This is a genomic window from Akkermansia sp. KLE1798 (assembly GCF_001580195.1).
In the GTDB taxonomy this organism is placed as follows: Bacteria; Verrucomicrobiota; Verrucomicrobiia; order Verrucomicrobiales; family Akkermansiaceae; genus Akkermansia; species Akkermansia biwaensis.
This window is the reverse complement of sequence record NZ_KQ971074.1, coordinates 24,790-78,591: the sequence shown is the minus strand read 5'-3', so window position 1 is coordinate 78,591 and position 53,802 is coordinate 24,790. Positions and strand designations below refer to the sequence as shown.

Below are 53,802 nucleotides of genomic sequence, written 5' to 3'. Positions count from 1 at the left end.
AAGAGGGAGCCGAAGATGTGGGAGCCGGATTCCGATCTGGAAATAAATTTTAATGATTATTTGAAGTCGAAAGGGGTGGATCCGGAGACGGGAGGAGTGTGGAAAGAAGAAGAGCCCGATTCCGACAGCGAGAAAGCGGAATGATGAGAGGGTTTTTCAAAATATTACGTGTTTTTCATGAAAGAAAAAATATTTGAAATATGCCGGGAAATTGGTTTTGGCGGGCGGGGCAAGGTAATTGGAACTTGTCAGGAACTGTTTTTATGATTAAATCATGAAATCCTTGGATGAATGTATTGCAACATGTCCTGCATATTCTGACGGCGGCCGGCTTTTTTTCTCCAGCGTGGCCTCTCGCTGTTTATGGGCAGGAAGAGGAAGAACCGCATGCGGCAGCGGTCGTTGCGGAAAATTCTCCTGCATTCGGGAAGGATGATATTGTCGTGCGGCCCGTCAATATTACCGGGAAGGTATTTTCGTTGGATGGGAGCGGCTCCGTGGACAACTTCATTTTTCTTCCTACGATGAATGACAGCAGGGAGTTTTTCAAGGTGGCGCGCCCTTTTGTTCCGGTAGTGGGACATAGCGTCAAAGCGTTGCCTCCCGAACATGTAAGATGGTTTTCCAAGGCCTGGAACGAGCCGGTTCTTTGTCGGGATATGGAGGAAGAGGGTGTGTTTGAAGTTGATTTGGGGCGCATGGACCTGGAGAGCGGGACGGGATTTTGGGTGGTCAGAACGCCTGACCCTTCTGCTTCCGGCGATCGAGAGGAGGTCATGGAGGCGGAGACCATTCCTCCGCCGGAGGAGGGAAGGGTCGGAGGGAGAGAAGGTGTGCCTGAACCGGAAGATGTGGAGGACGGTGAGTTGCCTGAAAGAGAATAGTAAAATGAATGTCCAGGCAAAGGGCCGGGATCATGTTTACGGAGCGGGGATGGATGCCGTTGAACCATGAAAAATAGCGGTTGCTCCTGTTGCGGGCCTGTGAGAGTATCCTGCCGCTATGAGTGATGCCGCTTCCCCCCGCATCAGAAAGACGATGGTGTTTGTGCTGCTGGCCCTGTTCCTGGGGCAGTTCGGGAGCGGCGTGTATGATCTGGTGTTCAGCAATTTTCTGCGGGACGCCCAGCATCTGGACGTGGAGATGCGCGGGTTTATCGAACTGCCGCGGGAGCTGCCCGGCATCCTTTCCCTGTTTGTGGTCGGCATGCTTTTTATGTTCAATGAGGTGCGCATGGCCGGCGTGGCCTGCCTGCTGATGTTCGGCGGCATGTATGCGCTGGCCCTGTGCGGTCCCGGAACCGGGCTGTGGGTTTTGTCCGCGTGGATTCTGACGGTGAGCCTGGGGCAGCACGTTCTGATGGGGATGATCGATACCATCGTGATTCATACGGCGCGGCCCGAGAACCGCAGCCTGAGGCTGGGGCAGATGAAGGCGCTCGGCACGGCGGCTTCCCTGCTGGGGGCTTTGTGCGTCTGGATCAAGTGGAAGTTCAACCAGTCCTTTGCCGTGGATTTTTTCATCATGGGCGGCGTGTGCCTGCTGGCGGCCGTGCTCCTGAGCCGGGTGAAGACGCCCGTGTTTCCCAAGCGCCGCGGGTGGCGGGAATGTTTTGTTTTTAAGCGCAGATACACGGTTTATTACGGACTGGAGATTTTGCACGGCATCCGCAAGCAGCTGTATCTTACATTCGGGTTCTGGCTGATGGTGAGTACGCTGGGTCAGTCTCCGGAGCATATCGGAAAGACCCTGCTGATTGCCGGGGTGGTCGGTTTGGGAACGCAACCTTTGATCGGGTGGAGCATCAAAAGGTTCGGGGAGAGGAATGTCACGATTTTCGACAGCATTGCACTGTCCCTGCTGTGCCTGGCTTACGCGTTTGCCCCCGGGCTGCTGCCTTCGCACTGGGCCGTGGCGGTGGTGACTGCCTGTTTCGTTCTGGATAACCTGCTGTTTGCGCTCGGCATGGCCCGCAGCACGTATGTGGCCCGCATTTGCGAGAGGCCCGAGGATATTACGCCCAGTATTTACACAGGACTGGCCATTAACCATGTGGCCTCCATTTCCTACGGCGTTCTGGGCGGCCTGATCTGGATGAGCACGGGCGGTCCGCAGGCCGTATTCCTGATAGGCGGCCTGGCTACGGCCGGAGCCGGCCTGGTGGCGCGGCACATGGATGCGCCACCGCGGAAGGGCGAAGCATAGCGGGCGGCAGGAAGAAGGCAGACTGCTCAAGAGCCTTTTTTGACGTGAACGGCCTTGTTTTCCTCCCCTTTCATGGCCGCCATGATTTTGCGGAAAATGTCCGTGTTTTCATAGATGCCGGTGAAGGCGCCGCTTCCGGAGCCGAAAGCGTAAACGGGAACGGCCACTCCGTCATGGTTGCCGGAAGAGAACAGCGCCGTGATTTCCCCTTTTTCCAGATTGCCCCCGGAAAGGGAGAAAGCGCCGGTGTTGTGGTCCGCCGTGATGACCACCAGCGTGCCGGGATGGCGCGCCGCCCATTCCAGCACCGCTCCCGCCGTCCGGTCAAAGTCGAAGATTTCCTCCATCATTTCCGCCAGTTTGCCATGGTGGGCCGCCTTGTCGATGTTGGAGCCTTCCACCATCAGGAAGAATCCCCTGGGGTTGCGGGAGAGGGTTTCCAGGGCTTTCAGCGTGGCCTGGCGGAGTACGTCGCCCCTTTTGCCGGGAGGGGGCAGGTTCCCTGGAGCTACGACGGCGAGCGTTTTTCCCGGCGGCAGGGCGGCGGCTTCCTCCCAGGAACGGGCGGTTTTATAGCCCAGGGCTCCCATTTCCTTGAAGATGTCCCTTCCGTCCGGCCTCTGGGTGAAGTATTTGCTTCCGCCGCCGAAGATGAAGTCGGCACGGGAGCGCGGATAGTCGCCGATGATGCCGTAGGAGTCGGATCTTTTTTCATTGTTGGCGCAGAAGGCTGCCGGAGTGGCGTCATTCAGTTCGCAGGTGACGACCACGCCCGTTGATTTTTCCATGTCTTTCGCCTTGTCGATCAGGGAGTCCAGCTTGTTGCCCTCCGGACATGTGGCCACCCTTTTGTAAAGTGTCTTGGTCCCCGTCGCCATGGCGGTTCCCGCCGCGGCCGAGTCCGTGACCAGCTTGTCCCGGCACCAGGTTTTCGCAATGCCCGTCACCGGGCAGTTTTCAATGAACAGCCGTCCCCGGTTGGCGGCCCACGCTGCGGAAAGGTGGTGGATGCCCATGCCGTCCCCGATCATCAGGATGACGTTGTTGACGGGCAGGTGCTGTTCCGGTTCCCGGATGTCCGCCACAGGGTAGGGCTTTTCCGATACGAAGCTCTGCGCATCCGCCGCCGGAAGCTGGGACGGAACAAGCAGCAGGGCACAGGCCAAGGCACGCAACAGGAGAGTCATGCCTCCACTTTCCCGCCATGGAGCGGACAAGTAAAGGGGAAAAAGACGCCGGTTCCGTCAAGAGCCGACACGGGCGGCGGAATGCCTATTTGGTTTCCGCCTGTTTTTGGAGAATGTCGCGGATTTGTTCCAGCAGGACGACGTCATCCGGCTTGGGGGCGGGCGCGGCGGGCGTTTCCGCCTGCTTGCGGTGCATGGCGCCGATCAGTTTGATGGCGAGGAAGATGGAGAAGGCGATGATCAGGAAGTCAATGGTAGCCTGGAGCAGTTCTCCGTACCGGAGTTCCACGTCTCCCAGCTTCAGGGTCAGGAACGCAAGGTTCACGCCGGATGTGAGGTAGCCGATGATGGGCGTGATGATGCTGGAAACGAATACGGAGACGATTTTGTTGAACGCGCCGCCGATGACGACGGCCACGGCCAGGTCAATAACATTGCCTTTCAGTGCGAAAGCCTTGAATTCCTCCAGGAATCCCTTGGGATTAAGAAAATGTGCCATAGTGGACTGCTACTGTTGATGGATTTATTTTGATGCAGTAAATTATAAAAGAAAAGAAAAATCAAATCCTGCCCTGAACAGAGATATGACTTCCGTTCCGGATAAAATGTGCAAATCATGACGTGGGTCCTAAAAAAATCATTTACAGACGGGGCCAGAAGCGCAAACTACAGAGGCATTATTCAACCTCACCTCCATGAATACAGAAGAGAAATTCAACCAGTACGTACTTCACACTTATGGCCGCTATCCCATGGCGGCCGTTCGCGGAGAAGGCGCCCGTCTGTGGGACAGCACGGGCAAGTGCTATCTGGATTTCTGCGCCGGCATCGCCACCTGCGTGCTGGGGCATTGTCATCCCGCCGTCACACAGGCCCTGCAGAAGCAGGCCGCCACGCTGGTGCACTGTTCCAACCTGTACCAGATTCCCCAGCAGGCGGATCTGGCGGAGTTCATTGTGACCAAGTGCGTGGAGCGTCCGGGAAAGGTGTTTTTCTCCAACAGCGGGGCGGAGTCCAATGACGGGCTGATCAAGGTGGCGCGCCGCTACGGCCACCGGCGCCCCCAGCCGGACGGCAAACCGCGCTTTGAGGTGCTTACGTTCAACAAGTCTTTCCACGGCAGAACCTTGGGCAGCATGTCCGCCACGGGGCAGGACAAGATCAAGATCGGCTTTGATCCCATGCTGCCGGGGTTCCGGCACCTGCCCTTCAATGATTTGGAGACGGCGCGCGAGGCCATCAGCCCGGAAACAGTCGCGTTCCTGTTGGAACCCGTTCAGGGCGAGGGCGGTGTCAATTCCGTGACGCCGGAGTTCCTGCGTGGGCTGGCTGAGCTGTGCCGGGAGCATGACCTTCTTTTACTGATTGACGAAGTCCAGTGCGGCTTTGGCCGCTGCGGCAATATCATGGGATGGCGTGCCGTGGCTCCGGATGTGGAGCCGGACGGCGTTTCCTGGGCAAAAGCCCTGGGCGGCGGCTTCCCGATCGGCGGCTTCTGGATTTCCGACCGCGCCATTGACGAGAGCGGCACGGAGCTTTCCTCCATCATGGACTCCGGCTCCCACGGTTCCACTTACGGCGGCAATCCTCTTGCCGCCACGGTCAGCTTGGCCGTTCTCCGGGAAGTCGTTTCCGAAGGGCTGCCGGAACGCGCCCACCGGCTGGGTGCGGAAATCCGTGCGGAGATAGAGTCCTGGAACCTGCCCGTGGTGCAGGGGGTGCGCGGATTGGGGCTGCTGCTGGGCATCGGCCTGAATCCGGAAATGGTGGACGCTCCGGAAGGCAAGACAATTGCCTCCGTCGTTGTGGAGTCCCTGCGGCAGGAAGGCTTGCTTTCCGTTCCCGCCGGACCGGAAACGGTGCGCCTTCTGCCCCCCCTGAACGTCAGTGAAGAGGAGGTTCAGCAGGCGCTCGCCATCCTCAGGCGCGTGCTCAAGACGTACGTGAAGTAAAGAGAGTTCCAACCCGTTTTTTCGCAGTCATGCAGGATGAAGCCATTCAACCGCCCGGCAGTACGGTCAAGCAGTTTTCCGTGATGCTCCAGAACCGGGTGGGGGCCTTGTCCGCCCTTTTGGGCCTGCTGGACATGCACGGCATTTTCTGCCTGGGGTTCAGCATGCATGACTGCCATGAAGCGACAATCGCCCGGCTGGTGGTGAGCGATCCGGAACGGACTTCCGAGATTTTTCTGGAGAAGGGCATCTGCTACACGGATTCCGATGTCCTGGTGGCGGCTCTGCGCCACGGTCCCGCGGACCTCAAGAGGTGTTTGGATGTTCTGTATTCGGCGGAAATGAACGTCAATTTCGTGTATCCCCTGCTGCCGCGCGTTGCCGGGGTGTCCCTGATAGCCTTGCATGTGGATGACATGAATTTCGGACGCACGGTTTTGAATTCCTCCGGCATCAAAGTGCTTTTCCAGCAGGATCTCAGCCGTTAGAAACGCATGGCCGGGGGCGGTTTTTTCGTCATGACGGAAGAGCGTTTCAGTCAAGCGGATCAAGGGGTTGACGGTTTTTTTCAGCTTGACGGAGAGGGAAAACATGGTATGTTACGGGCCGCATGGCAAAAGTACCCGTAATCAATCTTCGCAAGGGACACGCGGTTAATCATAACAATGACGTTTGCGTTGTAGTCAGCATGGAGCACAAGTGCCCCCCCCGCATGGCTTCCTATGTGCAAATGAGCATCCGCAGCATTTCCACCAAAAAAGTGTACAACCTTCGCCTGACTTCCAATGAATCACTGGAAGGCGTGAACCTTGCCCGTGAGGAGTATGAGTTCAGCTATATTGACGGCATGGGCTACCATTTCATGAATCCCGATACGTATGAGGATATCACCGTGTCTCCGGACATCGTGGAGCCCGTGAAGGATTACCTGATGGAAGGCAATATTTACATTCTGCTTTTCACTGATGAAACGGTCGTTTCCGTGGAACTGCCCGCCTCCATCACGATGGAAGTGGCGGAAGCCCCGGAAGGGATCAAGGGTGACAGCGCCAACAACGTTTACAAGTCCGCCACCATGACCACCGGCCTGGTTGTGCAGGTTCCCCTGTTCATCAAGCCCGGCGAAAAGATTTCCGTAAAGACGGAAGACGGTTCCTACCTGGGCCGCGTGAACTAAGCGTTCTTTTTTCAAACAGCCCTTTCCGGCCGATTTCCGCCGGGAAGGGCTTTTTATGTCTGAGGCAAAACGCCGGAAAGACCAGAAGCCGGGCGGCCCGATTCCTTTACATCCGTCCCTGCTTGCGTTACACCATTTTCATCACAGGTTGCCGGCCATGAAAAAGTTGATCGTTTTATTATGGGTTTGCATGTGGTATGCGCTGATTCCGGCGTATGGCGCGTCTCCGGTCCGGATTGCGTGCCTGGGGGACAGCATTACCGCCGGAATGCTGGTCAGGAAGGAGGATTGCTGGGTGTCGCGTGTGGCCAAAGCCTTGGGCAAGAAGGCGGAAGTCGGAAATTTTGGCGTGTCCGCCCGCTGCCTGCTGTTCAAGGGCGACCGGCCCATCACGCGGGAAAAGGCTTACCGTGACGCTCTGGCATTCAAACCCGGCATGTTGCTGATCGGCCTGGGAACCAATGACAGCAAGGAAGTGAATTGGAGGCACAAGACCGATTTTGCGGATAATTACAAGGAAGTGATCGGGGAGTTCAGGAAGGAAAATCCCAGGTTGAAGGTGTATTGCCTGCTACCCATCCCGTCCCAGGAGGACCGGGAAGGCGGCATCAGCAGTGAGCGCATTTCCAGGGAAGTCATTCCGCTTATCCGGCAAGTGGCCAAAAGCACCAATTCCAGGGTGATCGACCTCAACAAGGTCATGAAGGACAAGGAGAGCCTGCTGGTGGACGGCGTACACCCCAATGCGGAAGGGCACGCCCTCATGGCGGAACACATTCTCCTGGTTCTCAAGGGGAAGGCTGTGGAATAGCTGCCTGCCGGGTATTTCAATAGATTTTCACACCCCGCTGGCAGTGTGGTAATGCTCCTGAAGGGAGCAATTCCGGGACCGTGTTCTTCCCGGTCATCATTCTGTCCGGATCTCCGGCTTCTTTTCCGGCTGGTACGGAATGGTTCCCTTGTGGGGCGAATCCTTTTTCTGGTAAATGCGGACGTAGTCTATTTCATATTTCTGGGGCAGAGGGAGCTTGTTCAGGTCGCCTCCGGTGGCTCCCAGAGCCAGGTTCAGGATGATGAAGTGGGGCTGCCGGAAGGGATTGGCGACTTCCTTGTAAACGGCGTTGATCGTGTTGTCCAGGGAGGTCCTGTTCAGCAGGATGTCGTCCGCGTACAGGCGCACTTCCTTTTCATCCCAGTCCATGCGGAAGACATGGAAGCGGGAATCCCACTGCGGGTCTTTTTCCCGCAGCCATTTCAGGGGCGTGTAGGTAGAGCTCCATTTGCCCACGTGTTTTTGGGCGGACCCCCAGCAGAGGTTGGCCAGATACGTGGACTGGTAGTATTCCATGATGTCTATTTCCCCGCACCTGGGCCAGCCTTCCCTGACCCCCAGGGTCCAGAACGCGGGCCACATGCCCTCCCGGGGGCTGAATCTGGCGCGGATTTCAAAACGTCCGTACTGCCAGGAGAATTTGCCCTGCGTCGTCAATGAGGCGGATGTATATTCCGCTTCCTTCCTGGTGGTGCGCCAGTCTTTTCCTTCCGGGTTGTAGCGGGGATTGGGACGCTTTTCCTTCCTGCCTTCAATGATCAGCATGCCGTCCTTGCAGTAGGCGTTTTCCGGCTGGTACCACTGGGCTTCCTTGTTGCGGACGAATCCGTTTTCATAGTTCCATTTGGCGGGGTCGGGACGGCCGTCCTTGTCAAATTCGTCATTCCAGACAAGTTCATAATCGGAATAGTCCGCCTTTTCCACGACTCTGTCAGCTTTTTTGACTCCGTCCCCGTGGAGCGAGTAGAGCTGGGCATGGGCGGGAACGGCCAGAAGTGCGGCGCAGGCCAGGGGCCGGAAAAGGGAGGCGGTTTTCATATGATATAAATGACGGTTGTTTTATCTTTTACGGTCATAGGTAAGGCGGTTTGTCATTTTTTGCCATAAAAGTTTGTTGATGCGGAAGAGTGTTGAGAATTTCATGGCATGTGTTAGGATTGGCTAACAATAAGGGGTTTCAGTTTGTCTGAATAAGGGAACAATCACTTTTAACGACCATGGAAGAGAAGAATTATCTGGTTTCCGGCATGCATTGCGCCGGCTGTGCCGCCAAAGTAGAACGGGCCGTGGGAGAGTTGCAGGGGGTGGAGAGCGTGGAATTGAATTTGCTGACAGGCCGCATGACCGTCGTTTTCCGGGAGCATGGTTCTCCCGCCAGGGGCCGCATGGCGGAGGTGGTGGAAAAAGCCGGATTCCAGTTGGCGGACTGGGTGGACGGAACACCCTCCGGCAGGGATGAAGAGGAAAAGGCGGAAGATGCCGGAGGCGCCCGACTTGTGTGGTCCGTTTTGCTGCTGCTGCCTTTGATGTATTTGTCCATGGGGCCCATGTGGAGCTGGCCGGCACCTTCCGGAGAGTGGGGGATCTGGGCGAATTTGTGGGGGCAGTGCATCCTGGCGGCCCTGATTCTGTGGCTGAACAGGCGTTATCTGGTCAACGGCGTGCGCCAGTTGGCCACCCTGTCTCCCAATATGGATTCCCTGATCGCCATCGGTTCCGGTTCCGCCTTTCTGTATGGCCTGTTTCTGCTGTGCGGCGGAATGCTGCGGGGCGGGAGAGTGGATACCATGGAGCTGTATTTTGAATCCGCCGCCATGATCGTCACCCTGATTTCCCTGGGAAAGTATCTGGAGCGCCGTTCCTACCGGAAGACGAACGCCGCCGTGAAAGGGCTGGTGAATTTGATTCCCCAGGAAGCCCTGGTCTGGCATGACGGGGAGGAACGGGCCGTGCCCCTGAATGAACTCCAGGTGGACGACCTGATTGTGGTGAAGACCGGACAGAGGGTTCCGGTAGACGGCGTGATCACGGAGGGACAGGCCGCTCTGGACGAGTCCGACCTAACGGGCGAAAGCATGCCCGTGGACAAGAGCGCCGGGGACAGGGTAATCAGCGGCACGTTCAACCGCGCCGGGTATCTCAAGGTCCGCGCCGAACGGGTGGGCGGGGATTCCACGCTGGCCCGGATGATCCGCCTGGTGGAGCAGGCCGGCCAGTCCAAGGCTCCCATTGCGCGGCTGGCGGACCGGGTGTGTTATTTTTTCGTACCCGCGGTGATTGCGATTGCCCTTGCGGCGTTTGGCATCTGGCTGGCTGCCGGGGAGGGCTTTTCCTTTGCCCTTGCCAGGGCGATTGCCGTGCTGGTGATTTCCTGCCCCTGCGTTCTCGGCCTGGCCACACCCATTGCGATCATGGTAGGCACGGGCAGGGGCGCGCGCCTGGGTATCCTGTGCAAGTCCGCCGGCGCGCTGGAGGCTCTGAGCCGCGTGGATACCGTGGTGTTTGACAAGACGGGGACCCTGACTGTCGGAGAACCGCGTGTGGTGGCCGTCCTGCCGGAGCACGGCATGAATGCGGATGAATTGATGGAAGTGGCGGCCGCCCTGGAGCAGGGATCGGAGCATCCGGTAGGAAAGGCCGTTTACGAGCACGCCAGAATGCTGGAACTGCCGGTACGGCCCGTGGCGGACCTGTCCATCGTGCCCGGCCGCGGGATTGCGGGAACGGTGGACGGAGTACCGTACGTCATCGGTAACTTGGCGTTCATGCAGGAGAAAGGGATTTCATGGGAGCAGGAACAGGGGAGGTTCAGGGAGTTTATGAGGCAGGGCGCTTCTCCCCTTTACGTGGGGCGCGAAGGACGCCCCGCCGGGGCGATCATGGTGGCGGATTCCCTGAAGCCGGACAGCCTTTCCGCCGTGGATAATTTGAAGAGGATGCACATGCGCGTGGTGATGCTGACGGGGGACAATGCCGCTACGGCGCGGCATATGGCGGAAGAACTGCATATTGACGAAGTGGTTTCCGACGTGCTGCCGGATGAAAAGGCCTCCCATATCATGAAGATGGAGAAGGCGGGGGCCAGGGTGGCGATGGTCGGAGACGGTGTGAACGACGCGCCCGCCCTGGCATGCGCCCAGGTGGGCATTTCCCTGAAGTCCGGGACGGACCTGGCGATGGAGTCTTCCGACATCGTGCTGATGAAGAACCATCCGCGCGGGGTGGCGGAGGCCCTGCAACTGGGGCGTGCCACGCTTCACATTATCAGGCAGAATTTGTTCTGGGCATTTTTTTACAATACGATCGGCATTCCCCTGGCTGCCGGAGCCCTGTACCCGGCTTTCGGCATTACATTGAATCCGATGATAGCCGCGGCGGCCATGAGCCTGAGTTCCCTGTGCGTGGTGTTCAATTCCCTGAGGCTGCGCACATTTAAGCCCCATCTGGAGAAGTAAGTCCGCGAGGCGTCGCAGGGCAGGGATTTCCCCTTGATGGAGAAGGGGCTGAAAGAGAATGTCAGGAGGTTTGCAGAAGAGCCTGGGCCAGCGTGCGGGCGTGATCGCCCCCGCCGCCCAGCATGCGGGCCAGTTCGTCTATTCTTTCTTCCTGGTCCACTTCCCGCAGGCAGGAGATGGTGCGGTTGCCCGCAGAGGCTTTCTGGACCAGATAGTGGTGGGAGGCCAGGGCAGCCACCTGCGGAAAGTGCGTGATGGAGATGACTTGGTGCCTGGCGCCCAGCTGCTGCATTTTAAAGCCCACGGACCGGGCCACTTCCCCGCCTACGTTGGCGTCTATTTCATCGAACACCAGCAGCGGCGTGGAGTCCTTGTGGGCCAGGGCGCTCTTGATCGCCAGCATGATGCGGGCCAGCTCCCCGCCGGATGCAATGAGCCGCAGGGGTTTGGAGGGTTCTCCCGGGTTGGGGCCGAAGAGGAATTCCACCGTTTCCATCCCCTGTGAGCCGGGTTCCTGGAGCGGAGTCAGAGATATTTCAAATACGGCCTGACGGAAGCCCAGTTCCCGTGAGTGTTTGACGATGGATTCCGCCAGACGCGGCGCAGCGGCCTGGCGTGCTTTCGTCAGGGCCTGTCCGGCGGCGTCCAGCTGCTTGCGCAGCTGGGCAATGGCGGCCCGCAGTTCATCCAGGCGTTCCGTCCGGTGTTCAATGCGGTCCAGCCTGCGTACGGCTTCTTCCCGCCGGGCGGCGATGTCTTCAAAGGAATGCCCATATTTCATTTTCAGGGATTCCAGCAGGTTGATGCGTTCTTCAAGCCGGAACAGTTCCTGGGGATCGCAGTCAAGTTCCGCGGAGTAGTCCGCCAGGCGGCTTTCAATTTCCTTGAGTTCCAGCGTCACTCCCTCCAGCGGAGCCAGCCATGCGGCTGTGGAGGAGTCCATGCGTTCCAGCTCGTGGGAGGCACGGGAGAGTTCCCGCAATTGGGAGCCGAGTCCGGGACCGTCCGTTTCCTCCAGCATGGAGAGCATTCTGGATACCAGCTCCTGGAGCCTTGTTCCGTTGCGGGCGCGCTGCCAGCGTTCCTCCAGGGTGAGCACTTCCTCCGGGGTGAATCCGGCGGCGTCTATCTCGTCCACCTGGTGGCGCAGCAGTTCTATTTCCCGGTCGGCGGCGGCTTCCGCGTGCTCCAGGTCGTCATACGCCCTGCGCGCGTCCTGCCATTGTCTCCAGGCGTCCGCGTAGGCCTGCGTCAGCCGGGCGTGTTCACCGAAGGCGTCCAGCAGGGAGAGCTGCCTGTCATGGGAGGTCAGGGAACGGTGGTCATTGGGGCCGTGCATATCCACCAGGCAGGCGCCCGCCTCCCGCAGAAGGTTCAGCGTGCAGGGGCTGTCGTTCAGGAACTGGCGGTTGGCGGTGGGGGAGATGATGCGCTTGATGATGAGGTTGCCGTCTTCACAGGGAGGCACTCCGTGTTCGTTCAGAATGGCGTGGACGGGGGATGAGTCCGGCAGATGGAACACGGCTTCCACGCTGCATTGCTGTTCTCCGGAACGGATGAGCGTTTTGTCCGCACGTTCGCCCAGCGCCAGACGAATGGCGCCGATGATGACGGATTTGCCCGCTCCCGTTTCCCCCGTGATGCAGATGAAGCCGGAGCTGGGTTCCCACAGCAGCTGGTCCACGAGAGCCAGGTTCCTGATTTTCAGCAAAGTAAGCATTCGGGCTTTGGATTTTGAATGCATTATGGCATAATCAGCTCTAAACGCAACCATGACATCCGTGATGAACATTCTCTTTTTGGGCACGGGCACGTCTACCGGAGTTCCCCAGATAGGTTGCTCCTGTGCGGTGTGCACCTCCCCGGACCCCAGAAACAAGCGGTTGCGTTCTTCCATTTACGTGGAGGCGTCCGGCACCCGCATCCTGCTGGATTCCTCTCCCGATCTGCGTCAGCAGGCCCTGAGGGAAAATATCACTGATCTGGATGCCGTGCTGTACACGCATGCCCATGTGGATCACATAGGCGGGTTTGACGATTTGCGAGCTTTCTGCTGGCGCAGAACAGGAGGATTGCCCATGTACGCCTCCCCGGAAACCATGAAGACTTTGAGGACCATGTACGGCTGGGCGTTTGAGTCCGGAAAGGCCAGAACCGGCTACGTGCGGCCGGAACCCCACGAGGCGACGGAACCCTTCCGCGTGGGCTCCGTTCTGGCCACCCCCCTCCCCGTGGACCATGCGGCCGTGGACACTTGTGCGTACATGCTGGAGTCCGGAGGCAGGCGGCTGGTGTACATGCCTGATGTCAAGAGTATTCCGGAGGCTTCCCTGGAACGCATGAAGGGCGCGGATCTTCTGATTATCGACGGCTTGCGCTATGACCTTCATTCCACCCACATGTGCCTGGACGAGTCCCTGGCCGCCATCAGGGCCATCGAACCCGGACAGGCTTTTCTGACACACCTTTCCCATAACATGGATTACCGTATTTTGTCCGGCAGGTTGCCGGAGAACGTGGGGGCGGCTTATGATGGCCTGCGGCTGTCCCTGCCATGATTTCTTCCTTCCCTGCCGACATGACCTCTTTTCCCGACAAGAACAGGAATGACGCATCGCCGGATATCGGCACCAGGGACGTGTTCGGCTTTTCCGTGGCCGTGAGCTCCGTTGAAGAGATGTGCTCCGTTCTGGTGGAACGTGCCTTGGCCGGGGAAGCCCCTTTTCTGGTAGCCGCCGCGGATGTGCACGTGATGACCCGCGGCGTACATGAACCGGAGTATGGCGCGGTTTTGGAGAGGATGGATGTGATTTGTCCGGATGGCATGCCGGTGGTATGGAAGCTCAACAGAGTGCGGGGGGGGGAGACCGCCAAACGCGTAAGCGGACCGGATTTGATGGAAGCCGTGGTGAAGGCGAATGCCGAATATCCCGGCCTGAGACATTTTCTGCTGGGGGGCGACGAAAGGACACTGGAAATCCTGGCGGCCAGGCTGGCGGAAAAGTATCCCGGTTTTTGTTTGGCCGGAGTTTATTCTCCGCCGTTCCGTTCCTGGAGTGAGAAGGATTTGCAGGATATGAGGGAGGCGATTGCCAGCAGCGGAGCCAATGTGGTCTGGGTGGGGCTGGGGTGCCCCAAGCAGGAACGGTGGATGGCGGAACAGAAGGACCTGCTTCCTCCCGCCGTTTATGCAGGCGTGGGAGCGGCTTTTGCCTTTCATGCGGGCACGGTGAAACGTGCGCCGGTGTGGATGCAGAAGAACAGTCTGGAATGGCTGTACCGCATTTGCAGGGAGCCGCGCCGGCTGCTCAAAAGGTACGTGAAGCACAACAGCCTGTTCCTGTGGTACGTGCTGACGGGAAGATAGGGGAGGAACTTGACCCTTCCCGCTCCATGTCTTACGGTTCCGGCCATGAATATTGAGGAAAAGGCCCTGTCCATGTTCCGTGCGGAACCGTACCGTTACAATTGCGCCCAGACCGTGTGCGCCGCCCTGGAGCGCATGGATTTGGTGGAGTCCCTGTCTGCATGCAGCGGAGGAAGGGCCCCGGACGGCTTGTGCGGAGCCTTGTACGGCGCGCTTCAATGCAGTCCGGAGGAATGCCGCGTGAACATCATGGCGCGTTTTGTGGACAGACTGGGTTATTCCCGGTGCAGGGAGTTGAAAAAGGAGGGGCAAGTCTCTTGCCGTGAATGTGTTTCTACAGCCGTTTCCCTGGCCGCCGGGGCAAAGGCGTGAACGCACAATGACGCACGTCCTTTGACGATTTCTCATGAAAGCGTAGTCTATTAGAATGAATCTAAATAGATCAACATCATGAAAAAACTCATTTATACAGCAATAGCAGTACTGGCGGCGGTTCCCGTTGTCGCTTTCGCCCAGGGGGCCTGTGGAGGCTCTTCCTCCAATGGAGACAAGGGGGACAAGGATATGGCTGAAGCCAAGGAACATATGAAGAAAGGCGCCGAAGCCGCCAAGGATGCCGCCGCCAAAAAGATGGAACAAGGCAAGGAAGCAGTAAAAGACACTTACGAGAAAAGCAAGGATGCCGTGAAGGATACCTACCAGGACAGCAAGGATGCCATGCAGCATGCGGCTGACCGGATGGGCGACAAGGCCGAAGCCGCCAAGGATGCGGCCAGCGACGCCTGAGGACGGTAGAATTGTTTTACATGTTCCTTTCCGCGCATTTCAGGCACGGAAGCCGTCTTTCAACCGTTTTCCGGCATGACGGCTGACCGGGATGATCCGATAGCGGAACATGTCCGCATCACGGCAGAGATTTGCCTGCCGTGATGCGGCTTTTGTGTTTGGAAGGGGAAAATTCCCATCCGGTCAGCGCATTCTGCGGTTCCATATTCTTTTAGCCGAGCGCTTTACTTTTCTGGCGATCCGGCGCAGCAAGGAAGGCTGTCCTTTTTTATAGCACTGGGCAATGAGGGTTTCCAAAGGAACGGTGCCGATGTTGTCATGGAACAGCTTTTCCGCAGGATGATGCGGAAAGGATTGGTGATAGGCGTGATTGTACCGTACGGCCAATTCATAGGGAACGGGTTTGGAAAAGACGGCGTCCTGAATCTCCCGCCAGATGCTTTCCCCTTTGGCGGAATGAATGAAGATAACGGATGTCCCCTTGTCGTCGTCCAGTTCCGGCATATGCAGGTCCACTCCCCAAAAGTCTCCCAGCGTGATGTCTGCATGCCTGCGCTCCTTGTGGGCGGCACATGCGTAGCACGAAGGCCTCAGGCAGAAGTTGCCCAGGAATCCCTGCATGAACAAGTCCCGGTGGAGAGTTTCCGTGTAGGCGGCTTTCCTATCGCCGAACCGGCACACCATGCTGAATGATTTCCATCCCACCCGCTTGTCCCGGAATTGGACAGAGGTTACTTTGCGGTTTTCCTCTCCGGATTCCCGGAGGCGGATATATTCCTGGAAGAGCTTTGGAGAAGGGACGCCGTGGCAAATGATATCCACACAGAGCAGCAGAGGGTAGGCGCGCTTCAGATATTGGTGAAGTGCGGCAATTTGGCACGGTGTTCCGGAGAAGAGTACTGGAAGGCCCTCTTTCAAGTCTTTTTTGACGGTGCGGTATATCCATCCGGTGTCGCTCTGGATGTATTTGGAGCCGCGCAGGGTGGAGAGTTCCTCCGGCGTGGTGATACGGGTGTGCCGGACGCGGAGGTTTTCCCCCATGGCCGCTCCATACACGGTCCCTCCTTTTTTCAGGATGGATATGGCAAGCGCGCTGAATATACCGCCGGAAGAACTGGCAAGCCGTATGGATTCGTCCTTGTTCCATCCCGCATACACGGCCAGGGGGCTTTGTTGCGGAGAAGGGTGGGATTCCGCATGAAGCACGGGGCAGATGCGGATACATGTTTTGCAGCCCGTGCAGTCCATTGAATGAATCCTGGGACGGACAAAGCCTTCCCCATCCGGAACGAGTTTAATGGCATTTTTCGGGCAGGAGTTCATGCATGCACCGCAGCCGCTGCACAGGGGAACCAGTTTGTTCAGTGTGTCTGGAGCCAGTGGAGAATTCATAAGAACATGATGAAAGGCCGGTTAAGGGGCTGGAGTGGGGACATACCGGATTTGGAATTCGACGGCACGGATTTGGAATTCGACCTGATTTTTTACAGGGACAATCAAGTTCCCTTTTCAGACGGTCCGGCTCTTGAATTCCAAGTAATCGGAAAATTCGCATGCTTCGGAAAAAGACGTAATGTTATGATGGAGAGTCAAGAATGATGGTTGTTGATCCCGCGCAATAAAAAGATGAAGAAAAATTCTCTTCCGCTTGCGTTGTGTAAATTTTCCTTCTGCTGGAATCCGGCGGGGTCCATGCCCGGAAAGGCGGAGTTCCAACAAATGAGGAGAGAATGATGCCAAATGCCTTTTCCTCAGAATTGTAGCTTGACTCCGGATTCCAAATCCGCCAGTTTCTGTTTTGTTCAGCATTAGAACCTTTTATGAGAAAGGCCTTGAGCCAGAATTTTTTAATACAGTCCGTACCTTCATGTTCCGGTTGTTCGGCCTGCCTGAATTCATGCCCTGCGCATTCCATTGTGATGAGAGAGGGCGGCGGCGGTTTCCGGTATCCTCATATTGATGAGTCTTCATGCATCGGGTGCAGGAAGTGCATCAAGGTGTGTCCGGTGTTTAATGGGGAAGTGCGCGGCTGTTCCTCCGCCGTGGCGGATCATGAGCCTGCCGCATACGGAGGCTGGAATCTGGATGATGAAGTCAGGCTTGCCAGTTCTTCCGGCGGCGTGTTCAGTGCCTTGGCCATGTCCGTTTTGGAGAAGGGGGGAGCCGTGTACGGGGCGTCCATGGGGGAGGATCTCCGCGTACGCCATGTTCGTGTGGATGATGCCGGGCAGCTTTTCCGGCTGCGGGGGTCGAAATACCGCCAAAGTGACATAGGGACTGTTTATCAAAGTGTCCGGCAGGATTTGAAGGCCGGTATTCCGGTCCTGTTTTCCGGTGTTCCCTGCCAGATTGGAGGGTTGCTGAGTTTTTTGGGCGGCCGGCATGAGCTCCTGCTGACCGTCGATATTATTTGCCACGGGGTACCGTCCGACCATTTGTTTGAGGCTTACGTCAAATGGCAGGAGGCCAATTATGGCTCACGCGTACGGAAAGTGGATTTCAGGAACAAGAATACCGGATGGAAGAATTACAGCCTGCTCCTGGAGTTTGAGGAAGGAAAACGTTATGCCGCCCCGTTTACGCGAGACCCTTTCATGGGGGGATTTTTAATGGATATTTGCCTGAGGCCGGGATGTTATGCATGCATGTTCCACAAGACGCCCCGGCAGGCCGATATTACGCTCGGGGATTTTTGGGGCGTGCAATGGGTTGCCCCGGAGCTGGACAGGGATGACGGGGTGTCTCTGGTGCTGGAGCATTCGGAGAAGGGGCGTGAAGCCTTGCGTGCGGCAGGCGGCCGTCTTTATTTGGAGAGAGTGGATTTTCAAAAGGCAATTGCCCAGAATCCTTCCTATTCCCATTCTGCGAACATGCCGGCGGATTATCGGAAATGGGCGGAGGGCCTGGAGAGAGGGCCGGAGCGGCAGTGGATGAACCGCATTTCCAGGCGCTGGAATCCTTCTTTTCTCATGCGGTTGTTGAGGAAGGTATGGAGAAAGTGGAAGGCCTTCATACGCACATGGAAGGCAAAGTCCTGACAATCCGGGATGAAGGCGGGATGAAGGGGTCAGGCATTTTTCCGAAAACGCCTGAATGTATTCAGGATGAGTGATTTTTCCGAGTCATTCATATAAAAAAGCCACGCGCAGAGGATGTAGCATGCCGTAAAGAGAAAGATGCCTGTAAAGAACGGCACCAGGGACGACATGGGAATCAGCCGGGCGAGCAGGGCCCCGGTTGCGGATAGAATGAGGGCAGGCAGCAGACTGCCTTTCAGGAGGCGGGAGAAGAAGACCTTGATGTTGATTCCCACTTTTTTGTGGTAGAAGTAATTCATGGCAATGCACTGTCCGCAGATCAGGGAGAGGGCCGTTCCCGCCGCCAGTCCCGGTGCGCCGAAGGATTTGGACAGCATGTATCCCACGATGACGTTGCAAACGGCAATGAGCAGCAGGATGACGGCCCGGTAGTTGTGCATGTTTTTGGCCTGCACGATTTGAATTCCCAGGTTTTGGACCAGAGGAAGGCTCAGGGGAATGACCACAAGCAACCCGATGATCCAGCAGATATAAGTGCGGGAACCCAGAGTCCTGCCCACCCACAGGGTCAGGAATTGCTGGCCGAAAAAGATGAAGCCCATCATCAGCAGGCCTATGAAGAGGAGCTGGAGGCGTCCGACGCGTGCCATGAGCCTGGTCAGTGCTTGGTTGGTTTGGTTCAGGGCAACCATGGAAACGATTTTGGGGAAGAAGACGCCTGCCACGGCACTGGAAACGATGATGAAGTAGTTGGAGAAGTTGATCCCCAGGGAGAACAGGGTCACGTCCATGGGGCCCGACGTGCGCGCTATGATGATGTTCCCCGTTTTCCAGTAAAGGAGGTCGGCAATGCTTCCTACGAAGATCCAGCAGGAGTATTTGAGAATGATTTTCACGATTTCCGGGGAGATTTCCCACTGGATGCGGGTGCCCAGATTCTTGATGGAGTAGAAGATAGAGCCTGCCAGAATGGCAAATCCGGAAGCTACGTTGATGATGACCAGGGTAATGGCCTTATATCCCCACCACAGGAAGAGTACGGAGGCGGCCACCGCCAGCATGGCGGAAGCGATGTTGATGAGTCCGGGAACAATGAATTTCTGATGGCCGGCGGGAATGCCGGCAAATACCTTGAACGGGAAGTAGAGAACCGTGTAGGAAAAGGAGATCAGGTACATGACCTTGAAGTTTTCCAGGTTTTCTCCATGCAGTGAGGGGAAAAGGAACGAGATGTTCCAATAGACGATTATTCCGGCCACGAAAACGACCAATCCGGAAATGATGTTGAGCAGCATGACGTTGCTCAGGAAGACGGCTTCCTTCTTTTGGTCCTTTTTGGCGCGGAATTCCGCTACGTAGCGTGAGACGGTGGCGGAGATGCCGAAGTCCGCCAGGATCATCCACATGATCACGGAGGATACCAGGGTGTACGTTCCGTATTCCACTGCGCCCAGGCAGGAGAGAACGTAGGGGGTCATGAAGAACGCCGTTCCCAGGCGCAGGGCCGTACTGGCGAAATTGAGGGCGACTCCTGCCTTGAGCTGGTTCATGAGGAAGGTTGAGGTGCCGGACGCCGGAACGGACGGATGGTTCTAAATGGCGTGGAGGCTGATTTTATGTTTTTTGCAGAGTTCCGTGACCCGCTCGCGTTCCAGAAGGATGGTTTTTCCCGCTTCAAGAGCAACCTGGCGGATGCCGCATTCCGCACATGTTTCCATGGTGGCGGGGCCTACGGTGGGGATGTCGAAGCGCATGTCGTGCCCCTGGCGTGCCACTTTTGCCAGCGTGGCGGGTTTGCCCCCGGCAAGCTGGCCGCCGCGGCGGATGCAGTTGTTAGTGCCTTCAATGGCCTCCACGGCTACGACGGTACCCTGGTGCACGATGACGGACTGGCCGATGTGCAGGCGGCTGATTTCCTTGGCCGTCTGCATGCCGAAGACGGCGTCTTCCCATTGTTCCGGAGTGGGCCTGGGACCGGCGATGTGACCCGGCTGTGGCATGTGTTCCTCCATGTATGTGGAGGCAGGCAGGATGTTGAAGCCTTCCTTTTCCGCTTCCGTGATGACCGCCCCCAGCAGGGAGTCCGCGTTTTTCTCCGGCATGCGCATCAGGACGGAAAGAGCGCGCAGGTCCGGCCGGAGGGAAAGGATGTTTTTGGGGTTGATGCCCCCCGCCATGATGACGTCGGTCACACCGTGTTTTTTCAGGAAGGAGAAGGGCTTGCTGATCTGCCCTACGCTGAATTCACGGTACTCGTCGCACAAGGGAATGACCGCTGGGTTGGTTTCCCCCTTGAAGCCCACGGCCACGATGCGCAGGTGCGGCGTGTGGCGGCGCGCTCCCCGGACGATGTATTCCGGATAGGCTCCGTCACCGGCTACCAGACCTAAGACGGGCGGGTTGGTGGTCATGCGGCTTGGACAGGCGGGAGGAATGGAAAGAGTTACAGGTATTCCGGGCGCTGGAGCAGTTCCGCCACCCGCTTGAGCACGCGGCCGATGTCGGCGCCGTCCACCACGCGGTGGTCTCCCGTAGCCACGATGTTGGCTTTGGAAATGGGAATGAACGCTTCCACTTCATCGCTCCATACCGGGGTCTTGGTCACGGCGCCTACGCCCAGAATGATGGATTCGCTGGGCATGGGCATGGGAGCGGCGAAGGTTAGGCCGAAGCCGCCGAAGTTGGTTACGGTGGCGATGCCTCCCGTGCTGTCTTCCGGGGCGAGCCTTCTGCGGCGCGCCTGGGCGATCAGGCGGTTGTAGTCCTCCAGCAGTTCTTCCATAGTCCGTTCATTTACGCGGCGCAGTACGGGAACCATGACGCCGTCCGCCACCTGGACGGCGATGCCGATGTCAATGGCGCGGGGGGAAAGAATGTTTTCTCCCACCAGGTAGCCCGCGCATTCCGGGTTTTCCGCCAAGGCCAGGGCCAGGGCGCGCGCAAAGTAAAGGGTGATGCCGGGCCGGTGCGGAGAGTGCTGCCTGTGCTTGATCAGGGGGTCCATGAATACGGGACGCCCGGCGGAGGCCAGGGGGCGCGTCCAGCTGCGGCGCATGGCGTCCGCTACGGCCAGGCGCATGGAGGATGCCTTGCGGCGCGGCCACTGGCTGACGTATTCCAGGAATTCCTCCAGATCGTCAATGGTGACGCGGCCGCCGGATCCGGAACCGGAGATGAAGGCTATGTCGGACGCCCTCATGCCGAGTTCATCCATGCGGGCCTTCATGCGGGGGGACATGTAGTGAGCGCCTTTCATGCCGGCGGGAACGGGCAGTCCGCGCACGCTAGGCTGTACCTTCAGGTCTGCGCCGTGCTCCTGATAGGAGTCTCCCGTCACGCCGAAGTGGACGCCGGCAGGCTTGTCCTCCGCGGCGGGGGCGGCAGGGGAGGAATGAGGGACGGATTCCGGGCTGGCGGGCAGGGAGGGCTGGTTGTCTTCCCCCGCCGGAGTGGCTCCGGAACGTTCGATTTCCTCGTCCGTGGCCTCGATCATCGCCATGCAGGCGCCGACCACGACGGAATCCCCCTCCTTGATGAACATGTCGCTCAGGATGCCGCCGCACATGGTGGTGACGCCCATCGTGGCCTTGTTGGTCTCTACCTCAAAGATTTCCTGGTCGGCTTCTACGGTGTCCCCCGGAGCCGCCAGCAGGCGGAGCACGGTGGCTTCCGCGATGGAGTCCCCGAGCTGGGGCATGAGAATGGGTACTTTAGGCATGGTTGGAAACTGGGTTGAGTTAAATGGATAAGAGATGGCGGATGGACGCGGCGATGGATTCCAGAGTGGGGCGGTGCGCCTTCCACAGATTGGGATGCTGGGGAATGGGCGTGTCTTTGGCGTTGAGCCGCTGGGGCGGCGCGTCAAGCAGATGGAAGCCTTCCGCCACAATGCGGGAAACCACTTCCGCCGTGACTCCGCCCCACGGGAAGTCTTCCCCGACTACCAGCACGCGGCCCGTGCGCGCCACGGAGGCGATGACGGTGTCCAGGTCCAGCGGGCGCACGGTGCGCAGGTCCACTACTTCCACTTCATAGCCACTTTCCCGTGCCAGAAGGTCCGCTGCGCGGACGGCTTCGTGCACCATGGCGCTGTACGCCACTACCGTGGCGTGTTTTCCGGTGCGGGCGATGCGCGCCATGCCGAAGGGGACGACGGGCGCTTCCTTGTAGTTGTCTTCCGCCTTCAGCCAGCGGTACAGGAATTTGTGTTCCAGGAAGATGACCGGATCAGGGATCTCCACGGCCTGGCGCAGCATCCAGTAGGCGTCCGCCACCGTGGCCGGCGTCATGACGTGCAGGCCGGGATAATGGGCGAACAGGGCTTCCATGCTCTGGCTGTGGAAGGGGCCCGTGCCGGGCGTTCCGCCGCAGGGGAGGCGCACTGTGATGTTAGCCGGAATGCCCGTACGGTAATAGTGGGTGGCGGCCATGTTGACGATCTGGTTGAAGGCAATCGTGCTGAAGTCCGCAAACTGGACTTCCATGATGGGCTTTTTGCCCATGACGGCCGCGCCGGTGACCATGCCCGCCATGGCGTCCTCACTGATGGGGGCGTCTATCACGCGGTCCGGGAACAGATCCTTCAAGCCCTTGGTAGCCTTGAATGCGCCGCCGAAGACGCCTATGTCCTGCCCGTACAGGAAGACGTCCTTGTCTTCCGTCAGCAGGTCTTTCTGGGCGTCGTGAATGGCATCAATGTATGTTACGCTCATGGGAATGTTCCGTTTGCGGTCTTAATAAGGTCTCCAGACTGTGGCGTTCCAGTCTTCCCGGAAGGGGTCCGGCTCCGGTTCCCGCTGTGCCGTGGCTACGGCAAGCTGAACTTCGTCCGCATACTGCCGTTTCAGGTCCGCCGCTTCTTCCGGAGCAAGCCATCCGGCTTCCAGAAGCTGGCGCTCCGCAACGGATACGGGGTCCTTTTTTTCATATTCCTCCTTCAGTTCCTTAGGGATGTAGGAGGCGTCGTCATGTTCCCCGTGGCCGCACATGCGCAGGGTTTTGGCCAGCACCCACTGGGGGCCTTCTCCGTTGCGCGCGGCGCCCACGGCTTTCCGGAACGTTTCCAGAAGGGCCATGAAGTCAGTGCCGTCCACTTCATGAACGGCGAATCCGTAGCCGCGGCCCCTGTCCGCCAGGGAGGCGGCGCCGAATTCGCGGACGTTGGGCGTGGAGTAGGCGAATTGGTTGTTCGTGACGACCAGAACCAGGGGAAGCTGTTCCACCTTGGCCATGTTGGTCGCTTCATGAAAGGCTCCCGTGGAAGTGGTGCCGTCCCCGCAGAAGACCATGCCTACGGGACCCGGAAGCTTGCCGTCCAGACGTTTGGCGAAAAGGCAGCCGTTGACGAAGGCCACGGAACTGCCCAGATGGCTGATGGGGGCCATGTAGCCTTCAGCCGGAAGGCCGCGGTGGACGTTGCCGTCCCTCCCTTTCATGTACCCCAGGGCGGACCCCAGATAGGCGCGCGCCGCCTCAATGATGGGTTCTCCCCATGCGACGCGGGCGGCTTGTTCGCGGATGAAGGGGGCAATTACGTCGTAGCCGGCGGTAAGGAAAACGCCGCCGCAGGCGGCAATGGCCTCATGGCCCCTGCCCAGATAAACGCCGCCAGTGATTTTTCCGGCTTTGTAAAGGCTGGAAATTTTGGTGTCGAAGGCGCGCGCCAGAAGAATGGCTTGATAGGCCTTGAGAGCGCTTGCCTGCAAATCCGGTAATGTAGTGTCGCCATGTGCCACGCCCTTATTTTATATGCTGCATGCGGAAATGCAATGTCATTTCATCATACGCCGGGCCTCCCGGCCTTCCGGTCGCCCGGAGGTCCGGCGCGGAAGGTTCACAGGGGTCAGTTTCTGCCTCTGGCGTTCATGAAAATGAACACGTAGTACAGCAGCATGGCCAGTGAGGAAAGGGCCCCCACCACATAGGTCATGGCCGCCCAGAAGAGGGCGCTTTTGGCCTTGCCGTGGTCAAAGTAGTTCATCAGGTGCGAGCGGTCCAGCCATTTCAGGGCTCTGGCGGAAGCGTCGAATTCCACCGGGAGCGTGATGAAGGCGAATATCGTGGTGACGGCGAACAGGCCGATGCCCAGTCCCAATACCCAAGGGGAACCGCCCATCACCAGCAGGACGATGCCGATCATCAGCACGATTCCGACCAGGTTGGAGGAGAGCTGCACCACGGGTACCAGCGCGGAGCGCAGCCCCAGCCAGTGGTAGGCCTGGGCGTGCTGGACGGCATGGCCCACTTCATGGGCCGCCACGGCCGCCGCCGCGATGCTGTTGGAGTTGTAAACGGATTCGCTCAGATTGACGGTCTTGTCCGCCGGATTGTAGTGGTCCGTCAGATGTCCCGGGGTGGACGTCACCTTGACGTCCGTGATGTGGTTGTCTTTCAGCATTTGCTCAGCCACTTCCCGTCCCGTCATCGGGATGGGAATCTGGGAGTATTCGCTGAAACGGCTTTTCATCCGCGCGCTGACCAGCCAGCTGAGCAGCATGGAGCCCAGCAGGATGATCCAGTAAATGGTATAGGAGTGCTGCGGAGCCGTTTCCGCATTCTGCACGTAATAGGAAAGGATGTCTATGTTGAGGAATTCAATCATTGCAGTGTTGACTTTATATCATATGGTTCCATTGAATCCAGAGGGCGGCGTGTCAGTGTACGGCCCGTTCGTCATAAGGGAACCACGCTCCTGAGAGAAGGGTCAGTCGTCAATTTTTTTGGAAAGGAGCCTGCCGTCCGGGGAATAGTACAGTTCCAGCTTCCGGACGGCGGCGCTTTCCGAGCGGCAGTCAACGCGGTATTTTACGGTTCCCCGTGCGGTGATCTGCTTGGCGCTGCGCAGGGCGTATTCCGGAAAGTCCTTTGCGATCGCCGCCTTGACCGGGGCAGGGAGGCTCTGGAGAGGAATGTCCGCCTTGATGAGGAAGACGGTGCCGTCTGCGGAGAGCTTCATGTCGTATTCCAGGCCGTTGATGCGGAATTCCGCTTCATAAACGTCTTCGTCATGATCAAAGTCCCATTCGATGACGCCGGCGTTCGGGAACTGGTTCTGCACCTGGGCTTTGACGGGAGCGGGCACATTGGAGGCCGGGATGTCTGCGAGACCGGGTGCGATGAAGGCGGCGCAGACGACTGGTAAAAGAGTTTTTGAGATGTTCATACATATGCAATAATTGTATTCATTCAAAAAACAAGATTTTTTTCAGGCTTCCGTGTGACAGTCGCGTTGCGCACTGCCTGTGGAAAAATGGGGCGGATTTGGGCGCGAAGGGCTTGTATCCGGGAATTTTCCCCAGTTCAAAGGAATGGCTTTCATTTTACGGGCGTGCATGTGCGTATGGCGGGGTTTGTTGTCGCCAAGGGACTGTTCGTGAGGTTGAATGACAACATGCAACAGGGTATCGTCTATTTGCTTGGAGCGGGTCCGGGAGACCCCGGTCTGATTACGGTCCGCGGCCGGGAGCTGGTGGAAACGGCGGAAGTGCTGGTGTACGACGCGCTGAGTTCCGCGGAGATGCTGAATTGGGCGCCCGCTTCCTGTGAAAGGATTTTTGTAGGCAAGAGAGCTTCCCGGCATGCGCTGCCGCAGGAGGAAATCAATGCCCTGCTGGTCAAGCTGGCCCGCAATGGGAAAAAAGTGGTGCGGCTGAAAGGGGGAGACCCGTATGTGTTCGGCCGGGGGGGAGAGGAGGCGGAAGCCCTGAATGCTGCCGGCGTTGCTTTTGAAGTTGTACCGGGCATTACTTCCGCCATTGCCGGTCCAGCCTATGCGGGCATTCCCGTGACGCACCGCAGGCATTGCACGCAGTTTACCGTGTTTACGGGCCATGAGGACGTGAACAAGAAGGAGTCTTCCCTGGACTTGAAGGGAATCGCAGAGGCGCGGGGGACGAAGGTCATGCTGATGGGCATGCAGAAGCTGGAGGAAATATGCAAGGCCCTGATCGGTTACGGACAGGCCCCTTCCACGCCTGCCGCCGCCATTCAGTGGGCCACGACGGGGAGACAGCGCACCGTGGCGGGTACGGTGGAGACACTGCCCGGAAAAGTGTTGAAGGCCGGCCTGGGCGCTCCGTCCGTGGTCGTGATCGGGGACGTGGTGGAGGAACGCGTCCATCTGGATTGGTTTGAACGCCTTCCCCTGTTCGGGAAGCGCATCGTGGTGACCCGCACGCGGGCGCAGGCGGGGGAATTGAGTTCCCGGCTGCGCCGCCTGGGTGCGGAAGTGCTGGAAATGCCCACCATCCGCATCGCCCCCCCTACGGACAAGCGGGAATTTGCGGAAGCCGTGGTGCATGCCCATACCTATGACTGGCTTGTTTTTTCCAGTCCCAACGGCGTGGAACGCTTCTTCCAGGCGTTTTTTGCCGTGTACAGGGACATCCGGAGCATCGGGGGCGCCAGGATTGCCGCCATCGGGCCGGGAACGGAAGCCAAGCTCCGGGAATACGGGCTGGCCGTGGATATCATGCCTAAGAAGTACGTGGCGGAAGGGCTGGTCAAGGCATTCAAGGACGCCCGGGAGGAGATAGGCACCATCGAACACAGCACGTTTCTGTGGGTGCGCGGGGAAGACGCCCGCCGCGTTATCTACGACGGCCTGATGTCCATGGGAGCCATTGTGGACGAATGCGTAGCTTATAAAACGGAACCGGAGACGGATGACGTGGCCGGAGCCCAGGCTGTCTTCCGGGAGACGGGGGCGGATATCGTGACGTTCACCAGCTCCTCCACAGCGGAGAATTTCTTCAAGCTCGGGCTGCCCTGGCCGGCCGGGTGCAAGGCGGCCAGCATCGGCCCCGTGACTACGGATACCTTAAAGGAACTGGGACATCCCCCTGCCATCAAGGCCAGGGAGCATGATATCAACGGTTTGGTGGAAGCCATCCTCAAGGCTTGCGTCAAGTAGCGGGGAGAAGGCCGTGGCTCCGCGTGCCTTCTGGCGCATGGTTCCGTCTTGGAACGCCGATGTGTCAGAAGCCCTTGACGGCTTCCCAACTGACGACTTTTTCGTTTTCAAACAGGACGTTGTAGGAAATGGGAGGCCTGCCTCCCAGCGGCATGGTTACGCCGACTCCGGTACCGACGCCGGAGTCCCTGCCGCGGAATCCGCCCCCGCCCAGCCCCAGGGACCAGCCTGTGCCGCTGCGCGTGTAAATCCAGCGTTCCGTATTTTTGCCGTTGCTCCACCCCGCCATTTTCTGTTCCGGTTCTCCCCATGCCAGAAGGACGGCCTCCGGACTCATTCCTTTTTCAAGTTCTCCCCGCGCTACTTTGACCTGTTGTTCCTTCGGCAGTTGCTGGTAAACCGGCATGTTTTTGGCGATGTGGTCGGACGGCGTGGGGGAGCAGGCTGCCAGCAGGGCGATGCAGGCCGGAAACAGAACGGGAAAAAGGCTTCTTTTCATCATCCGGTTTCATAGCATGCGGCCGCGCGGCTGGCAAGGGAACAGCGAGGCTGTACCGGGTGAGAAATGGCGGAAATGCCCTTAATCCTGACATAAAGGGGCACTTTTTCCGTAGATACATAATTGGTGATTGACAAGGATGGGGGGTAGGGGAGTAGGAATTCACCTCCAGATGCAACGCGCCGCCGGGAGCGGTTTTTGACGTGCACGTATTTTCCACTATTTTCATCTTTCCGAGCCTTTCATATGTCCAAAACCTTAATTATAGCAGAAAAGCCGAGCGTAGCCACTGATTTGGCGAGAGTTCTCGGCAAAGAGCTTGGAAAATTCACCCGTGACAAGTCCGGTTCCTTTTACCAGAACGACAAAGCCATCATCACTTCTGCCGTAGGCCATCTCCTGGAGCAGAAGAAGCCCATGACGGAGGGCGGCAAGTCGCTCCCCTGGAAGTTCGATTATCTGCCCGTCATTCCCAAATCCTTTGAACTGGAACCCATCAAGCAGTCCGAAGACCGGTTGAAAAAGGTTCTTCAGCTTGCCAAGAGCAAGGACGTGACGGAAATCGTCAACGCATGCGATGCCGGCCGCGAAGGGGAATTGATTTTCCATAACCTGGTACGGTACGGCAAGTGGACGAAGCCCGCGCGCCGGCTCTGGATGCAGTCCATGACGGACGAGGCTATTTTGAACGCCTGGCACAGCATGCGCAGCGAGGCGGACATGCAGCCGCTGACCAACGCCGCCGTCTGCCGTTCCGAGTCCGACTGGCTGATAGGCCTGAACAGTACCCGCGCCCTGACCATTCTTCAATCCCGTGGAGGGTTCAGCGTAACGCCCGCCGGACGCGTCCAGACGCCGACGCTCGCCATCCTGACGCAGCGAGAACTGGAGATCCAGGCGTTTGAACCGGAACCCTATTCCGAGGTGTGGGCGGATTTCGGCGTTCAATCCGGAGTTTATTCCGGCCGCTGGATTGACCGCGACTGGAAGAAGAACGACAATCCCCATTCCCGTGCGGAGCGCATCTGGGATTCCGCGCTGGCTACCGTCATCCGCGACCGCTGCCGGGGCAAGTCCGGCACGGTGACGGAGGAAAAGAAGCCCGTTACGACAATTGCCCCCCTGCTGTACGATTTGACTTCCCTCCAGAGGGAGGCCGCCAACCGCTACGGCTTTTCCGCCAAAAGGACGCTCCAGCTTGCGCAGGAATGCTATGAAAAGCACAAGGTGCTGACTTATCCCCGTACGGATTCCCGCTACCTGCCGGAAGATTATCTGGGCAAGGTGTACGGTATCGTCGGCGCCGTGGCGGAGGAGAATGCGGAATTCGCCCCCTTTGCCAGAGACATTCTGGACAACAAGCGGGTAAAGCCCAACAGGCGCGTGTTTGACACCAAGAAGGTGAGCGACCACTTCGCCATTATTCCGACGGGCAAGATCGAAAAACTGAGCGGCGACGTGCAGAAGCTTTTTGAAATGGTCATGGCGCGTTTCCTGGCCGTTTTCTTCCCTCCCGCCGTTTTTGAAGATACCAGGAGAACCACTCTCATCGACCACCGGGACGGCGTCACGGACGCCTTCCTGACCACGGGGCGCGTGCTTGTGGAACCCGGCTGGCAGGCCGTGTACGGCCGCAAGGCCGGCAGCTCCTCCAAGGAGGAACTGGTGCCCGTGCGGGACGGCGAACAGGCCGCCGTGCGCGAGATCGAGATCCGCAACGCCATGACCAAGCCCCCGGCCCGCTATAATGAAGCCACCTTGCTGGCCGCCATGGAAGGTGCCGGAAAACTGGTGCACGACGAAGAGCTGGCCGCCGCCATGAGCGAGCGCGGCCTGGGGACGCCCGCCACCCGCGCCTCCATCATTGAAGGCCTGATTTCCCAGGAATACATTGCGCGCGACGGCCGGGACCTGCTGGCGACGCGGCGCGGCATTGAATTGATCGCCCTGCTGGAGCGCATCGGCCTGAAAACTCTGACGTCCCCCAGCCTGACCGGAGAATGGGAATACAAGCTCAAGCAGATGGAGCAGGCGTCCCTGGGACGGGAATCCTTCATGGACGGGATCAAGAAGCTGACCGGGGAGATTGTGAAGCGCGTCCATGACTTCCAGGAAGCCCAGCAGCAGGTGGAACTGCCGGAAATGGACCTGGATTGCCCGTGCTGCCATGCGCACGGCCTGAAGAACACGCTGGACGCCGTTTCCTGCCGCTCCTGCAAGTTCAGCATCCGCAAAGTGATTTCCGGCCGCGAGATGGCGGATGAAGAGTTGAAGACCTTGATTGTGGACGGCAGGACGGGGATTCTGCAAGGATTTACATCCCGCTTCGGCAAGCCCTTTGAGGCCGGGCTGGAACTCAACGACAAGTGCCGCGCCACCTTGTACTTCCCCGCCAGGGAGGAGGACGAGTCCGCGGTCAATGAAGAAGCCGTGAAGGCCGCCAGCGTCACCGTCCCCGGCATGGGAGAACACGACGTGATGGAAACCGCCAAGGCATGGAAACTGCCCACCCTGACGGCAGGGAAGGAAAATACGCCCGTTTCCGTGGCCCGTACCATCCTGGGGCGTGAGATTCCTCTGGACCAGGTGTTGAAGATTCTTTCCGAGGGCAAATCGGATTTGATGAAGGGATTCATTTCCCAGCGCACCAAGCGTCCGTTTGACGCCTATCTCGTGTTCAATGCCAAGCTGGGCAAGATCGGCTTTGAATTCCCGCCTCGGGAAAAGAAGTACCCTGCCAGGAAAGCGGCAGGCTCCGGCAAGAATGCCAAAGAGAGCAAAGAAAGCAAGGGGAAGGAAGGCAAGCCGAAGGCCAAATAAAGGGATTTTCCCTGTAGAGGCGCGGATGGCGGATTTCCTCTGCTTCAAGAGGAGATAACCGGAAAGGCCGGCACAGGGGCATTTTTCTGCCGGAGGCGGTTGCTTTTTGCGGGTGGGTTTCCCGGCAGCTGTGATTCGACCATCTTTTTACCGGGGCACGAGCGGTTCCGCATGGCCTGTGCCGGAGGGAGGTGTGAAAAAAGCTTTTTCCCCCTCTTCCGTGTGCTAATCTGGAGTTGCAACCCTGTCTCCCTGTGATGAAACATGCATTAATCCTTATGTTGGCGTGGTGCGGCGCCTGCTGCGCCCTGGCGGAAGATTATCCTTTCCCGGGAGAACGGGAATGGGTCTCCAAGCTCGGAGACGTGGTGAAGGGAACTTTCCAGTCCTGTACAGGGGCCAAGGTGGCGGTCAAGGTGGACCGGAAGCGCGTGGAGATTCCCCTGAACCGTCTGGATGAGGAGGATGCCGCCCTGGTCCGTTCCCTGACGGGCACGACAGCCCGGCGGGATATCAAGCTGGCGGAAACGTTCTGGCCTTACATCATGAAGGAGCTTGAGAAGGTTACCTGGATTCCGGTGGAAAAGGATATTTCCCCGAGATTCAGCGGGGCCGCCCGGAAAGCCGCCACCAAGACCACAGCAGGAACCAGAAAGGTGGACGGCTTTTCCTGCACGACTTCCGTTACTTCCATCAGGGGGAATCCCTTCGTGATACGGGAATATTACAGTCCGCAGGTACGTTCCACGAGCGGAGGCGGCCCGAAGAATTTCAACATGGTTCTGGAGAATGGAGAAGTTTACGCCTGCTACGATACGGGAAAGGGGCTGCTGGCGCCGGGAAAACACTTTCTTGAAGCGCGGACGGAAATGCGCGGTCCGGTATCCTCCCTTCTGCCGCCGGGAGAGAAGATTGCCGCCCGTGAATCAAAAACTTTCAGCAATGCTGATTATTCCCTGAGAATGGCGAAGAATTCCGTCAAGGGCGGCTACGAGACGTGCAAACCCAATTTCCTGACCCGGAAGATTCTGTCTTTCCAATGGAGTACGGAGGGGAAAATGGTTTGCGGCGTCATGAAGCTGGAGTACGACAATGCCCGGGTGGCCGTTCTGTTTGATGCGGAAAAGAAGCTCATGAACGCTCCGGGTCTGGGGTATGCCGTGATGATTTCCCGCATGAACAAGAAGAGCCGGGACCCCAAGGTAAGGGATGAACATTATTACCATGTGGGCCTGGCCGCGGACGGCCTGCCCGTTTACCACCATGAAGGGCCGGAGGACGAGGCCGGAATGGACCCGCTGCGGTACGGGGAGCTCCGGGAGTCGGAGAAGAAGGTCGTAGAGGAAAAGGAGAAGGAACGGGAAAAGGCGCTTCGGGCCAAATTGGAGGCCCGTCAGCGTCTGGTGGAGTCCGCCCGGAAGAGGAACGGATGAATGGCTGTTTTTCCGGGAGGGTTATTCCTCGGAAAGATAGTCCGGATGAATGGAGTAGTTGCCGGGAGCGTCCATCGTTTCAATGAGGGCCATGTCCTCCCCGTCCAGGGAAAAGTCAAAGACGTCCAGATTGGCGCGGATTCTGTTCTTGTGCGCGGATTTGGGCAGAGGCACGATGCCGCGCTGCAGCACCCAGCGTATGCAGATTTGGGCGACGGATTTGTTGTGCCTGTCCGCAATGCGGCGCAGAATCGGTTCCTCCAGCGCGCCTCCCCTGGCCAGAGGACCCCATGATTCCACGAGGATGCCGTTTTCCCGGCAGAAGGCGGCCGTGGCTGTCTGATGGTACCGGGGATTGATTTCAAGCTGGTTGACCATGGGCATGACTTCGGCCCGGTCCATCAGGGCTTCCAGATGGTGGGAGAGGAAGTTGCTGACGCCGATGGCTTTGATCCGTCCGTCCCGGTAGAGCTGTTCCATGGCTTTCCAGGTTTCCCGGTTGAGCTGCCTGTAGTCGTCCGCATGTCCGGCGGGCACGGGCCAGTGGATCAGGTACAAGTCCAGATAGTCCATCTGGAGAAGCTGCATGGAGGCGTCAAATGCCCGCAGGGTGCTGTCGTATCCCTGGTCCGTGTTCCAGATTTTGCTGGTGATGAATATTTCTTCCCGCGGCAGGGCGCTTTCACGCACGGCGCGGCCCACCGTGTCTTCATTGCCGTACAGGCTGGCCGTGTCTATCAGGCGGTAGCCCGCTTCCAGCGCGTCCAGGATGCAGCGGACCCCGGCCTCGTCGTCAGGGGACAGGTACGTTCCGTAACCGATGCCGGGCATCGGCAGCCCGTTGTTCAGACGGTGCGTATCTCCGGGAGAAGTGATGGTGCTCATGCTTTCCATGAAGCACCCTTTGCCGGGGCGCGTAAAGAGGCCTTATTGTCATGAAAGCGGCATGCAGGAGCCGCATCGCAAGCGGGCGGAGAGGCTACTTCCCGGCCTGGAGGCAGCGGTAATAGTAGTCCACGCGGGAGATGAACCAGCTCCATTTATAACCGGGACGCCCGTTGGTCATCAGGGGGGCGGGGCAGTTTTTTCCGGACCAGTAGTTATGGGGGACTACGTTGCGCAGGGGAACTCCGTACCGCTGCATGAGCAGGGCGGTCAGCTTGGCCGTCTTGTTGTAGATGACGGCGGGGTTATGGGTGGTGCATTCGCACATTTCAATGGCTACGGAGTATTTGTCTCCCGGCCCGGAATGGTCCGCGTGATGGCCTGTTTCCGTCGTGGGAATGTGCTGGTAGGCTCCGAACTGGTCAACGGTGAAGTGCCAGTTCAAACTGCGGGATTTGCCGCTGTTCAGATAGCGGGAATGGGCGTTGGCGTCTCCCTTGGGGTTGGCCGTGCTGTGGATGGTGATGAAGCGGGGGGTCATGGAGGAAGCCCGCTTCCGGGCATAAGTGCTTTTGGGCATGTAAGATACGCGGATACCTACTTCCCGGCTCATCTGGTTCATGGAGCGCGGCACGACCGGGGCGTTTTGCGGTTTGAAGGAGACGGCAGGCGGCCTCATTTTGTCGTTCTGGGAACAGCCGGCGAATGTCAGGGCCGCAAACACGGCAAGAAGGCCCGTCCACAAAGATCTGTATTCCATGTGCCTGTTCTAGAAACAGGCCGGAGCGATTGCAAGCAGAATTTGGAATTAGTTTACTCAAACTAAGTTGCCGTGTCATGCCTGCCCTGAAACGGGCAGGGCCATGCGTGCGTGCACAGCCCGCGCTTCCGGGAAGAGGCACGCGGACTGTCTGCACGGATTCCGTACCGGATTTCCCGGTATGGAATGGTTATTTAAGGATTTGCGTAAGCACGTATTGCAGGATGCCCCCGGCCAGGTAGTATTCCTTTTCAATGGGGGTGTCAATTCGGACGACTACGGGAATGTCAAAGGCCGGGGCGTCTGTGGGCTGCACGCGCAGGATGACCTGCTGGCGCGGGGAGATGTCGTTGTTCAGGCCGAGAATGGAGAAGGTGACATCCTTCAGCGGAGCGATGCGGTCGTAATCCTCCTTGTTGGCGAAGTTGAGCGGCAGTACGCCCATGCCGATAAGATTGGAACGGTGGATGCGTTCAAAGCTCTTGGTTACCACGGCTTTCACGCCCAGCAGGTTCGTTCCCTTGGCCGCCCAGTCCCGGGAGGAACCCATGCCGTAGTCTTCCCCGCCGATGACGATCAGGGGAGTATTGTCACGGGCGTAGGCCATGGCGGCATCGTAAATGAAGGCGGGGGAGCCTGCGGAGGCGGGGATGTTCTTGTCCGGGGCCGGGATTTCCCTGTTCCCGAAGTACAGCGTGTAGCCGCCTTCCGTCCCGTCTACCATCAGGTTCTTGATGCGGACGTTGGCAAAGGTGCCGCGGGTCATGACACGGTCGTTGCCGCGGCGGGAGCCGAAGGAGTTGAAGTCGTTCCGGGAGACGCCCATGGATTGCAGGTACAGACCGGCGGGACCCGTTTCCCGAATAGCTCCGGCTGGGGAGATGTGGTCCGTGGTTACGGAGTCGCCAAAGATGCCCAAGGGCCGGGCGCCTGTAATGTCCTCCAGCGTGCGGGTCTGTCCGTTGAAGCCGCAGAAGAAGGGCGGGTTCTGGATGTAGGTGGAGTTTTCATTCCACTGGAAGACGGAACCGGAGGGGGCGTGGACGGCGGCCCAGCGCGGGTTCTTGTCCGGAGTGATGGTGTAAAGTTCCCGGTAGGCCTCCGGATTGCGGGATTTGGCGACGGCTTCCGCAATTTCCCCGGAGCTGGGCCAGATGTCTTTCAGGAATACCGGCCTGCCGTTTTTGTCCGTACCCAGGGATTCCGTCTGGAAGTCAATGTCCACGCGACCCGCCAGCGCGAAAGCGACGACCAGAGGCGGCGACATCAGGAAGTTGGTCTTGATGGAGGCATGGATTCGCGCCTCAAAGTTGCGGTTGCCGGAGAGCACGGAGGCGCCGATGATGTTGTTTTCCCTCACGGCCTGTTCCAGTTCCGGGTTCAGGGGGCCGGAGTTGCCGATGCAGGTGGTGCAACCGTAGCCGACGGTTTCAAAGCCGAGGGCGTCCAGAGAGGCCTGGAGTCCGTTCGCGGCGAAGTAGTCGGAAGCGATGCGGGAGCCCGGAGCGATGGATGTTTTTACGTGGGGGGGGACCGTCAGCCCCAGTTTCACGGCTTTCTGGGCCAGAAGCCCGGCGGCCAGCATCAGGCCGGGGTTGGAGGTATTGGTGCAGGAGGTGATGGCGGCAATGAGGATGCTGCCGTCCTTCAGCTCGGCTTCCTGGCTGAAGCCTTCCACCGGAACGGGGACGCCCGCGGGGGAGTGCATGGTCACTTTTACGGAGGGGGATTCCGTTTTTCCGTAACCGCCTTCCGCAATGGGTGCGCTGACCATGCTGCGGAAGCTGCCCCTGATGGAGTCCAGGCGGATGTGGTCCTGCGGACGTTTGGGGCCGGAAACGGCGGGCTGGATCGTGGAAAGGTCCAGTTCCAGCTGGTCCGTGTAGTCCAGCTCTCCGTTGCGGGGCATGCCCCAGAGGTTCTGTGCCTTGAAGTAGTTTTCGTACGTGGCGATGGATTCCTCGCTTCTGCCGGTCTGGCGCAGGTAGTCGGAGCAGTGTTCGTCCATCGGGAAGAAGCCCATGGTGGCGCCGTATTCCGGGGCCATGTTCGCCACGGTGGCGCGGTCCGCCAGCGGCAGGACCGCGGCGCCTTCTCCAAAGAACTCTACAAATTTTCCTACCACGCCGTGCTGGCGCAGCATTTTGGTGACGTGCAGGGCCAGGTCCGTGGCAGTGACTCCTTCCCGGAGTTTCCCCGTCATGTGGACGCCTACGACTTCCGGCACCAGGAAGGTGACGGGCTGGCCCAGCATGCCGGCTTCCGCTTCAATGCCGCCCACGCCCCAGCCTACCACGCCGATGCCGTTGATCATCGTGGTGTGGGAGTCCGTACCCACGAGGGTGTCCGGGAAATAAACGCCGTCCTTTTCCATGACGCCCGGCGTCAGATATTCCAGGTTTACCTGGTGGACGATACCCACGGAGGGAGGAACCACAGAAAAGGTCTGGAAAGCCTGCTGGCCCCATTTGAGAAATTCATAGCGTTCCGCGTTGCGCTGGAATTCAATGTCCAGGTTCTTTTCCAGCGCGTCCGTGCGGCCCGCCCAGTCCACTTGCACGGAATGGTCCACGACCAGGTCCACGGGCACCAGCGGTTCAATAACGGAGGCGTCTTTTCCAAGTCCGGCCACGGCGGAACGCATGGCGGCAAGGTCCACCAGAAGGGGAACGCCGGTCAGGTCCTGGAGAACGATGCGGGCTACGGTGAACGGAATTTCATAGGAACCGGGATCTTTCGCGTTCCAGGAGGCCAGATTGTCCACGTCCTTTTCCGTCACTTTCAGTCCGTCGCAATTGCGGAGCAGGGATTCCAGCACGATCCGGATGGAAACGGGCAGGCGGTTGAGGCGCGGGTAGCCATTTTCCGCCAGGGCGGGCAATGAATAAAACTGTCCCGGGGTTCCGGTTCCCGTGGTGAACGTGCTCTTGGCGATCTGGGTCATGATGCTGAATAGCGGTTAACAATAAACAGACGGCTGCGCTCCTGGCAGTCGCGGGTACTATACAGGGCAAAGACAATAAGGCAAGGACTCTGTGCGGCGGAAGAAGGATTTTCCTGTTCACGGCGCGAAAGGGGCCTTTTTCCAGACCGGCAACGTGCCTGATTTCCGTCGGAGGAAGGCGGCCGTCTGGGAAGGGGGGCTGACAAACTGTTGTCATGCCAAGACGTTATTGCGTTGAACATGGGGGAAAAGATTAATGTCGTAACCGTACTTAACCAATATTTTCAAGAAATGGATATGGAACATATGTCTCAGCCGGTCAGGCCGAATAACACCCTTGCTATTTGCGCCCTTGTCTTTTCTGTCTTGTGCAGTCTCGTGGGCCTTGTCCTCGGTATTATCGGCATGAGCAAATACCCGAAGAACACCAGTGGAAGGACCATGAGTGTTATTGCCATCATCATCAGCGTGCTCATGATGGTGGGAGCCTTCATGCTCCGTGGCCGCTGGTAAGGCGGCAGGAAGTGCAGATGAATTCAAGGCTTGCGGAATAAGGACATTCCGCAGGCTTTCTCCATGCATGAAACTGTTTGCCTTTTATGGGGCTCTCCTCGTTCTGGCGTGCGGCGTGCTCGTCTATACGGGAGACCCCTCCCGCTCCAGCTGGCTCCCGGAGTGTCCTTTTTACAAAACCACGGGGTGGCTTTGTTATGGCTGCGGTTCCACCCGGGCTCTCCATGCCCTTTTGCACGGGCACTGGGCGGATTCCTTGAAGTACAATATCCTGCTGGTACCGACCCTGGTGTGGCTGGGCGCCCTTTTTTTCATCCGGAACAGGCGCGTGTTTAACCGGACATTGCTGGCAGGAGCGGGGGTGCTTGTGGTGTTTACGGTTGTGCGCAATCTCCCGTGCCTGTAGCGGCGTTTGAAACAGGGAGGCAATGCAGGCCGGCGTTCCGGGGCCCGATACGGCAAGCAGCGAATAAAGGCGGCTTGCGCGCCGGAAAAATGAACTTGCCCTCTCTGCGGAGGAATGGGATAGTGCCAGAAGCGGCTTCCCATGAAACTTCTGCCTTATTTGTTATTCCTGATTCTGCTGCTTGTTCCCGGCACGGTTCACGCTGCTCCGGAGGCGAAGCATCGGGAAACCCATGAGGAATTTGTGGCCCGCAAAGGGTATCCGGAAAGCATGGAACAATGGTCCGACCGCCATTTGTTGAAGGCAGTGGATGCCAGGGCTCTCCACGTGGTGATTTATCTGGGAAGCCAGCGGGGCCGACTATACGCAAATGAACACGTAGTGATGGATTTTCCCGTTTGCACGGGGGACCGGGATCATCCTACACCCGTGGGAACGTTTACCGTTCTGGAGAAGGACAAGGATCATTATTCGGACCTGTACGGTTTGGCGATGCCGTGTTTCATGAGACTCACCCGGGACGGAATCGGCCTGCATGCGGGACCCGTTTTCCGGACGCCTCAGTCTCACGGCTGCATCCGCATGACGCGGGAGTCCTGTGCTTCTCTATTTAATAGAATTCGCCTTGGAACGCCTGTGCGAATTGTGGCAGAATGCGTCATGAAACATTGAAAATAAGTCTGTGATGTGTCCAACTCATAAAAGTGAGTTGAATATTATGAATGCAAAGAAAAGCTCGATAATCATGGGAAGCGCCCTGGCGGGAATGCTGGCGATGGTTTCCTGTTCGGGACCGCCGGAGGAGAATTTGAGGGTAGTGCCGTTGACGATGCCCATGGCATCCTACAATCCCAATACGCGGGTTGTGGTAGCCGGCGTGGATTATACGGAAGTACATGATGAATGGATGAACCCGGATATCATGAAGAAGGCCAAATCCGGCAATACGCGGGTGGTGATCAGCCGGAGCGCCCAGAGGGGGCAGCTGATGGTGGGTGATGAAGTTGCCATGGACTTTCCCGTTTGCCTGGGGACTTCTACACACAAGACGCCTCTGGGCCATTTTAACATTACGGAGAAAAAAGTTCATCACGTTTCCAATTTGTATGATGCTTCCATGCCTTATTTCATGCGCCTGACGGATGGCGGAATTGGAATGCATGTGGGACCCGTCTTCCGAACGCCACAGTCCCACGGCTGCATCCGCATGACGCGGTCCTCCTGCGTGCCGCTTTTCAAGACCGTCAAGGTCGGGACGCCTGTGAGGATTGTGCCGTAACGGGAAGGAATGGTTTCAGATGGTAGCCGGCATCTGCTTTTTGTCGGTGGGGAGGAAGAAATGGCTCTCCGGTTGGACCATGCGAGACGACTTGAATGGTTTGCCGGAGGCGCTGGTTTTTCTGTAATCTCACACTCCATTTCACCCCAGAATTTCTTGTTTTCCGGAAGAAGGCCGGGAAGAGCCTTTCAAATTGTGCCAGCCGGATCCCTGTCCGGAGAGCCTGCACGCATGAATGGGATATGAGAAAGATGGAATAAGCGCAGGGATTCTTGTAAGAAGGGCACGTGTTCCGTTTGGGAAGCTTTCTGCGTTCGCGGAAATGTTCTTTTGAAAAGGCGTTATTTGTTCAGCCCGGAGCCTTGGAGGGCAGGAAGATATTTGTTGGTTATTTATATAATATGTTTATTACATTAATATAAGAGATGATATATGGAGACCTGGAAAAAAGATAAAAAACGATTTTTTTTACACAAAATCGAATCGGCTGTCGCTATCAGAATAGGAACGTATGAAGATGATCGGTTTTGTACCGCAAGTCGCATTGCTCCCAACACCCAAACCCTCCCCATGCCTTACTGTCGGTTGAATGGTTTCCAAATTCGACCGGCAGCGGCATGAATGGGTTCACGTCATGGGCGCCCCTGATGTCTGTGGGGCATGAGAACAATTGTTGAGATTCATGGAGGTGAAAGTACAATATCCGCTTTCACCCCGTAACAATTCCGCCCGGTTTGACTGTCCTTTGAAGAAAATACGGCTTGTGGAAGCTGTTCCTTGGGCGAGGCAGTCCGTGCTGTTGATCGGAGTGGTCAACACGGCGGACGAAAAACGTGCCGACTGGCATGCAGCCATAGGCTCCTTGTCCATGATCCTGACGGAAACATGGTGCTGCATGCAGCGGTTTTTTATTCCGCCTTCCTATTGATCTTTCCCGGAGTTCTTTTGCAGGAGGGGAAGGTAACTTCCGTAACCCTGGGCTTCCATGTCCTGTTCCGGAATGAATTTCAATGAAGCGCTGTTGATGCAGTAGCGCAGGCCGCCGCGTTCCTTGGGTCCGTCCGGGAAGACGTGGCCCAGATGGGCGTCCCCGGTTTTGCTGCGGACTTCCGTGCGGCTCATGCCGTGGGAGAGGTCCTGCTTTTCCTGAATCAAGTCTCCCTTGATGGGACGGCTGAAGCTGGGCCATCCGCAGCCGGAGTCAAATTTATCCGTGGAGAGGAACAAGGGTTCTCCCGTCGTGACGTCCACATAGATGCCGGGACGGTCATTTTTGAAATATTCGTTCCGGAAGGGTTGCTCCGTTGCGTTTTTCCGGGTGACGGCAAATTGTTCCGGCGTCAGGGATTTCCGCAGTTCTTCATCCGATTTCTTTTGATAGACGGGTTTGGCTTCCCTGGCCTGGCTGGCTTCCCGGAAGCGGGAGGCCGGAATGTGGCAGTAGCCGCCGGGGTTTTTGTTCAGATAGTCCTGATGGTATTCCTCAGCCCTGGAAAATTGTCTGAGGGGCTGGACTTCAATGGCCAGGGGCTGCTTGAAGTGCTGCTGGAGGCGTTTCAGGGACATTTCTATGACGGCCTTGTCCTTTTCATCCGTGTAGTAAATGCCCGTGCGGTACTGTACGCCTGAGTCGTTTCCCTGCCGGTTGACGGAGACGGGATCAATGACGGCATAGTATTGTTCCAGCAGAAAGGGCAGACTGACTTCATCCGGATCATACACTACTTTCACCGTTTCCGCGTGGCCCGTTCCCTTGTTGCATACTTCCTCATACGTGGGGTTGGCCGTGGAGCCGTTGGCATAACCGGCTTCCGTTTCCTTGACGCCGGGAATGAGGGAAAGATATTTTTCCACTCCCCAGAAACAGCCTCCTGCCAGATAAATCGTTTTCATGTTTTTGTTTTCCCTGTGGTGTTCGGTATTGTCTTCTGCGCGGCCCCTCTCCCCGCAGGACAGCAGGGAGAACATGGCCAGTGCGGCCAGGATGGCGCATGCCAGCCCGGCCAGAGTCCATGGTCCTTCGTATATACGTCTCATAAATGTTGTGTGGAGTACTCTTCCGATTCAGGGGTGTGGTTTGAGAAGCCGGGTACTTGTGCCGTCTGAACCCTGCCGGGAAGATGAAAGGTTAGACAATGCCGTACCTGTTCCGTTCGATGAAGGCGTCATCCTGCCCGGTTTCACGGTTGATCCTCCTCTGTCTGTGCAATGCTTTTCAGCCATTGATATACGGTGCGGTCATAGGCATTCGGCTTTCTGCTTGTCTGCATGCTGAAGCCGTACCGGGTTTCAAAGTTGAATACCACCAAATCGGAATTCATGCCTATGGACAGCCCTTCCATGCATATCTGCACCTCTGGGGAAGCATAGGTATGGAAGTCGATATGTCCGGCATTGTCGACGGCGGCCGCATAATGCTCAAGGAGCGGACGGATGCCCGGGAGCAGTTCGGGAGGCATCGGGATGGCCGCTTTTTCGGGAAGTGATTCGCTCCTGAACAGAACAGACGGAGGCATCCCGGTTCGCAGGACAGCCAGTTTGTCCAGAGGAACGTTCCATAAAAAGGAAAAAATTCCTGTGCCCAGAAGAAACAAGGGAACGGCCAGAAAGGCTGCCCATTTGCCGAACCTGGTTTTCAAGAGTTTGCTGCCATGTTCCCTGTTCATGAAAGGAACCCAGTATGGCATAATATGCCGCGGGCGTCCATCAGGGAGTTGTGGGAAGTTTGCGGCAGCAAGGAAAACAGGACGCCGGAGACGGCATGTATGATGATGCCGTATAAAAAACCTCCCGGAAAAGTGAATTTCCGGGAGGTGCGGGTATTGGGGCGTCTACCATTCCGGCGACTTGAAGTTGTACACGGGGCGGATGCGTTCCACGATTTCCGCCGTTTCATGGATGTTGTCCAGCACGCTGTCTCCGTCCTTGTAGGCCATGGGCGCTTCATCCAGCGTGGCGCGGGAGACGCAGGTGGAGAAGATGCCCTGCATGGAGGCCTCGAACTCTTCCAGGGAAATGCTGCTTTTGGCTTTCTTCCTGGACATTTTACGGCCTGCCCCGTGCGGGGACGAGTTGTTGTATTCCTCATTCCCCTTGCCAATGCAGATGACGGAGCCGTCCCGCATGTTCAGGGGCACGATGAGCTTGCAGCCCGCGGAGGCCTGGACGGCGCCCTTGCGGATGATGTTGTCTTCCGCGATGTAGTTGTGGACGGTGTCGAAGCTTTCCAGTTCTTCTGCATTGTCCATCAGTTCGTGCAGCATCACGCGGCGGTTCAGTGCGGCAAAGCGCTGGGCCACTTTCATGTCCCGCATGTAGTTCAGCGTGTTTTCCCCCTCCAGGTAGCAAAGCCCTTTCTTGCGCTGGACCAGGTATTCGTTCGGGCATGTGGCGGTGGCCAGCTTCTGGTAGTGTTCCGCTATTTTCAGTCCGAAGTTGCGGGAACCGGAGTGGATGCACAGGTAGGTCTCCTTGTCTCCCTGTGCTATTTCAATGAAGTGGTTGCCGCCGCCCAGGGAACCTATGGAACGGCGGTGCCTGTCCTTGTCCGTCCTCAGAACGTCCACGCAGATGCGGGCGATCTCTTCATCCAGTTCAGGATCGTCCAGCAGGGCCTGGTGGACAGAGGAACGGGCGTGCATGCCGGACGGTACGCGTTCGCGCAGACGGGCGTCAAACTCGGCAAAATCCGGCAGGGCGGCCAGACGCGCCGTGAGTACGCCGCAGCCGATGTCCACGCCAATCAGGTTGGGAATCACCTTGTCCGTTTTCAGCTCCGCGGTGAATCCGATCACGCAGCCGGCTCCGGCGTGGACGTCCGGCATGATGCGCACCCGGCTTCCTTCAAAGGCGGGGTGGTGGCAAACGTCCTTGATCTGGGTGCGTGCCAGGTCTTCCAGTTCATCCGTGAACACCCGGGCTTCCGTGTATTTTCCGTTGATGGTGATCATATGTCTCATTCCTATGGTTGAAAGGCGGCCGCGATGGGGTGCATGAAATGCAGGCGGCGCCCTGTGACTTCGTGACCATAACGTATTTTCTGACTCTTGCATTATAGGAAGATGCATGTAGTATGACTATATAGTCATGTTTGAGCATCTTTTTTCCGAACGCGGATTATCCCTGGACCGGTTGAAGACCCTGATTGAAGTTGCCCGGGCGGGCAGCATTGCCGCGGCCGCCCGCGGCGACAGTGCACGGCAGAGCCTGTATTCCCGGCAGATCAAGGAGCTGGAGGAGTTCTTCGGCGTGGAATTGACGCGCCGCCGCGGGAAGGTGCTGGTGCTCACCCGCTCCGGGTGGGAATTGGTAAGGCGCGCCCATGAGAGCCTGTGCCTGCTGGACGATTTTAAGAGCCGCAGCCGGAACATGCCGTACCGTTTCACGATCGGGGCCGGGGACAGTCTTCACGCCTGGATTGCGGCGCCCGTCCTGGCGGAGATGCAGAAGCGCGGATTGCCCTGGCTGTTTGCCCTGCAAAACCTGCGCAATAGCGACGTGCCCCTCAAGCTCCAGAATATGGATGTGGACTTCGGCATTGTCCGTACCAGCGCGCTGGCGGTGGAAGGGCTGGAAAGCCGGGTGATCCGGTCCATGGACTATGCACTGTATGTTCCTGCGGCTCTGGCAGGGAAGGGGACAGGCGGGACGTCCGCGGATTTTCCCCGTTTGATGGGAATGCTGCCTCTGGCTACATTGGCCGGCGGTTCCGGATTTTATGCCTCTTTGAAACGGAGTTGCATGGAGTATGGAATAGACCTGCGGGTGCAGTGTGAAACTCAGTCGTTCCCTTTTGCGGCGCGCATGTTGAAAAGCGGCGCCTTCATGGCAATCCTACCTTGTATGGCGGAGGAGGAATTGGGAAAGGGTTTTTTCAAGGTCACCCATCCCGCTCTGGACAGACTGGCCCGCAGCATTTCCCTGGCCTGGAATCCGCGGCTGCTGCGTGTCCGGCCTTCCGCCGGAAAAGTGATCGAGGCCTTTGCCGTTCCGGGAAAGGTTTGACCGAGGGGGCCGGGCGCTTCAGTCGGAATCCACGCCCAGCTTGTTTTTCCGGTAATGGTCCAGTGATATGCGGTAGAAATAGACAATGGCCAGCAAGTTCAGCAAGGCGCCTATGCCGAAGGCCCAGTTCAGGTTCAGGTACGCGTAAATTTTGCCTCCGCAGAACATGCCCGTTCCCACGCCGATGTCGAACGCGGTGAAGAAGGTGGAATTGACGGCTCCCCGGTGGCCGCGGTCCGCCATGTTCAGCTTCATGGTCTGGAAGGTGGGAATGAAGATGCCGAACCCGAAGCCGATCAGGATGGCGGCCGTGTAATACACCCATTCCAGCGGGAAGAGGGCCAGAGCGGCGAAACTGGCCGTCAGAATGCCCAGGGAAATGACGGAAAGCTCCGCCACGCGGCCGCGGTCGATCTGTCTGCCCACCATGAACCGCGAGACCAGCATGCCGATCCCCATCAAGGCATAAAACAGGCCCGCGTACTTGAAGCCGTACATTTTGCCGTACAGGGCGGAATAAACGGCCACCACGCCATAGGAAAAGGAAGCGATCATGACGTTGACCGCCAGAGGAATGCCCACGCGCAGCACGAGCCGGTCCAGCACCTTTTTGGGCGTTTCCTGCACGGGTTCCTGAACGGGGCGCCGTGGAGCGCGGATGAGGGAGGCAATACCCGCTCCGGCCAGGCACAGAACCAGAGAGCTCCACGTGATCACGTAAAAGCCGTACTGCTGGTACACCTGGAGGCCGATCACGGGGCCCAGGCACATGCCCAGCGTCATCGTCATCCCGAAAAAGCCCAGACCTTCACCGCGGCGGGACGGCGGAATGATATCCACCGCCATCGTCGGGCCGGACGTTGTCATGCCGCCCCAGATCAGCCCCTGGATAAAGCGCGTCGCAAAAAACATCAGGGCTGTGGCGGCAACGGCGTATCCGGAAAAGGACAGGGCCAGCAGGATGTAAACCGTAACGTAAATCTTTTTGCGGTCTCCGGAATCCACCCGGTGTGCGAACCAGGGACGGGACAGGATGGCCGCCAGCACGTAAATGGACATGATCCAGCCCAGCCAGCCGGAGGAGACCTGAAGCTGGCCCGTCAGGTACAGCGGAAGAACGGGAACCAGCTCGAAAAAGGCCAGCCCCATCATCAGGTTGGCGCAACAGGCCAGCATATAGTCCCGGGTCCAGAGAGGGACTTTGACCGGTGGAATGGCTGCCGCCGCCAATTCATCTCTCGTCCGGTTCATGCAGGGGTTGTACAGCCATCTCCAAAAGTTTCAAATGAAGGACGTGTCATGTTGGGGAGTGAGATGGGAAAAGGGAGGAATCACGGTTCTTTGCCTGAAAAGGTTCCGGGTTGATTGAAGCCTGTTCCAACCAGGGTGGATGGTTCTTTGATGGCATGCAGGTAGCGGAATACTTCCCCGCAGGGAACATCATCGTCAATATGGAACATGAATGCCCGGCGCTGCCGGATATCGGCATTCGCCGCAGCGGTAAAAGCCATGAGGTCATTTTCCCGGGTTGCCGCATCCGTCTCCTTTTGAATGCGCCACCAGGTGAGCTGATAGATTCCCCTGGCCGGATCGCGCGACCGAATGGATTCCGTGAAGGGATAGGAAAATGCTTTTCGACTGGCATTTTTGGCAGGGACGGCGTTGCCAGAGGCAGAGGATTCCATGATCAGATCGTCTAAATTTTCCATTTTCGGCATGGGTTTCGGGCTGACGACGACAGGAAGGTCTTGTTCAAAGTAGTTCGGAAAAGCAGATGCGGAGGCGTTTCCCCGGCGCAGGCGAATGTCCATGCAGAGGCAAAAGCCATACGCTTCTTCAATGCTTCTGGCACCATGCGCCCAGGGGAGTTCCGGATGATTCGGATTAATGGTCAGGCATCTGCCGGAGTCCGCAGGGAGAGTTTTCCAGAACGGGATGGGTCCAGGCAGCTCGGAGGCGTTCATGACCACCCCGCGGGGTAAGGAACAAGGCTTGTCGCGAATGCATTCAAGGAATGGCAGAATAAAGAGAAATAAAAGAACGCAGGAGGGAAGTTGAATCATGGCGGAAAGGGGACCAATGGTTTCAGTTTAACGGCTCCGCATCGGGAAAGTCAAGAGGGGGAAACAGGAAGGGAACCTGTTATTTTTGAAGTGCCGTGTGAGTGCTTTCCTGCGGGAATCATGCCTTCTTTTTTGCGTGCAGGCTGGGGATGGCATGATAGGGTACGGGGTATGAGCGTAATAACCAAGCGTGGAGACGATGGCGAAACGGATCTGATGTTCGGCAGGCGCAGCCCCAAAACGGCGCCGCGCATAGAAGCATACGGAACCGTGGATGAATTGAATTCCCTGATAGGCGTCGTGCGGCATTCCGGCGTGAATCCGCGCACGGTGGTTGTGCTGGACGGTGTTCAGGGCCGCCTGGTGGGCGCCATGGGGGAACTTGCCACGCTGGAGGAGGATTTGCCGAAGTACGATGCCAAGGGCTATGCCCGCGTCACGGCGGAGGACGTAGCATGGCTGGAGGAACAGGCCCACATACTGGAAAAGGAATGTGACATCCGTTTCAAAGGCTGGGCGCGTCCCGGCAAGGAAGGATCTCTGGGCTCCGCCTATCTGGATTTGGCCCGTTCCGTCTGCCGACGCGCGGAACGCCGGGTGGTGGCATTGAGGCTGGACAATGCCCTGAGCAATATAAACACCGCCCTGTTCCTGAACCGCCTGTCCGACCTCTGCTGGGTGTTGGCGCGTTTTGAGGCCCTTGACGCAAAGGAAAAGACAGGGGATCAGGCATAATGCCCTTTCACAGCCGTCCCTCCGGGATACTGTGAAGCCCTGTTCCGTTTTTTGAACAGCCTTGTACCGGAAAAACCCTCTCATTCCGCAGAATGAGAGGGTTTTCATTTTTACGCGGGGTAATCAGATGGCATGAACCATCATAAACGCGTTTCCTCTTTAATAGGTAAGGGCGACAGATCAAGGAAAAAGGATACGCTTTTCCATAAGGTGCTTTCCATAAAGAATTTACTTAGTACAAATCTTCCAATAAAAAACTTGGAGAAGTTTTGTTGATAAATATTTGATAATTTCACTTGAATATAACTAATTTTTCGATTTGAAAGGTAGAGATATAAAAATGAGTAATCCTCCGATCAGAAGAAATGAAATACAAGTAATAACAGGCATTATTATCCAAAACCAACTTATACGAAGGTCAATCACAGAATTTTGAGGGTTATTTGGATCTACATAACATTTTACTGTTTGAGAAGATTTCAGTTCGTGAAAAATTCTCATAAGTTGATCATGATAAACTGTTTTTTTCCAAAATGAATATCGCGTGCCATAATACTTTACGTTATTTACATCATATTCATAATTGATGTTAAGGGAATAAGTTTATGCCTCGCTTCCTCTTCCAGACGATTCATAGTTAGTTTCTATTTTGCATGAATTCACATGGCAGGTATTTTGTAACCAATTGTTTTTAGCGTTATACGATTTTTTGACAATAACAAATTGACTCCAAAACATCCCTATAGAGAATAGTACAAAGATGATTCCGATAAGAAATATAATTTTATTTTTTATGATATAATAATGATAAAGTACTCGCATTTCTCCTTTTGAGGGGAGATATACTATCCTGAACGTGATAAATCTCCTTCAAAGCATCTCTCCTATTCTAAAGTACAAGGCAAACTCCACCAAGAGATCAACCTGGATTTATCAGAGATGATGATACTTTTGTGAATATGGAATCATGGAGAATAAAGGCGGTTTGGTTACTGTTTCCATCTTTTAAATAAATACATGTAGAGCAAATAGCAGCCTGCTCGCGATTGCCGGAAAACACCCATGGCAATGAATGTTCAGAATCTTTCTGATAAATTTATTTTTTATTCTATCTTTATTAGAATAAATTTAAATAATCCCCATTGCGTATATAAAATCCTGTTATAAAGAATAATGAGAAAAATTTCATGCAGGCTATAATAAGAGAAATGCCATAAGCACAACCATATATTAATAGAAATGCAGCATGGTTAATAATGGATTTTTCTCTTTTTTCGTATAATATTGAGAGAAAATTATTTATATATTTGTTCCAAGGAGATATAAAAGCTTGCTTTAAAAACCAGATAATAAGCCATATCGCCCACCATAAGAATATATAATAAATTAAAATGGAATCAAAGTCTCTGGCAAGGGCATAGCCGAAATAAACGAGACAGCCAACAGGGAGCCAGAAAGTGAAGAAATTATTACTTGCCATTTTAATTTCTTGTTTCATTCCTTCGGGAATATATTTTCTTGCGCAAGAAACCCTGGTCATTTTATTGATGAGAAATGAAAACAATATGGTAATCATCCAAAATGATGTCCAGTAAACAAGTACTTCCACATCATGCAATTTGAAAGGATGGATGAATATACAGACAGTGAAATATATCCACCACAATAAGGAATATAGTAGAAGGGATTCGTTAAGACTGTTTCTTGATGAACCGTAATTGAGATAATATGTAAGTGATATAGGACCCAGGAAGGCATTGGCAAGAACAGGTATTACCTTTTTGTACCGGATAAGTTTCATCAGCTATTGAGTTTCTCAAGTAATTACCTATGCCTTTTGATCTTCCAATATTTACATTTAGGTAAGCTATATCAAAACTGGTGCTCCAGTTCTTGGCAATGTAACTTCCTTGAAATGATGATATAAAAATACGTTACATTATCAGATATTTGCATGGGAATTTTCACGAGTATTTAGTCAAACGCGTGAGTTGATTTAAGGAGGCCGAGAATAAGCTGATTTCAGAGATAAAAACATCAGTGGCCTTGGGGTTCATCTCTTGGAATACTCATTTTTCCTATCATGAGTTTATAGTGTTTATAATCAGCGTTCGTGTTTTAAACCAGAGATGTAGTCCGGTTGAAAGAAATTTCTGGAGGATGCATAAGGCTCAAGACGTTTAGGAATCCAGCCGGTGTGATCAAACAAATGTTTCGCGTTTCCTTGTTTTCCTTTCCATTCGTAAACTACTCCGTGGACCGATTTTGTTTCACCAATTTTCGTACCTTGAATCTCGAGGCCATGGGAATCATCAAGGCGTCCATGCATGCCTTCAGATCTTGTTCCTACGGCAATATACCAGAGTTTCCACGTTGTTCCATCTTCATGAGTAATTTGGACATGAGGTTTTTTATTTTCAACTTGAGCAACTCTTGCCAACTTTATGGTGTCTTCATTGAAATTGGATGGATTTTCACTGCGTGAGTTGATTGCCATAAATGCAAACAAGGCCAGATAGATAATAGTTTTAGCCATGTTATTATAGTCAGATAGGATATTTTGTTATAATTTTCCTTGATGAAAACGTCAATTGGTTTCGATTCCACGAGGAATGTGAGGCCCTGTTAAATCAGGAGTCCCCATTTCTGAATTTTTCATGAACGAAAAAGGCGAGGAAGTTGGGCGAAGGATAGGAGGTATTCCTGCGGACTATGCCGCTGCCATAGGATAAGCAATTGGGGAGTTGTTGCTTTTATGATACTTTCACGAGGAAGGATGCTGTTTGCAGGTAGCCACAGTAAAGTTAAGTTCGTTGGTAGTGTAGCTGGCTTTTGGCGAGCAGGATATATGACGCCACTACCGTTACTCTAACCGAAGAGGAAGGCTGATTCTCATGCATAAAATAGGTGAACTATTGCTCAATGGATTCCTGCTTTACCGGTTTTTTGTCCGGTGATATGACCTCCGGTTTCTGTTCTTTTCTCAGTTTTTCCAAATCGAAGACCCCTTCCGCAGTTTCTTCATGCTCGTCAGCAGTGTTGTACTTGAGCACTACCCGCCCTGTTCCCGATTTTAAAAACGCAACAGTCTCTTTTATAGAGTAGGCAAGATCATCATTTTTCGGCTCACCCGCCATAAGCTCTCTCAATTTGAAAACGAGTCTTTTTTTCTTTCCTGCCTTTATTTTTTCTTCGTCCCACAGGATGAATGCCTGCTCCCTTCTACGTTCGGCGTCTGCCTTTGGCCAAAGCTTCACTCCTCTTTCGAATTCCCACAATTCAATTCCACAGTCAATTATCTGGTCATTCAATTTCCTTATCGTGATGTCTTTTTCACTTTCATTAACTATATCTATGATGAAAAATACATCAGGATAGCGTTGATCTTTTACGGACTCAAACCGGGCGTCAACCTCAATGTTTACTTCCGAACAGAAAGCGCTGAGAGTAGACAACAAAAAAAATGAAAGAATACGGGTTATCATGAGGATTATTATTGCGGACAATTCATATCTATAGAGGGGGGATCTTCAACTTGGTGAGGAGTTCCAATGGAGTTAAATAATTTTCCTGATTTCTGCCATCTTCCTCCTTCTACGTTCAAGTATGTGCTTTCTTCCCCTGTAATTTTCTTTTGCTGTTTCATAGACCATTCTAAAAACTCATTTTTAGCACGGGATTGCTTGCTGTTCAACCATGTTTCCAACTTGTGTTTGTAAATGGTTGCTTGAGACTTGTTCAACCCTGGTTTGGAGCATTTTTTAGTGATCTCTTTTTCAAAGACTTTAAGATAGGTGGTATAGGCTTTTTGATAAACATCAACTCGTCTTTGCTCATGAGCTCGAATTGCAATCAATCCATTAGCCGTATATGCTATTCCGGTCTGATCATTGGCTACATAAGAGTCAACCGTAACATCAAATTCTTTCGATTTTTTGATGTAAACCTTACAGATTTTTTTTCTTTTTTCTTTCACGCATTCCTCTGCAATTTCGTTTTTTCCTTTCGGCGTCGGGTCTGGACGAGATGTCTTTCCATACCAACCAGTCGGCATATTGCCTTCAGCCAACGTTCCTTCCGTTTGGTTTGCTTTGAATTTTAATCCTAAAATGTCAAACCAACTTACAGTATTATTGTTGACTATGGAATACATATTCAATTCCCCTTCTTCGGCAATAGGGTCTCGATTGATCCATCTGCCGTCGGTAGGGTTGAGATGTCGGTAGTTGTAGTAAACCAACCCCAGCTCGTCGTCCGTGTACTCACAGGAAAAACGGAACCTGCTGCTCTGGGCCATGTCTCCTTCTGCCGTAAGCATGCCTCCGAAGGGAGCATACTCGTAGCGGGCCCTTCGTGCCTGCTGACCATCAAAAATGGAAGTGACGTTCTTCAGGGAGTCGTGCATGAAGCAGAGATGCTCTTTTACTTCCCCCCCGTTCTCCTTCCAGCATGTCATCATCAGGATGCGCGTGGCTGCCGGCTCCGTCGGATCCCACAGGTAACTCTTTTCCAGTAGGGGCTGGGGATGCATCAGATTTAGTTCCGCCACCTGCAGGTAGCCCCGGTACAGGTAATAAGCATGGCTGACAACTGTCCCGTTGACAACTACCTTCTTCTCAAAACGGCGTCCTTGGGAGTCATAACCGCAGGCCACAACGCTCCGGCCATCTCCACTGGTGAAGGATACCGGCCTGTCGTTGGCATCGTAGGATACATTCCAGATTCCTGTGGAAGTTTTAACCCTGGTCTGGTTGCCGTCCGCATCGTAAGAGGGAGTAAACTGTGCTCCTGGTTGTGTAATGTCCGTGTACTGGTTGAGCCGGTTGGCTTCGTAGGATATATCCTCTTCCAGTTCCCGGGCAGTCTTGCGGTTGCCGATGTTGTCGTACTGGTAGGAGAAGCTTTCTCCGGTCTGAAGATGATCTCCGATCAATTCATTTCTACCGTTGTAAGTGAAGTTCCTGGTGTTTGAGGGTGTAGCGGCGTCCCCGGCGTCCCAGGAGTCCCGGCGCTGGACCGGACTCATTAGCCCGTCATATTGATAGGCATGCCCAGCCACCCTGCCGCCATTCCCGGGGACCTCATAGCCGATGGAGGCCAGGAGATGGAGCTTGGGATGATAGGTATTCCTGCGAACCATGCCGTTGGGGTAGGACAATTGGTTGAGGAAGCCGCTGGTTTCATCATACTCCCACGTAAAAGGAGTATCCAGCCCTTCCATATTCATACCCATCATGTCACCTTTATGGTCATAGTCAATAGAGGAGTGCTGCACGGTGCGGGTCCCCAGTATCAGGCGGTATCCGCAGGGACGCCCAAAGGCGTCATACTCTTCCTGGATGCAGCTTTCCGCAGTTCCAAAGGAAGTCTCCTGGATCATTCTCCCAAAGGCGTCATAGGAAAGTTCCCTGATTCCCGAGGCATCGCAAACAGAGATCATTTGTCCGAGGTGGTTGTAGGCAAAATTCCATTTTGGAGTACTATCATTATGAGTGATTGAGACAAGTTCCCCGGTGAAGGGAGCATAGGCATAGGTGGAAACAATACCCCTGGCTTTGGTGAGTGTTTCCAAACGGTTGAGCCTATCGTAGGTTTTGGAGATGCAGGATTCATCGGCATAGGTCTTTCTCAATTCCAATCCCGTGGCTGCATCGTAGAGCCACCTGGTGGTGTCTCCGTCGGTGCGGCTGGAAGGATCGGTGGTAATATCGCCTTCATCCGTCCTGAAGGTGGTTAACGATGTCAAGCGGCCTGCTTCATCGTAAGCAAAGCAGGAGGGCTGTATGGCAGTCCCGTATTCGGCCGTTTTCCGGCCGCGGATATCATAGCAATAACAGATGGTGCCTCCCAGGGCGTTGGTGATGCAGGCAGGGGCGTCACAGCAGGGGGAGTAGGCAGTGGAAGTGATATTGCCTTGTGCGTCGGTTGTCCTGATGTCGCGTTCGGCCAGGTCGGTTTCGATGGTAGTGACATTGCCCCGGGCATCGGTTTGCTTCAGCATCATTCCTGTGGAGGCATAGGACCGTTCCTGTGAAGAGTGGATTCCTGCATAATTGGTTTGGCTTATGGTAAATCCATCCACTACAAGGGATTCAGCCACGATATCCGAAGTGGGAATGCGACTGAACTGGGTACGCTTGGAGGGAGCGGTGTATTCCGTCCATTGAACACTCTGCTGACCGTACACGTCGAAGGAAAGAGCCTTGCTTTCCACTACAGGGTCCAGTTGAGAGACCATGGTTTCAGTAGTCTGTGTGAGAGGCAGTCCTTCGGTATTGTAGGTTGTAGAGGTTTGTACCTGATAAATGCCATCTTCCCGTATCTGGTAGCAGGAGGAGCTTTCCGCAATCCTGTTTTTAGTAGCATCCTCCGGATGCAATTGATCCAGAAGAACAGTCTGCCTTGCGGTGCTGCCCAGTTGGTCGTAGACAGTTACTGTAGGAGCCATGTCTTCTGTCCGGGTATGCACAAGCTGCCCCTTGTCGTTGTAAGCGTTGCTGGTGACAATGAACCCTCCCTTCGTATTGGGCTGTTCCTGTCTGATGGTTTGTCCAAAGCCGTTTTCCAGGGAGCGTAACAGAACCACTCCCTGGGACAGGGTTGTGGTTAGGATGCCCTCCTGTGTCAACTCAAGCTGGGTTTCCATTTCCCGCTGACCGGTTCCCGTCTGGAGGAGAATGGAGCCGTCATAATAGGTTTTGGTAATCAAGGTAGCTGCTGAAGGAGTGGTGACGGTTGTAGTGAGCTGATCGTCACTGTATTGGGTCCTGGTCACACGTCCGAGGATATCCGTGGTGGAAATGGTTCTTCCCAGATCGTCGTACTGGGTACTTTCAACCGTGGTCATGGCCCCGACATCCTTTCGTGTGGAAATAATCCTTCCTGCGGCATCATAAATGTAGCTGGTGATGATTTCGGGAGTGGTTTCGGTTGCGGATCGGATGGTTTCCACCAGTTGTTTGGCCGAGTTGTATGCGTAGCTGGTTGTGATGCCATCTTCGTCGGTTTCTCTCAAGGGCCCGCAGCACATCCATTCTGTGGTACTGGTTCTGCCATTGGCCTTCGTAGTTTTGACAAGTTTGAGCTCGGCGTCGTATTGGTAGTCTTCGGAAGAAATCAGAGACCATTCATCTCCTGTATGAACATATTGTTCCATCCGTGTGGTGGTGCCGTTTTCAGCGATGTATTGGACGGTTCTGGTACTTTGGCCCGGAACAATGCTCCCGTTTGCCTGCACAGTTGAGGTCACCTTGTGAACAGCGCCATAATCCGTTGTGGCTTCATAGGTATGGACGGTCTGAACACCGTTGATGCCCTGGCTCATCTTCTGCCTCCCCCGGGCGTAGGGGTACTGAGCTGCTTCCCCATAAGTCTCTGAGACGCTTGTGTGAACCTGGTCGCAGCCCAAAGCTGTTTCGGTCTCTGTCGTGCGGTTGACTTCGGGGCTGTCTTCATAAGTATAGCTTCTTTGGCTTAGAACGGTTTCGGTTCCGTCTTGGGCAATGATGACTTCCCTTTCCGTAGCCGGCCTGAAATCATTGAAGCGCAGGT

The 53,802-nt window shown here is 56.1% G+C and carries 48 protein-coding genes; 22 read left to right on the top strand and 26 right to left on the bottom strand.

Features of this window, described 5'->3' with window-relative positions; all coding sequences use genetic code 11:
- The first annotated feature begins 287 nt into the window (after positions 1–287).
- Complete coding sequence (locus tag HMPREF3039_RS02860) at positions 288–884, top strand: hypothetical protein (RefSeq protein WP_067569168.1); 597 nt, start codon at positions 288–290, stop codon at positions 882–884.
- Positions 885–1,002: 118 nt separating this feature from the next.
- Complete coding sequence (locus HMPREF3039_RS02855) at positions 1,003–2,205, top strand: MFS transporter (protein ID WP_067569169.1); 1,203 nt, start codon at positions 1,003–1,005, stop codon at positions 2,203–2,205.
- 26 nt (positions 2,206–2,231) lie between these two features.
- Here the strand turns inward: HMPREF3039_RS02855 and HMPREF3039_RS02850 are convergent, their stop codons facing one another.
- Together HMPREF3039_RS02850 and mscL are read right to left on the bottom strand one after the other, a co-directional pair.
- Positions 2,232–3,392, bottom strand: coding sequence for an alkaline phosphatase (locus HMPREF3039_RS02850; protein WP_067569170.1), 1,161 nt, complete (start codon positions 3,390–3,392; stop codon positions 2,232–2,234).
- 85 nt (positions 3,393–3,477) lie between these two features.
- Entirely contained in the window at positions 3,478–3,891 is a 414-nt protein-coding gene (gene mscL / locus HMPREF3039_RS02845) for a large conductance mechanosensitive channel protein MscL (protein ID WP_067569171.1), read from the bottom strand.
- Between the two features lie 196 nt (positions 3,892–4,087).
- Between mscL and HMPREF3039_RS02840 the strand changes: the two genes are divergently transcribed.
- The 4 genes from HMPREF3039_RS02840 (at position 4,088) to HMPREF3039_RS02825 (ending at position 7,332) form a co-directional block, all read left to right on the top strand.
- On the top strand, positions 4,088–5,344 hold the full coding sequence (locus HMPREF3039_RS02840) for an aspartate aminotransferase family protein (RefSeq protein WP_067569172.1): 1,257 nt from the start codon (positions 4,088–4,090) through the stop codon (positions 5,342–5,344).
- Positions 5,345–5,373: 29 nt separating this feature from the next.
- The gene (locus HMPREF3039_RS02835) at positions 5,374–5,832 is read left to right on the top strand and encodes a hypothetical protein (RefSeq protein WP_067569173.1); all 459 of its coding nucleotides are present in this window, start codon (positions 5,374–5,376) and stop codon (positions 5,830–5,832) included.
- A gap of 122 nt (positions 5,833–5,954) precedes the next feature.
- Entirely contained in the window at positions 5,955–6,521 is a 567-nt protein-coding gene (gene efp / locus HMPREF3039_RS02830; protein ID WP_067569176.1) for an elongation factor P, read from the top strand.
- A 157-nt stretch (positions 6,522–6,678) separates the two neighbouring features.
- Positions 6,679–7,332 carry a GDSL-type esterase/lipase family protein gene (locus HMPREF3039_RS02825; RefSeq protein ID WP_167506827.1) on the top strand — a complete coding sequence of 218 codons (654 nt, stop codon included), beginning with the start codon at positions 6,679–6,681 and terminating at the stop codon, positions 7,330–7,332.
- A gap of 96 nt (positions 7,333–7,428) precedes the next feature.
- Here the strand turns inward: HMPREF3039_RS02825 and HMPREF3039_RS02820 are convergent, their stop codons facing one another.
- The gene (locus HMPREF3039_RS02820; protein ID WP_067569182.1) at positions 7,429–8,391 is read right to left on the bottom strand and encodes a glycoside hydrolase family 16 protein; all 963 of its coding nucleotides are present in this window, start codon (positions 8,389–8,391) and stop codon (positions 7,429–7,431) included.
- Between the two features lie 179 nt (positions 8,392–8,570).
- On the opposite strand from HMPREF3039_RS02820, the gene HMPREF3039_RS02815 reads away from it, so the two are divergent.
- Complete coding sequence (locus HMPREF3039_RS02815) at positions 8,571–10,808, top strand: heavy metal translocating P-type ATPase (protein WP_067569185.1); 2,238 nt, start codon at positions 8,571–8,573, stop codon at positions 10,806–10,808.
- Positions 10,809–10,869: 61 nt separating this feature from the next.
- Here HMPREF3039_RS02815 and recN read toward each other — a convergent pair whose 3' ends face one another.
- A complete protein-coding gene (recN, locus tag HMPREF3039_RS02810; protein WP_067569188.1) occupies positions 10,870–12,528 on the bottom strand; it encodes a DNA repair protein RecN in 1,659 nt (552 codons plus the stop codon).
- 64 nt (positions 12,529–12,592) lie between these two features.
- On the opposite strand from recN, the gene HMPREF3039_RS02805 reads away from it, so the two are divergent.
- The 4 genes from HMPREF3039_RS02805 (at position 12,593) to HMPREF3039_RS02790 (ending at position 14,961) form a co-directional block, all read left to right on the top strand.
- Positions 12,593–13,366 (top strand): MBL fold metallo-hydrolase, encoded by a 774-nt coding sequence (locus tag HMPREF3039_RS02805; protein WP_067569266.1) that lies wholly within the window; start codon positions 12,593–12,595, stop codon positions 13,364–13,366.
- Entirely contained in the window at positions 13,363–14,175 is an 813-nt protein-coding gene (locus HMPREF3039_RS02800) for a WecB/TagA/CpsF family glycosyltransferase (protein ID WP_067951894.1), read from the top strand. The genes HMPREF3039_RS02805 and HMPREF3039_RS02800 overlap by 4 nt, the downstream gene beginning before the upstream one ends.
- Before the next feature lie 45 nt (positions 14,176–14,220).
- Positions 14,221–14,547 carry a hypothetical protein gene (locus HMPREF3039_RS02795; protein WP_067569191.1) on the top strand — a complete coding sequence of 109 codons (327 nt, stop codon included), beginning with the start codon at positions 14,221–14,223 and terminating at the stop codon, positions 14,545–14,547.
- A 78-nt stretch (positions 14,548–14,625) separates the two neighbouring features.
- Positions 14,626–14,961: a hypothetical protein gene (locus HMPREF3039_RS02790; protein ID WP_067569194.1), complete on the top strand. Its 336-nt coding sequence runs from the start codon at positions 14,626–14,628 to the stop codon at positions 14,959–14,961.
- 183 nt (positions 14,962–15,144) lie between these two features.
- On the opposite strand, the gene HMPREF3039_RS02785 is transcribed toward HMPREF3039_RS02790, so the two are convergent.
- A complete protein-coding gene (locus HMPREF3039_RS02785; protein WP_067569197.1) occupies positions 15,145–16,353 on the bottom strand; it encodes a Coenzyme F420 hydrogenase/dehydrogenase, beta subunit C-terminal domain in 1,209 nt (402 codons plus the stop codon).
- Between the two features lie 184 nt (positions 16,354–16,537).
- Entirely contained in the window at positions 16,538–16,876 is a 339-nt protein-coding gene (locus HMPREF3039_RS14050; protein WP_167506826.1) for a hypothetical protein, read from the bottom strand.
- Between the two features lie 4 nt (positions 16,877–16,880).
- On the opposite strand from HMPREF3039_RS14050, the gene HMPREF3039_RS02775 reads away from it, so the two are divergent.
- Positions 16,881–17,999, top strand: coding sequence for a Coenzyme F420 hydrogenase/dehydrogenase, beta subunit C-terminal domain (locus HMPREF3039_RS02775; RefSeq protein WP_067569204.1), 1,119 nt, complete (start codon positions 16,881–16,883; stop codon positions 17,997–17,999).
- A 29-nt stretch (positions 18,000–18,028) separates the two neighbouring features.
- On the opposite strand, the gene HMPREF3039_RS02770 is transcribed toward HMPREF3039_RS02775, so the two are convergent.
- From HMPREF3039_RS02770 to HMPREF3039_RS02740, 7 genes are all read right to left on the bottom strand, one after another.
- Positions 18,029–19,549, bottom strand: a complete 1,521-nt coding sequence (locus tag HMPREF3039_RS02770; protein WP_067569207.1) for an oligosaccharide flippase family protein — start codon at positions 19,547–19,549, stop codon at positions 18,029–18,031.
- A 42-nt stretch (positions 19,550–19,591) separates the two neighbouring features.
- A complete protein-coding gene (gene lpxI / locus HMPREF3039_RS02765; protein ID WP_067569210.1) occupies positions 19,592–20,410 on the bottom strand; it encodes an LpxI family protein in 819 nt (272 codons plus the stop codon).
- Positions 20,411–20,442: 32 nt separating this feature from the next.
- Complete coding sequence (locus tag HMPREF3039_RS02760; protein ID WP_067569213.1) at positions 20,443–21,717, bottom strand: 2-oxo acid dehydrogenase subunit E2; 1,275 nt, start codon at positions 21,715–21,717, stop codon at positions 20,443–20,445.
- Between the two features lie 19 nt (positions 21,718–21,736).
- The gene (locus tag HMPREF3039_RS02755; protein WP_067569217.1) at positions 21,737–22,711 is read right to left on the bottom strand and encodes an alpha-ketoacid dehydrogenase subunit beta; all 975 of its coding nucleotides are present in this window, start codon (positions 22,709–22,711) and stop codon (positions 21,737–21,739) included.
- Between the two features lie 21 nt (positions 22,712–22,732).
- Positions 22,733–23,734, bottom strand: coding sequence for a thiamine pyrophosphate-dependent dehydrogenase E1 component subunit alpha (locus HMPREF3039_RS02750; RefSeq protein WP_231863824.1), 1,002 nt, complete (start codon positions 23,732–23,734; stop codon positions 22,733–22,735).
- A gap of 107 nt (positions 23,735–23,841) precedes the next feature.
- Positions 23,842–24,522 (bottom strand): zinc metallopeptidase, encoded by a 681-nt coding sequence (locus HMPREF3039_RS02745; RefSeq protein ID WP_067569276.1) that lies wholly within the window; start codon positions 24,520–24,522, stop codon positions 23,842–23,844.
- A 180-nt stretch (positions 24,523–24,702) separates the two neighbouring features.
- The gene (locus tag HMPREF3039_RS02740; RefSeq protein WP_067569220.1) at positions 24,703–25,161 is read right to left on the bottom strand and encodes a PepSY-like domain-containing protein; all 459 of its coding nucleotides are present in this window, start codon (positions 25,159–25,161) and stop codon (positions 24,703–24,705) included.
- Positions 25,162–25,338: 177 nt separating this feature from the next.
- On the opposite strand from HMPREF3039_RS02740, the gene cobA reads away from it, so the two are divergent.
- The gene (gene cobA / locus HMPREF3039_RS02735) at positions 25,339–26,910 is read left to right on the top strand and encodes a uroporphyrinogen-III C-methyltransferase (RefSeq protein ID WP_231863823.1); all 1,572 of its coding nucleotides are present in this window, start codon (positions 25,339–25,341) and stop codon (positions 26,908–26,910) included.
- A gap of 64 nt (positions 26,911–26,974) precedes the next feature.
- Here the strand turns inward: cobA and HMPREF3039_RS02730 are convergent, their stop codons facing one another.
- Entirely contained in the window at positions 26,975–27,412 is a 438-nt protein-coding gene (locus HMPREF3039_RS02730) for a hypothetical protein (RefSeq protein WP_067569223.1), read from the bottom strand.
- A 243-nt stretch (positions 27,413–27,655) separates the two neighbouring features.
- Between HMPREF3039_RS02730 and HMPREF3039_RS02725 the strand changes: the two genes are divergently transcribed.
- Together HMPREF3039_RS02725 and HMPREF3039_RS02720 are read left to right on the top strand one after the other, a co-directional pair.
- Positions 27,656–30,229, top strand: a complete 2,574-nt coding sequence (locus HMPREF3039_RS02725) for a DNA topoisomerase (protein ID WP_067569226.1) — start codon at positions 27,656–27,658, stop codon at positions 30,227–30,229.
- A gap of 278 nt (positions 30,230–30,507) precedes the next feature.
- Positions 30,508–31,662, top strand: coding sequence for a hypothetical protein (locus tag HMPREF3039_RS02720; RefSeq protein ID WP_067569229.1), 1,155 nt, complete (start codon positions 30,508–30,510; stop codon positions 31,660–31,662).
- Between the two features lie 21 nt (positions 31,663–31,683).
- Here the strand turns inward: HMPREF3039_RS02720 and HMPREF3039_RS02715 are convergent, their stop codons facing one another.
- The 3 genes from HMPREF3039_RS02715 to acnA form a co-directional block, all read right to left on the bottom strand.
- Positions 31,684–32,547: an aldo/keto reductase gene (locus tag HMPREF3039_RS02715; RefSeq protein ID WP_067569282.1), complete on the bottom strand. Its 864-nt coding sequence runs from the start codon at positions 32,545–32,547 to the stop codon at positions 31,684–31,686.
- A 94-nt stretch (positions 32,548–32,641) separates the two neighbouring features.
- Positions 32,642–33,307: a peptidoglycan recognition protein family protein gene (locus HMPREF3039_RS02710; RefSeq protein ID WP_067951893.1), complete on the bottom strand. Its 666-nt coding sequence runs from the start codon at positions 33,305–33,307 to the stop codon at positions 32,642–32,644.
- 190 nt (positions 33,308–33,497) lie between these two features.
- Positions 33,498–36,251 (bottom strand): aconitate hydratase AcnA, encoded by a 2,754-nt coding sequence (acnA, locus tag HMPREF3039_RS02705; protein WP_067569232.1) that lies wholly within the window; start codon positions 36,249–36,251, stop codon positions 33,498–33,500.
- A gap of 240 nt (positions 36,252–36,491) precedes the next feature.
- Between acnA and HMPREF3039_RS14285 the strand changes: the two genes are divergently transcribed.
- From HMPREF3039_RS14285 to HMPREF3039_RS14280, 5 genes are all read left to right on the top strand, one after another.
- Positions 36,492–36,764, top strand: coding sequence for a DUF4190 domain-containing protein (locus HMPREF3039_RS14285; protein WP_067569235.1), 273 nt, complete (start codon positions 36,492–36,494; stop codon positions 36,762–36,764).
- Between the two features lie 67 nt (positions 36,765–36,831).
- Positions 36,832–37,170 (top strand): DUF2752 domain-containing protein, encoded by a 339-nt coding sequence (locus HMPREF3039_RS02695; RefSeq protein WP_067569238.1) that lies wholly within the window; start codon positions 36,832–36,834, stop codon positions 37,168–37,170.
- A gap of 141 nt (positions 37,171–37,311) precedes the next feature.
- Positions 37,312–37,842 (top strand): L,D-transpeptidase family protein, encoded by a 531-nt coding sequence (locus HMPREF3039_RS02690; RefSeq protein WP_067569241.1) that lies wholly within the window; start codon positions 37,312–37,314, stop codon positions 37,840–37,842.
- A 46-nt stretch (positions 37,843–37,888) separates the two neighbouring features.
- Positions 37,889–38,449 carry a L,D-transpeptidase gene (locus tag HMPREF3039_RS02685; RefSeq protein WP_197457205.1) on the top strand — a complete coding sequence of 187 codons (561 nt, stop codon included), beginning with the start codon at positions 37,889–37,891 and terminating at the stop codon, positions 38,447–38,449.
- Between the two features lie 763 nt (positions 38,450–39,212).
- Positions 39,213–39,377, top strand: coding sequence for a hypothetical protein (locus HMPREF3039_RS14280; RefSeq protein ID WP_156469870.1), 165 nt, complete (start codon positions 39,213–39,215; stop codon positions 39,375–39,377).
- Here the strand turns inward: HMPREF3039_RS14280 and msrB are convergent.
- From msrB to HMPREF3039_RS02665, 3 genes are all read right to left on the bottom strand, one after another.
- A complete protein-coding gene (gene msrB / locus HMPREF3039_RS02675) occupies positions 39,371–40,417 on the bottom strand; it encodes a peptide-methionine (R)-S-oxide reductase MsrB (RefSeq protein ID WP_067569288.1) in 1,047 nt (348 codons plus the stop codon). The two genes, HMPREF3039_RS14280 and msrB, sit on opposite strands and share 7 nt — an antisense overlap.
- 212 nt (positions 40,418–40,629) lie before the next feature.
- The gene (locus HMPREF3039_RS02670; protein ID WP_067569248.1) at positions 40,630–41,115 is read right to left on the bottom strand and encodes a hypothetical protein; all 486 of its coding nucleotides are present in this window, start codon (positions 41,113–41,115) and stop codon (positions 40,630–40,632) included.
- A 165-nt stretch (positions 41,116–41,280) separates the two neighbouring features.
- Positions 41,281–42,399 (bottom strand): RtcB family protein, encoded by a 1,119-nt coding sequence (locus HMPREF3039_RS02665; protein WP_067569250.1) that lies wholly within the window; start codon positions 42,397–42,399, stop codon positions 41,281–41,283.
- A gap of 136 nt (positions 42,400–42,535) precedes the next feature.
- Between HMPREF3039_RS02665 and HMPREF3039_RS02660 the strand changes: the two genes are divergently transcribed.
- Complete coding sequence (locus HMPREF3039_RS02660) at positions 42,536–43,453, top strand: LysR family transcriptional regulator (protein WP_067569253.1); 918 nt, start codon at positions 42,536–42,538, stop codon at positions 43,451–43,453.
- Positions 43,454–43,471: 18 nt separating this feature from the next.
- Here HMPREF3039_RS02660 and HMPREF3039_RS02655 read toward each other — a convergent pair whose 3' ends face one another.
- Positions 43,472–44,704 (bottom strand): MFS transporter, encoded by a 1,233-nt coding sequence (locus HMPREF3039_RS02655; RefSeq protein ID WP_067982892.1) that lies wholly within the window; start codon positions 44,702–44,704, stop codon positions 43,472–43,474.
- 80 nt (positions 44,705–44,784) lie between these two features.
- On the bottom strand, positions 44,785–45,264 hold the full coding sequence (locus HMPREF3039_RS02650) for a hypothetical protein (protein ID WP_156506012.1): 480 nt from the start codon (positions 45,262–45,264) through the stop codon (positions 44,785–44,787).
- A gap of 423 nt (positions 45,265–45,687) precedes the next feature.
- Here HMPREF3039_RS02650 and HMPREF3039_RS02645 point away from each other — a divergent pair, with 423 nt between their 5' ends.
- Positions 45,688–46,251: a cob(I)yrinic acid a,c-diamide adenosyltransferase gene (locus HMPREF3039_RS02645; protein WP_067569263.1), complete on the top strand. Its 564-nt coding sequence runs from the start codon at positions 45,688–45,690 to the stop codon at positions 46,249–46,251.
- A gap of 1,117 nt (positions 46,252–47,368) precedes the next feature.
- On the opposite strand, the gene HMPREF3039_RS02640 is transcribed toward HMPREF3039_RS02645, so the two are convergent.
- The 4 genes from HMPREF3039_RS02640 to HMPREF3039_RS02630 form a co-directional block, all read right to left on the bottom strand.
- Complete coding sequence (locus tag HMPREF3039_RS02640; protein ID WP_067951891.1) at positions 47,369–47,827, bottom strand: hypothetical protein; 459 nt, start codon at positions 47,825–47,827, stop codon at positions 47,369–47,371.
- A gap of 528 nt (positions 47,828–48,355) precedes the next feature.
- Positions 48,356–48,787 carry a hypothetical protein gene (locus HMPREF3039_RS13535; protein ID WP_067982899.1) on the bottom strand — a complete coding sequence of 144 codons (432 nt, stop codon included), beginning with the start codon at positions 48,785–48,787 and terminating at the stop codon, positions 48,356–48,358.
- A 376-nt stretch (positions 48,788–49,163) separates the two neighbouring features.
- Positions 49,164–49,736 (bottom strand): hypothetical protein, encoded by a 573-nt coding sequence (locus HMPREF3039_RS02635; protein ID WP_067570745.1) that lies wholly within the window; start codon positions 49,734–49,736, stop codon positions 49,164–49,166.
- Between the two features lie 8 nt (positions 49,737–49,744).
- Positions 49,745–53,575, bottom strand: a complete 3,831-nt coding sequence (locus HMPREF3039_RS02630; RefSeq protein ID WP_156473591.1) for an RHS repeat domain-containing protein — start codon at positions 53,573–53,575, stop codon at positions 49,745–49,747.
- Positions 53,576–53,802: the final 227 nt, after the last annotated feature.

Bases quoted from the DNA above. Each gene is read 5' to 3' on its own strand.
- HMPREF3039_RS02860 (WP_067569168.1), top strand. From the start codon at position 288: ATGAATGTATTGCAACATGTCCTGCATATTCTGACGGCGGCCGGCTTT.
- HMPREF3039_RS02855 (WP_067569169.1), top strand. From the start codon at position 1,003: ATGAGTGATGCCGCTTCCCCCCGCATCAGAAAGACGATGGTGTTTGTG.
- HMPREF3039_RS02850 (WP_067569170.1), bottom strand. From the start codon at position 3,392: ATGACTCTCCTGTTGCGTGCCTTGGCCTGTGCCCTGCTGCTTGTTCCG.
- mscL (WP_067569171.1), bottom strand. From the start codon at position 3,891: ATGGCACATTTTCTTAATCCCAAGGGATTCCTGGAGGAATTCAAGGCT.
- HMPREF3039_RS02840 (WP_067569172.1), top strand. From the start codon at position 4,088: ATGAATACAGAAGAGAAATTCAACCAGTACGTACTTCACACTTATGGC.
- HMPREF3039_RS02835 (WP_067569173.1), top strand. From the start codon at position 5,374: ATGCAGGATGAAGCCATTCAACCGCCCGGCAGTACGGTCAAGCAGTTT.
- efp (WP_067569176.1), top strand. From the start codon at position 5,955: ATGGCAAAAGTACCCGTAATCAATCTTCGCAAGGGACACGCGGTTAAT.
- HMPREF3039_RS02825 (WP_167506827.1), top strand. From the start codon at position 6,679: ATGAAAAAGTTGATCGTTTTATTATGGGTTTGCATGTGGTATGCGCTG.
- HMPREF3039_RS02820 (WP_067569182.1), bottom strand. From the start codon at position 8,391: ATGAAAACCGCCTCCCTTTTCCGGCCCCTGGCCTGCGCCGCACTTCTG.
- HMPREF3039_RS02815 (WP_067569185.1), top strand. From the start codon at position 8,571: ATGGAAGAGAAGAATTATCTGGTTTCCGGCATGCATTGCGCCGGCTGT.
- recN (WP_067569188.1), bottom strand. From the start codon at position 12,528: ATGCTTACTTTGCTGAAAATCAGGAACCTGGCTCTCGTGGACCAGCTG.
- HMPREF3039_RS02805 (WP_067569266.1), top strand. From the start codon at position 12,593: ATGAACATTCTCTTTTTGGGCACGGGCACGTCTACCGGAGTTCCCCAG.
- HMPREF3039_RS02800 (WP_067951894.1), top strand. From the start codon at position 13,363: ATGATTTCTTCCTTCCCTGCCGACATGACCTCTTTTCCCGACAAGAAC.
- HMPREF3039_RS02795 (WP_067569191.1), top strand. From the start codon at position 14,221: ATGAATATTGAGGAAAAGGCCCTGTCCATGTTCCGTGCGGAACCGTAC.
- HMPREF3039_RS02790 (WP_067569194.1), top strand. From the start codon at position 14,626: ATGAAAAAACTCATTTATACAGCAATAGCAGTACTGGCGGCGGTTCCC.
- HMPREF3039_RS02785 (WP_067569197.1), bottom strand. From the start codon at position 16,353: ATGAATTCTCCACTGGCTCCAGACACACTGAACAAACTGGTTCCCCTG.
- HMPREF3039_RS14050 (WP_167506826.1), bottom strand. From the start codon at position 16,876: ATGGAATGCGCAGGGCATGAATTCAGGCAGGCCGAACAACCGGAACAT.
- HMPREF3039_RS02775 (WP_067569204.1), top strand. From the start codon at position 16,881: ATGAGAGAGGGCGGCGGCGGTTTCCGGTATCCTCATATTGATGAGTCT.
- HMPREF3039_RS02770 (WP_067569207.1), bottom strand. From the start codon at position 19,549: ATGAACCAGCTCAAGGCAGGAGTCGCCCTCAATTTCGCCAGTACGGCC.
- lpxI (WP_067569210.1), bottom strand. From the start codon at position 20,410: ATGACCACCAACCCGCCCGTCTTAGGTCTGGTAGCCGGTGACGGAGCC.
- HMPREF3039_RS02760 (WP_067569213.1), bottom strand. From the start codon at position 21,717: ATGCCTAAAGTACCCATTCTCATGCCCCAGCTCGGGGACTCCATCGCG.
- HMPREF3039_RS02755 (WP_067569217.1), bottom strand. From the start codon at position 22,711: ATGAGCGTAACATACATTGATGCCATTCACGACGCCCAGAAAGACCTG.
- HMPREF3039_RS02740 (WP_067569220.1), bottom strand. From the start codon at position 25,161: ATGAACATCTCAAAAACTCTTTTACCAGTCGTCTGCGCCGCCTTCATC.
- cobA (WP_231863823.1), top strand. From the start codon at position 25,339: ATGGCGGGGTTTGTTGTCGCCAAGGGACTGTTCGTGAGGTTGAATGAC.
- HMPREF3039_RS02730 (WP_067569223.1), bottom strand. From the start codon at position 27,412: ATGATGAAAAGAAGCCTTTTTCCCGTTCTGTTTCCGGCCTGCATCGCC.
- HMPREF3039_RS02725 (WP_067569226.1), top strand. From the start codon at position 27,656: ATGTCCAAAACCTTAATTATAGCAGAAAAGCCGAGCGTAGCCACTGAT.
- HMPREF3039_RS02720 (WP_067569229.1), top strand. From the start codon at position 30,508: ATGTTGGCGTGGTGCGGCGCCTGCTGCGCCCTGGCGGAAGATTATCCT.
- HMPREF3039_RS02715 (WP_067569282.1), bottom strand. From the start codon at position 32,547: ATGAGCACCATCACTTCTCCCGGAGATACGCACCGTCTGAACAACGGG.
- HMPREF3039_RS02710 (WP_067951893.1), bottom strand. From the start codon at position 33,307: ATGGAATACAGATCTTTGTGGACGGGCCTTCTTGCCGTGTTTGCGGCC.
- acnA (WP_067569232.1), bottom strand. From the start codon at position 36,251: ATGACCCAGATCGCCAAGAGCACGTTCACCACGGGAACCGGAACCCCG.
- HMPREF3039_RS14285 (WP_067569235.1), top strand. From the start codon at position 36,492: ATGGGGGAAAAGATTAATGTCGTAACCGTACTTAACCAATATTTTCAA.
- HMPREF3039_RS02695 (WP_067569238.1), top strand. From the start codon at position 36,832: ATGAAACTGTTTGCCTTTTATGGGGCTCTCCTCGTTCTGGCGTGCGGC.
- HMPREF3039_RS02690 (WP_067569241.1), top strand. From the start codon at position 37,312: ATGAAACTTCTGCCTTATTTGTTATTCCTGATTCTGCTGCTTGTTCCC.
- HMPREF3039_RS02685 (WP_197457205.1), top strand. From the start codon at position 37,889: ATGAATGCAAAGAAAAGCTCGATAATCATGGGAAGCGCCCTGGCGGGA.
- msrB (WP_067569288.1), bottom strand. From the start codon at position 40,417: ATGTTCTCCCTGCTGTCCTGCGGGGAGAGGGGCCGCGCAGAAGACAAT.
- HMPREF3039_RS02670 (WP_067569248.1), bottom strand. From the start codon at position 41,115: ATGAACAGGGAACATGGCAGCAAACTCTTGAAAACCAGGTTCGGCAAA.
- HMPREF3039_RS02665 (WP_067569250.1), bottom strand. From the start codon at position 42,399: ATGATCACCATCAACGGAAAATACACGGAAGCCCGGGTGTTCACGGAT.
- HMPREF3039_RS02660 (WP_067569253.1), top strand. From the start codon at position 42,536: ATGTTTGAGCATCTTTTTTCCGAACGCGGATTATCCCTGGACCGGTTG.
- HMPREF3039_RS02655 (WP_067982892.1), bottom strand. From the start codon at position 44,704: ATGAACCGGACGAGAGATGAATTGGCGGCGGCAGCCATTCCACCGGTC.
- HMPREF3039_RS02650 (WP_156506012.1), bottom strand. From the start codon at position 45,264: ATGGACATTCGCCTGCGCCGGGGAAACGCCTCCGCATCTGCTTTTCCG.
- HMPREF3039_RS02645 (WP_067569263.1), top strand. From the start codon at position 45,688: ATGAGCGTAATAACCAAGCGTGGAGACGATGGCGAAACGGATCTGATG.
- HMPREF3039_RS02640 (WP_067951891.1), bottom strand. From the start codon at position 47,827: ATGATTACCATATTGTTTTCATTTCTCATCAATAAAATGACCAGGGTT.
- HMPREF3039_RS13535 (WP_067982899.1), bottom strand. From the start codon at position 48,787: ATGGCTAAAACTATTATCTATCTGGCCTTGTTTGCATTTATGGCAATC.
- HMPREF3039_RS02635 (WP_067570745.1), bottom strand. From the start codon at position 49,736: ATGATAACCCGTATTCTTTCATTTTTTTTGTTGTCTACTCTCAGCGCT.
- HMPREF3039_RS02630 (WP_156473591.1), bottom strand. From the start codon at position 53,575: ATGAGCCAGGGCATCAACGGTGTTCAGACCGTCCATACCTATGAAGCC.